The 56,982-nt window shown below is 68.5% G+C and carries 55 protein-coding genes (2 of these 55 cut by a window edge); 16 read left to right on the forward strand and 39 right to left on the reverse strand.

What is annotated here, in order from left to right:
- The 9 genes from purM to OXG83_17575 form a co-directional block, all read right to left on the reverse strand.
- Positions 1 to 390, reverse strand: partial view of a phosphoribosylformylglycinamidine cyclo-ligase gene (purM, locus tag OXG83_17535; GenBank protein MCY3966816.1) — the start only. It extends 684 nt beyond the left edge of the window; the window shows 390 of its 1,074 coding nt (coding positions 1–390); it begins with the start codon at positions 388 to 390; the stop codon falls past the left edge of the window.
- Positions 387 to 1,781 (reverse strand): amidophosphoribosyltransferase, encoded by a 1,395-nt coding sequence (purF, locus tag OXG83_17540; GenBank protein MCY3966817.1) that lies wholly within the window; start codon positions 1,779 to 1,781, stop codon positions 387 to 389. The genes purM and purF overlap by 4 nt, the downstream gene beginning before the upstream one ends.
- A gap of 9 nt (positions 1,782 to 1,790) precedes the next feature.
- Entirely contained in the window at positions 1,791 to 4,043 is a 2,253-nt protein-coding gene (gene purL / locus OXG83_17545) for a phosphoribosylformylglycinamidine synthase subunit PurL (protein ID MCY3966818.1), read from the reverse strand.
- 5 nt (positions 4,044 to 4,048) lie between these two features.
- Positions 4,049 to 4,768: a phosphoribosylformylglycinamidine synthase subunit PurQ gene (gene purQ / locus OXG83_17550; protein ID MCY3966819.1), complete on the reverse strand. Its 720-nt coding sequence runs from the start codon at positions 4,766 to 4,768 to the stop codon at positions 4,049 to 4,051.
- Positions 4,765 to 5,031 (reverse strand): phosphoribosylformylglycinamidine synthase subunit PurS, encoded by a 267-nt coding sequence (gene purS, locus OXG83_17555; GenBank protein ID MCY3966820.1) that lies wholly within the window; start codon positions 5,029 to 5,031, stop codon positions 4,765 to 4,767. Before purS ends, purQ begins: the two co-directional genes overlap by 4 nt.
- Position 5,032: 1 nt before the next feature.
- The gene (locus tag OXG83_17560; protein MCY3966821.1) at positions 5,033 to 5,920 is read right to left on the reverse strand and encodes an MBL fold metallo-hydrolase; all 888 of its coding nucleotides are present in this window, start codon (positions 5,918 to 5,920) and stop codon (positions 5,033 to 5,035) included.
- A 38-nt stretch (positions 5,921 to 5,958) separates the two neighbouring features.
- Positions 5,959 to 8,871, reverse strand: coding sequence for a hypothetical protein (locus OXG83_17565; GenBank protein ID MCY3966822.1), 2,913 nt, complete (start codon positions 8,869 to 8,871; stop codon positions 5,959 to 5,961).
- 10 nt (positions 8,872 to 8,881) lie between these two features.
- Positions 8,882 to 9,607 carry a hypothetical protein gene (locus tag OXG83_17570; protein MCY3966823.1) on the reverse strand — a complete coding sequence of 242 codons (726 nt, stop codon included), beginning with the start codon at positions 9,605 to 9,607 and terminating at the stop codon, positions 8,882 to 8,884.
- A gap of 85 nt (positions 9,608 to 9,692) precedes the next feature.
- Positions 9,693 to 10,178 (reverse strand): tetratricopeptide repeat protein, encoded by a 486-nt coding sequence (locus OXG83_17575; protein MCY3966824.1) that lies wholly within the window; start codon positions 10,176 to 10,178, stop codon positions 9,693 to 9,695.
- A gap of 79 nt (positions 10,179 to 10,257) precedes the next feature.
- Here OXG83_17575 and dprA point away from each other — a divergent pair, with 79 nt between their 5' ends.
- Entirely contained in the window at positions 10,258 to 11,463 is a 1,206-nt protein-coding gene (dprA, locus tag OXG83_17580; GenBank protein MCY3966825.1) for a DNA-processing protein DprA, read from the forward strand.
- Here the strand turns inward: dprA and topA are convergent.
- Positions 11,460 to 14,150 (reverse strand): type I DNA topoisomerase, encoded by a 2,691-nt coding sequence (topA, locus tag OXG83_17585; protein MCY3966826.1) that lies wholly within the window; start codon positions 14,148 to 14,150, stop codon positions 11,460 to 11,462. The genes dprA and topA overlap by 4 nt on opposite strands.
- A gap of 131 nt (positions 14,151 to 14,281) precedes the next feature.
- On the opposite strand from topA, the gene trmFO reads away from it, so the two are divergent.
- The 9 genes from trmFO to OXG83_17630 all read left to right on the forward strand — a co-directional run bounded on the left by trmFO (position 14,282) and on the right by OXG83_17630 (position 22,121).
- Positions 14,282 to 15,676, forward strand: coding sequence for a methylenetetrahydrofolate--tRNA-(uracil(54)-C(5))-methyltransferase (FADH(2)-oxidizing) TrmFO (trmFO, locus tag OXG83_17590; GenBank protein ID MCY3966827.1), 1,395 nt, complete (start codon positions 14,282 to 14,284; stop codon positions 15,674 to 15,676).
- On the forward strand, positions 15,607 to 16,581 hold the full coding sequence (gene xerC, locus OXG83_17595; GenBank protein ID MCY3966828.1) for a tyrosine recombinase XerC: 975 nt from the start codon (positions 15,607 to 15,609) through the stop codon (positions 16,579 to 16,581). Before trmFO ends, xerC begins: the two co-directional genes overlap by 70 nt.
- 67 nt (positions 16,582 to 16,648) lie before the next feature.
- On the forward strand, positions 16,649 to 17,473 hold the full coding sequence (locus OXG83_17600) for a thioredoxin family protein (GenBank protein MCY3966829.1): 825 nt from the start codon (positions 16,649 to 16,651) through the stop codon (positions 17,471 to 17,473).
- A 62-nt stretch (positions 17,474 to 17,535) separates the two neighbouring features.
- On the forward strand, positions 17,536 to 18,084 hold the full coding sequence (hslV, locus tag OXG83_17605; protein MCY3966830.1) for an ATP-dependent protease subunit HslV: 549 nt from the start codon (positions 17,536 to 17,538) through the stop codon (positions 18,082 to 18,084).
- Complete coding sequence (gene hslU, locus OXG83_17610; protein MCY3966831.1) at positions 18,081 to 19,454, forward strand: ATP-dependent protease ATPase subunit HslU; 1,374 nt, start codon at positions 18,081 to 18,083, stop codon at positions 19,452 to 19,454. The genes hslV and hslU overlap by 4 nt, the downstream gene beginning before the upstream one ends.
- Entirely contained in the window at positions 19,444 to 19,716 is a 273-nt protein-coding gene (locus tag OXG83_17615) for a hypothetical protein (protein MCY3966832.1), read from the forward strand. The genes hslU and OXG83_17615 overlap by 11 nt, the downstream gene beginning before the upstream one ends.
- Positions 19,713 to 20,552 (forward strand): diaminopimelate epimerase, encoded by an 840-nt coding sequence (gene dapF / locus OXG83_17620; protein ID MCY3966833.1) that lies wholly within the window; start codon positions 19,713 to 19,715, stop codon positions 20,550 to 20,552. Before OXG83_17615 ends, dapF begins: the two co-directional genes overlap by 4 nt.
- Complete coding sequence (tyrS, locus tag OXG83_17625; GenBank protein MCY3966834.1) at positions 20,549 to 21,763, forward strand: tyrosine--tRNA ligase; 1,215 nt, start codon at positions 20,549 to 20,551, stop codon at positions 21,761 to 21,763. Before dapF ends, tyrS begins: the two co-directional genes overlap by 4 nt.
- Before the next feature lie 37 nt (positions 21,764 to 21,800).
- Positions 21,801 to 22,121: a hypothetical protein gene (locus OXG83_17630; GenBank protein MCY3966835.1), complete on the forward strand. Its 321-nt coding sequence runs from the start codon at positions 21,801 to 21,803 to the stop codon at positions 22,119 to 22,121.
- Positions 22,122 to 22,128: 7 nt separating this feature from the next.
- Here the strand turns inward: OXG83_17630 and OXG83_17635 are convergent, their stop codons facing one another.
- The 5 genes from OXG83_17635 to icd form a co-directional block, all read right to left on the reverse strand.
- The gene (locus tag OXG83_17635) at positions 22,129 to 23,565 is read right to left on the reverse strand and encodes a sodium-dependent transporter (protein MCY3966836.1); all 1,437 of its coding nucleotides are present in this window, start codon (positions 23,563 to 23,565) and stop codon (positions 22,129 to 22,131) included.
- An 86-nt stretch (positions 23,566 to 23,651) separates the two neighbouring features.
- The gene (gene ndk / locus OXG83_17640; GenBank protein MCY3966837.1) at positions 23,652 to 24,068 is read right to left on the reverse strand and encodes a nucleoside-diphosphate kinase; all 417 of its coding nucleotides are present in this window, start codon (positions 24,066 to 24,068) and stop codon (positions 23,652 to 23,654) included.
- A gap of 30 nt (positions 24,069 to 24,098) precedes the next feature.
- Complete coding sequence (gene sucD, locus OXG83_17645; protein ID MCY3966838.1) at positions 24,099 to 24,971, reverse strand: succinate--CoA ligase subunit alpha; 873 nt, start codon at positions 24,969 to 24,971, stop codon at positions 24,099 to 24,101.
- A gap of 10 nt (positions 24,972 to 24,981) precedes the next feature.
- Complete coding sequence (gene sucC, locus OXG83_17650) at positions 24,982 to 26,157, reverse strand: ADP-forming succinate--CoA ligase subunit beta (protein MCY3966839.1); 1,176 nt, start codon at positions 26,155 to 26,157, stop codon at positions 24,982 to 24,984.
- Positions 26,158 to 26,170: 13 nt separating this feature from the next.
- A complete protein-coding gene (gene icd / locus OXG83_17655; protein MCY3966840.1) occupies positions 26,171 to 27,394 on the reverse strand; it encodes an isocitrate dehydrogenase (NADP(+)) in 1,224 nt (407 codons plus the stop codon).
- Between the two features lie 75 nt (positions 27,395 to 27,469).
- Between icd and OXG83_17660 the strand changes: the two genes are divergently transcribed.
- Positions 27,470 to 27,985, forward strand: coding sequence for a cytidine deaminase (locus OXG83_17660; GenBank protein ID MCY3966841.1), 516 nt, complete (start codon positions 27,470 to 27,472; stop codon positions 27,983 to 27,985).
- A 136-nt stretch (positions 27,986 to 28,121) separates the two neighbouring features.
- A complete protein-coding gene (locus OXG83_17665; GenBank protein ID MCY3966842.1) occupies positions 28,122 to 28,325 on the forward strand; it encodes a hypothetical protein in 204 nt (67 codons plus the stop codon).
- Here the strand turns inward: OXG83_17665 and OXG83_17670 are convergent.
- From OXG83_17670 to OXG83_17700, 7 genes are read right to left on the reverse strand one after another with little or no spacing between them, the layout of a single operon-like run.
- On the reverse strand, positions 28,315 to 28,995 hold the full coding sequence (locus OXG83_17670; protein MCY3966843.1) for a DUF1326 domain-containing protein: 681 nt from the start codon (positions 28,993 to 28,995) through the stop codon (positions 28,315 to 28,317). The two genes, OXG83_17665 and OXG83_17670, sit on opposite strands and share 11 nt — an antisense overlap.
- On the reverse strand, positions 28,992 to 29,252 hold the full coding sequence (locus OXG83_17675) for a hypothetical protein (GenBank protein MCY3966844.1): 261 nt from the start codon (positions 29,250 to 29,252) through the stop codon (positions 28,992 to 28,994). The genes OXG83_17670 and OXG83_17675 overlap by 4 nt, the downstream gene beginning before the upstream one ends.
- Positions 29,253 to 29,256: 4 nt before the next feature.
- Positions 29,257 to 30,231 (reverse strand): FAD binding domain-containing protein, encoded by a 975-nt coding sequence (locus tag OXG83_17680; protein MCY3966845.1) that lies wholly within the window; start codon positions 30,229 to 30,231, stop codon positions 29,257 to 29,259.
- The gene (locus OXG83_17685) at positions 30,231 to 32,360 is read right to left on the reverse strand and encodes a xanthine dehydrogenase family protein molybdopterin-binding subunit (GenBank protein ID MCY3966846.1); all 2,130 of its coding nucleotides are present in this window, start codon (positions 32,358 to 32,360) and stop codon (positions 30,231 to 30,233) included. The genes OXG83_17680 and OXG83_17685 overlap by 1 nt, the downstream gene beginning before the upstream one ends.
- A complete protein-coding gene (locus OXG83_17690; GenBank protein MCY3966847.1) occupies positions 32,353 to 32,982 on the reverse strand; it encodes a (2Fe-2S)-binding protein in 630 nt (209 codons plus the stop codon). The genes OXG83_17685 and OXG83_17690 overlap by 8 nt, the downstream gene beginning before the upstream one ends.
- 44 nt (positions 32,983 to 33,026) lie before the next feature.
- A complete protein-coding gene (locus tag OXG83_17695; GenBank protein ID MCY3966848.1) occupies positions 33,027 to 34,151 on the reverse strand; it encodes a site-2 protease family protein in 1,125 nt (374 codons plus the stop codon).
- The gene (locus OXG83_17700) at positions 34,148 to 35,290 is read right to left on the reverse strand and encodes a pyridoxal phosphate-dependent aminotransferase (GenBank protein MCY3966849.1); all 1,143 of its coding nucleotides are present in this window, start codon (positions 35,288 to 35,290) and stop codon (positions 34,148 to 34,150) included. Before OXG83_17700 ends, OXG83_17695 begins: the two co-directional genes overlap by 4 nt.
- A 133-nt stretch (positions 35,291 to 35,423) precedes the next feature.
- Here OXG83_17700 and OXG83_17705 point away from each other — a divergent pair, with 133 nt between their 5' ends.
- Positions 35,424 to 37,205: a thioredoxin family protein gene (locus tag OXG83_17705; GenBank protein MCY3966850.1), complete on the forward strand. Its 1,782-nt coding sequence runs from the start codon at positions 35,424 to 35,426 to the stop codon at positions 37,203 to 37,205.
- A 10-nt stretch (positions 37,206 to 37,215) separates the two neighbouring features.
- Here the strand turns inward: OXG83_17705 and OXG83_17710 are convergent, their stop codons facing one another.
- The 16 genes from OXG83_17710 to hrcA all read right to left on the reverse strand — a co-directional run bounded on the left by OXG83_17710 (position 37,216) and on the right by hrcA (position 52,699).
- Positions 37,216 to 38,319 (reverse strand): hypothetical protein, encoded by a 1,104-nt coding sequence (locus OXG83_17710; protein MCY3966851.1) that lies wholly within the window; start codon positions 38,317 to 38,319, stop codon positions 37,216 to 37,218.
- Positions 38,320 to 38,328: 9 nt separating this feature from the next.
- Positions 38,329 to 38,943, reverse strand: coding sequence for a ribonuclease HII (locus OXG83_17715; GenBank protein ID MCY3966852.1), 615 nt, complete (start codon positions 38,941 to 38,943; stop codon positions 38,329 to 38,331).
- Positions 38,944 to 38,984: 41 nt separating this feature from the next.
- Positions 38,985 to 39,332: a 50S ribosomal protein L19 gene (rplS, locus tag OXG83_17720; protein MCY3966853.1), complete on the reverse strand. Its 348-nt coding sequence runs from the start codon at positions 39,330 to 39,332 to the stop codon at positions 38,985 to 38,987.
- 148 nt (positions 39,333 to 39,480) lie between these two features.
- The gene (trmD, locus tag OXG83_17725; protein ID MCY3966854.1) at positions 39,481 to 40,203 is read right to left on the reverse strand and encodes a tRNA (guanosine(37)-N1)-methyltransferase TrmD; all 723 of its coding nucleotides are present in this window, start codon (positions 40,201 to 40,203) and stop codon (positions 39,481 to 39,483) included.
- Entirely contained in the window at positions 40,185 to 40,757 is a 573-nt protein-coding gene (rimM, locus tag OXG83_17730; GenBank protein ID MCY3966855.1) for a ribosome maturation factor RimM, read from the reverse strand. The genes trmD and rimM overlap by 19 nt, the downstream gene beginning before the upstream one ends.
- Before the next feature lie 45 nt (positions 40,758 to 40,802).
- Positions 40,803 to 41,048 (reverse strand): KH domain-containing protein, encoded by a 246-nt coding sequence (locus OXG83_17735; GenBank protein ID MCY3966856.1) that lies wholly within the window; start codon positions 41,046 to 41,048, stop codon positions 40,803 to 40,805.
- Positions 41,049 to 41,051: 3 nt separating this feature from the next.
- Complete coding sequence (gene rpsP, locus OXG83_17740; protein ID MCY3966857.1) at positions 41,052 to 41,300, reverse strand: 30S ribosomal protein S16; 249 nt, start codon at positions 41,298 to 41,300, stop codon at positions 41,052 to 41,054.
- Between the two features lie 126 nt (positions 41,301 to 41,426).
- A complete protein-coding gene (gene ffh / locus OXG83_17745) occupies positions 41,427 to 42,740 on the reverse strand; it encodes a signal recognition particle protein (protein MCY3966858.1) in 1,314 nt (437 codons plus the stop codon).
- Positions 42,740 to 45,316 carry an MMPL family transporter gene (locus tag OXG83_17750; protein ID MCY3966859.1) on the reverse strand — a complete coding sequence of 859 codons (2,577 nt, stop codon included), beginning with the start codon at positions 45,314 to 45,316 and terminating at the stop codon, positions 42,740 to 42,742. Before OXG83_17750 ends, ffh begins: the two co-directional genes overlap by 1 nt.
- Complete coding sequence (gene pgsA / locus OXG83_17755; protein MCY3966860.1) at positions 45,313 to 45,861, reverse strand: CDP-diacylglycerol--glycerol-3-phosphate 3-phosphatidyltransferase; 549 nt, start codon at positions 45,859 to 45,861, stop codon at positions 45,313 to 45,315. Before pgsA ends, OXG83_17750 begins: the two co-directional genes overlap by 4 nt.
- A 78-nt stretch (positions 45,862 to 45,939) precedes the next feature.
- Positions 45,940 to 48,573: an alanine--tRNA ligase gene (gene alaS / locus OXG83_17760; GenBank protein MCY3966861.1), complete on the reverse strand. Its 2,634-nt coding sequence runs from the start codon at positions 48,571 to 48,573 to the stop codon at positions 45,940 to 45,942.
- Positions 48,567 to 49,076, reverse strand: coding sequence for a regulatory protein RecX (locus tag OXG83_17765; GenBank protein MCY3966862.1), 510 nt, complete (start codon positions 49,074 to 49,076; stop codon positions 48,567 to 48,569). Before OXG83_17765 ends, alaS begins: the two co-directional genes overlap by 7 nt.
- A 32-nt stretch (positions 49,077 to 49,108) precedes the next feature.
- Entirely contained in the window at positions 49,109 to 49,789 is a 681-nt protein-coding gene (locus OXG83_17770; protein MCY3966863.1) for an RsmE family RNA methyltransferase, read from the reverse strand.
- A 13-nt stretch (positions 49,790 to 49,802) separates the two neighbouring features.
- Complete coding sequence (dnaJ, locus tag OXG83_17775) at positions 49,803 to 50,975, reverse strand: molecular chaperone DnaJ (GenBank protein ID MCY3966864.1); 1,173 nt, start codon at positions 50,973 to 50,975, stop codon at positions 49,803 to 49,805.
- Positions 50,976 to 50,981: 6 nt separating this feature from the next.
- The gene (locus tag OXG83_17780) at positions 50,982 to 51,644 is read right to left on the reverse strand and encodes a nucleotide exchange factor GrpE (GenBank protein MCY3966865.1); all 663 of its coding nucleotides are present in this window, start codon (positions 51,642 to 51,644) and stop codon (positions 50,982 to 50,984) included.
- Positions 51,645 to 51,658: 14 nt separating this feature from the next.
- Entirely contained in the window at positions 51,659 to 52,699 is a 1,041-nt protein-coding gene (gene hrcA, locus OXG83_17785) for a heat-inducible transcriptional repressor HrcA (GenBank protein MCY3966866.1), read from the reverse strand.
- Between the two features lie 110 nt (positions 52,700 to 52,809).
- Here hrcA and nrdR point away from each other — a divergent pair, with 110 nt between their 5' ends.
- The 3 genes from nrdR to thiL all read left to right on the forward strand — a co-directional run bounded on the left by nrdR (position 52,810) and on the right by thiL (position 56,697).
- Positions 52,810 to 53,274, forward strand: a complete 465-nt coding sequence (gene nrdR / locus OXG83_17790; GenBank protein MCY3966867.1) for a transcriptional regulator NrdR — start codon at positions 52,810 to 52,812, stop codon at positions 53,272 to 53,274.
- Positions 53,275 to 53,335: 61 nt separating this feature from the next.
- Positions 53,336 to 55,732: an endopeptidase La gene (gene lon, locus OXG83_17795; protein ID MCY3966868.1), complete on the forward strand. Its 2,397-nt coding sequence runs from the start codon at positions 53,336 to 53,338 to the stop codon at positions 55,730 to 55,732.
- On the forward strand, positions 55,708 to 56,697 hold the full coding sequence (gene thiL, locus OXG83_17800) for a thiamine-phosphate kinase (GenBank protein ID MCY3966869.1): 990 nt from the start codon (positions 55,708 to 55,710) through the stop codon (positions 56,695 to 56,697). Before lon ends, thiL begins: the two co-directional genes overlap by 25 nt.
- A gap of 3 nt (positions 56,698 to 56,700) precedes the next feature.
- On the opposite strand, the gene OXG83_17805 is transcribed toward thiL, so the two are convergent.
- Positions 56,701 to 56,982: the 3' end of a hypothetical protein gene (locus tag OXG83_17805; protein ID MCY3966870.1), read on the reverse strand. 603 nt of this gene lie beyond the right edge of the window; only the last 282 of its 885 coding nucleotides appear in the window; the start codon falls outside the window, past its right edge — the gene reads right to left on this strand; it ends in the stop codon at positions 56,701 to 56,703.

A 56,982-nucleotide genomic window follows, 5' to 3' on the forward strand; every position in this document is an offset into this window, starting at 1 on the left:
GTCGATGCAGGCCTCCGCAACGCCTCGGAGCAGGGACCTCATGGGCTCGCCATCGAGCTTTCCCGCACCGACATAGTCGAGGAAGAACAAGGGAGTCGCGCCCTGCACCAGGATGTCGTTGACACAGTGGTTCACGAGGTCGCCGCCCACGGTGCCGAAATCGCCGGCCATTCGTGCGACAGAGAGCTTCGTGCCCACGCCGTCCGCCGAAGCCACCAGCACCGGTTGTCGGAGGGATTCCGGCAGGGCGAACAGGCCGCCGAAAGCTCCCAGACCACTCAGAACGCCTTCTGTGAATGTCGACTTCACCAGCTCGCCGATTCCGGCCAGCGCTCGGTCCTGAGCCGCGAGATCGACTCCCGCGTCGCGGTAGGCACTCGCTTCCTTCACGAGCCAGCTTCCAGGCGAAGCGGGAAGAGCTCCGCCTGGGTCTCGTCGTAGCCCTCCCCCGGTACCGGGTACTCACCCGTCCAGCAGGCCGTGCAGTACGTATCCGGGCGACCGGAAACGCACTCGAGCAGTCCTTCGAGCGAGAGGTAAGCAAGGCTGTCGGCCCGGATGAAGCGCCGAATCTCCTCTAGTGAGTGATCCGATGCGATCAGTTCGCCGCGTGTCGGCGTATCGATGCCGTAGATACAAGAGAAGGCGGTCGGCGGCGACGTGATGCGGACGTGCACCTGGGAGGCTCCGGCCTCGCGAACCATGTTGACGATCTTGCGCGACGTCGTGCCGCGCACGATCGAGTCATCCACCAGCACGATCCGTTTGCCGGCAATCAGATCCCGGACCGGATTCAGTTTTACTTTGACGCCGAAGTGCCGGATGGACTGTTGAGGCTCGATGAAGGTGCGCCCAATGTAGTGGTTCCGGATCAAGCCCAGCTCGATCGGCGTTCCGGAAGCCCGACTGTAGCCGAGCGCTCCGTAGAGACCGCTGTCCGGCACCGGCACGACGAGATCCGCTTCGACCGGTGACTCCCGGGCCAGACGAGCCCCCATCTCAAGGCGGGACTGGGCCACCGTGTCCGAGAACACCTCGCTGTCCGGACGCGCGAAGTAGACATGCTCGAAGATGCACCGCGCTGCCTTGGAAACCGGCGGCAAGCGGTAACTCTCGATGCGATCTCCCCGCGCCAGCACGACCTCGCCACGATCGAGTTCGCGAAGGAGCCGCGCCTCGAGCAGGTCGAAGGCGCAACTCTCCGAAGCGAAGCACGGCTGCCCGTCGAGGTCTCCCAGGATCAACGGTCGGAAGCCATAGGGGTCCCGGGCAGCAATGAGGCCCTGGCGGCTGATGAGCAGCAGCGAGTAAGCCCCCCTCACCTCTCCCAGAACCCGCAGCAGCGACTCGACGATCTCCTCGTGAGGACGGGTGGCCATCAGGTGCAGAAAGACCTCGGAGTCGCTGGTGGTCTGGAAGATCGAGCCCGCCGCCTCCAACTCACTCCGTGTGGCCAGTGCACTGACCAGGTTGCCGTTGTGGACGATTCCGAGCGGTCCCATCGAGGTCATGACGACGATCGGCTGAGCGTTTGCAATGACGCTCGAACCGGCCGTCGAGTAGCGCGTATGGCCAATCGCGCGCTCACCCGGCAGTCCGGAGAGTTTGTTCGCATCGAAGATCTCGGCGACCTTCCCCATACCTCGCTCGGCATGGAGCTGGTCCCCATCCCACGACACGATCCCGGCGCTCTCCTGGCCACGGTGCTGCTCCGCGTAGAGACCCAGGTAAGTGAGGTTCGCCGCGTCTGGAGCCCCCTCAATACCGAAGATCCCGCACATGAAGCTAGGTTAGCCCACGGCCCGCGGAAGAGCTTCGGTCCAGACAGTCCGCAGCTCGTCGACCGAGCTGTCGACCGCGCCGCCGTCAAACCCGAGCACGATACGGTCACCGCCCACCTCACCGATGTCCGAAGCGGCAACGCCAAGCGCTTCCGCCGAACCGAGCACCTCATCGACCTGGGCCGGCGAGGCCGTGACGATCGCCCTTCCCTGTCCCTCGGAGAAGAGACTCAGGGGACCGCCGTCGAAGGATCCACGCATGCCGAGGCCCCAGACCATGGCGCACTCGGCCAGTGCCACGATCAATCCACCCTCCGAGAGATCGTGACAGCCGCTCAGCCAACCCGATCGCCGCGCCCGGCGCAGAAGGCCGCAGAGGGCAGCCTCCGCCCCAAGATCGACGGCGGGCGGCCGCCCCGCCTCGATGCCGTAGAGCAGTCGCTGGTAGGCGGAACCGCCGAACTCGTCTCCACTCCTGCCAAGCAGCAGCACGCGATCCCCACGGCGCCAGAAGCCGCAACCGAGCAGGCGGTTCAGTTCACCCTCCACGCCCAGCTCCATCAGCTCGTCGATCACACCGACCATCGCCACCGTGGGTGTCGGCCGCACGGCTTCGCCCTCGGTCTCGTTGTAGAGGGACACGTTGCCCGAGATCACCGGCACATCAAAGGCCCGGCACGCATCGGCCATCCCCGAGATGCACTCCCGAAGCTGCCACGCGATCTCGGGATTCTCAGGCGAGCCGAAGTTCAGACAGTTCGTCATGCCCACCGGCTCGGCGCCCACGGTTGCCAGGTTGCGCACTGCCTCCGCCACCGCCTGCCGACCACCGAGTCGCGGATCGAGCCAGCAGTACGAAGGGTTCACGTCCGACGTCAGCGCGAGCGCCGAAGGTGTGCCCTTGAGCCGCAGAACCGCCGCGTCCGAGCCCGGGCCGACGATCGTGTTCGAGCGCACGGTCGAGTCGTACTGTCGGTAGATCCACTCCTTGTCCCCAAGCTCGGGAGTCCCCAGCAGGCGCTTGAGCGCGCCGAGCGGATCGTCGGCTACCTCGGGTCGCACGTCCTCCTGACGCCGGGCCAGATCGGCCGGAGGCTGGGCAGGCCGGTCATACACGGGCGCTCCGTCCACCAGCGGCTCGACCGGCATATCCGCCACCGTTCGACCGCGGAACGCCAGACGGGCTCGACCGTCGTCCGTCACCCGACCGATCTTCCTTGCCTGAAGGCCCCAGCGGGCGAGGATCGAGGCGACGGTCCCTTCCTGCCCCCTCTGGGTGACGAACACCATCCGCTCCTGAGACTCGGAAAGCATGATCTCGTACGGAGTCAGGGACGCTTCACGCAGTGGCACCAGGTCGAGATCGAGCTCCACCCCCGCGCCACCACGCGCCGCCATCTCGAAGCAGGAACTGGTCAGTCCGGCGGCTCCCATGTCCTGCACTCCCAGCACGACCCCGCTTCGCATCGCCTCGAGACTCGCTTCAAGCAGCACCTTCTCCGTGAACGGATCACCGACCTGAACGGTCGGCCGCTTGGCCTCGCTCTCGCTGTCGAAGGCCTCCGAAGCCATCGTCGCGCCGTGAATGCCGTCCCGACCCGTTCGGCTGCCGGCATAGAGGATCGGGTTCCCGGCGCCGGAAGCTACAGCCGTGAAGATGCGCTCGCGACGACAGACCCCGAGCGCGAACGCGTTGACCAGGATGTTGCCGTTGTAGGAACTGTGGAAGCCCGTCTCGCCTCCGACAGTTGGAATACCGACACAGTTGCCGTAGTCCCCGATCCCCCTCACGACCCCGTCGACGAGGTGCCGCATGCGAGCGCCGCGCTCGCCGTCGATGTTCCCGAAGCGCAGGGAATCGAGACAGGCGATTGGACGGGCGCCCATCGTGAACACATCCCGCAGGATGCCGCCGACACCCGTGGCAGCACCCTGGTAGGGCTCGATAAAGCTCGGGTGGTTGTGGCTCTCCATCTTGAAGGCCGCCACCCAACCGTGACCGATGTCGACGACTCCGGCGTTCTCGCCAGGCCCGTGAACAACCCGGCGACTCCGGGTCGGGAAACGGCGGAGGTGGATCTTCGACGATTTGTACGAGCAGTGCTCCGAGTAGAGGGCCGACGCAATCCCCAGCTCGGTGTACGTCGGGACACGTCCCAGAAGGTCGCAGAGACCGCCGTATTCCTCTGTCGTCAGACCGCGCTCCGACGCAAGCCCGGCATCCACCACAGGTTCGCCGGCGAGGGAACTGGGCGCCGTCACGGCCGCTACCCGCCGACCGCCGCCGGCAACTCCGCCCCGCGGCCGACCTGAACCGCTCCAGCCAACAGGGCGAGACCGTCGCCGTTGCCCAACAGGTCCTCGGCGCAGCGCTCCGGGTGGGGCATCAGCCCGAGCACGTTGCCATCCGCGCTACATACGCCGGCGATCGACCTCTTCGATCCGTTCAGGTTGGCGCTGGACGCCAGGTTGCCTTTGGAATCCACGTACCTGAAGACCACCTGCCCGCTCCGTTCCAGATCATCAAGGGCCTCGTCGGTGTCCACGTAGTTGCCCTCAGCATGGGCAATGGGCATGCGCAGCACCTCGCCCCGGCGGTAGCCCGAGCAGTACGCCAGGTCGTCGCGCTCAACCCTCAGGTGCACGTCGACGCTGAGGAAGCGGAGGTCACGATTCCTCCGCATCGCGCCTGGAAGCAGGCCCGCCTCCAGGAGCATCTGGAAGCCATTGCAGATGCCGAGAACCCGGCCTCCGGCTTCGGCGTGCCGCCGCACGGCGGCCATGATCGGCGAGTGCGCCGCCATCGACCCGGCGCGGAGGTAGTCGCCGTAGGAGAATCCACCCGGCAGGACGATCAACTCGCATCCGTCGAGACACGTCTTCTGGTGCCAGAGGAAGACCGTCTCCTGCTCGAGCACATGCCCGAGCACGTGGTAGACATCGTGATCGCAGTTACTGCCGGGAAAGACGACGATCCCGCACTTCACGCCCGGATCCACTCCACGCTGTAGTCCTCGACGATAGGGTTCGCGAGCAGTTGCCGGCACATGCGGTCGACCGCTTCCGAGGCCTCGGCCCTGCTCGCCGCACGAAGAGCGACCTCGAAGCTCTTGCCGGCCCGAATGCGCTGTACACCGTCGAAGCCGATCCGCTCGAGCGCGCCTTCGATTGCCCGCCCCTGGGGATCGAGAACCTCGGCACGCGGATAGACCAGCACCCGCGCCACGAAAGACTTTCCGTCAGGCGTCAACTCAACCTCCCGTACCGACGTCCAACCAGGGCCCCGGCCGATGCTGCTCGGCCACCACGAGCTTCGCGCGTGAACACCGGCGATCGAGAACCGGCTGTACCGCCGCAGCGGCAAACGCGGGCGAGTTGTTGGTTTGCGACAGATGGCACAGGACGACCCACGACAAGCGATCCGACAGGAGCTCGTCGAGGCCGGCCGCGGCTTCCTCGTTGCTGAGGTGTCCCCGAGCCGACGCCACGCGCTCCTTCAGGGGCCAAGGGTATGGTCCCGTGCGCAGCATGTCGAGATCGTGATTCGACTCGAGCAGCAGAACGTCGAGATCCCGGAGACTCCGCCAGGCTTCCGCGGTTCGGCGACCCAGATCCGTCACCAGCCCCAGGCGATATCCACCCCTGCTTTCGACCACGATGCCGACCGGCTCCCGCGCGTCGTGGGACACGGGAAACACCTCGATCCGGAATCCGGCCATGGTGAGCGGAACCCCGGGCCCCATCGGCCGGGCGAGGTGGCCCAGGCCGCTCAACTCGGGGTCGCGGTACGTGCCGCGGGTTCCGTAGACGGGAACCTGGTGGCGTCGAGCAAAGCGGCTGGCGCCGCGACTGTGGTCATTGTGCTCGTGGGTCAGCAGCACCGCGTCCACGTCGGCCGCGGAACGGCCGACCATCTCCAACCTCCGTTCCAGCTCCCGGCACGAGAACCCGGCATCCAGCAGCAGGCAGCCGTCGACGCTCTCCACGATCGTCGCGTTGCCGCCGCTTCCTGATCCGAGCACCGCCGCTCGCAGGCCGGCTCCGTTGCCGCCACGGCGCCGCCTCGATTCGAGCTTGGAGTCTCGCGCGGCGGCCGCCAGGGCACCATCGCCGAACAGCGAGAGTTGACCTCCAGGCATCCGCAATCAGGCCGATCGATGCCCGACTCGGCCGGTCTTCAGAAGCGCTGGCCGATCCAGAACGTCGTACGGCTGTCGCCCGACTCCTTCAGGTCCCACTGGGTCGCGAAGTCCCAGTGGAGATCGACGCCGAGCATCCTCACCGTGATGCCGAAACCGTAGGCGGCAATCGCATCATCCAGCCGGCTGTTCTCGGAGTCCCAGATCTCGAAATCCTGGATGCCGTCGAAGTAGGCGCCCGCGATGTCGAGGAAGAACCGCCCCTGGATCCCCTGGAAGGTCCAGATGGGTGTCACGAAGAAGTCGATCAGCGGGAAACGCAACTCGAGATTCGCGAAGAAACCGTGATCGCCGACCATGTCGCGGAAGTCGACCCCCCGTACCGTGTCCAGGCCGCCGAAGTAGACCGGGTTGGGGAAGTTCCCCGTCCTCACGCTGCCGAACAAGCGGGTCGCGAAGACACTGCGCCGGGTGAGGGGGAAGTACTTCCGCGCGTCCAATTGGATCGTCTGGGTCAACACGCCCGAGGTCTCGAGGTCCGGTGCGTACTCGGCCGACAGCCGGTAGCGGTGACCGCTCGAGGGTCCCGCCGGCCCGAACACGGTCGTGTCCCCGACCAGGGCGGCCTGGATCACCGGGTAGTCGTCCTCGCGCGGGCTGACGATCGGGATCGGCCGGCCGAAGTCATCGAAGAGCAGATTGAAGTCGCTGTCGCGAGCGTATGCCTGATAGTCCAGCTTGCGCCGGATGTAGCCGGCGCCCAGTTCGAAGCGCCGGTAGAAGCTCATCGGGTACGAGATCGAGAAGATGGCGCCCGTCTGCTGGAAGAAAGACCGTCCCCGCTCGTAGTAGCCGTAGCGGTAGTCATAGCCGACGTAGAAGGCGCGGTCGTCGAACAGCGACACCTGCCACTGCAGCCTGTTCGACAGGTTCAGGTAGGTCACGTTGAACATCGAGAACTGCTCGATCGAAGCGAAGGTCGTGAACAGCCGCCGGTCCCCGAGGAAGTCCGAGAACTGGAGGTAGACCTGCCCCAGGAAGGTCTGGTTGTCGTCCACGCCGATCGCGGTCTGGGCGTCCTCCAGGAACAGCCGCCACCCGCGCTTGTCCTCCTTGTTCGACTCGTCGATGGAGACCTGGATATCCGGCTCAAAGAGCTCGATCGGCGGAATCGGATCGCCTCCGGTGCTCACGTCGACGACCTGGACCTCGCCAATCGGTTCGTCGACGTCCGTCTCGTAGAGGTCGAACCGCCCCTGCCAGAAGCCGGTGTACACCAGCCGGTCATCGCTGCCCGCCTTGGTCAGCACCGTGGGCTGGAAGCAGCCGGTGATCGCGTTCGTGTACTGGCGCAGCTCGCCGGTCTGAAGGTCGAGCCCGAAGATGTTCTCCGCACCGGTTCGATCCGACGTGAAGTACACCCTGCGGTCGTCTCCCGAAAAGACGGGGTCCGTGTTGTGGTACTCGTCGCTGCCGAGCCGGGATCGCTCCCTCGTCTCGAGATCCAGGCGGAAGAGCTGGGCCGTCTCGCCCGGCACCGAGGAGAACACGAGCCATCTTCCGTCGTGGGAATAGGACGGCGCGCCGTCGAAGACCTCGTCGTTCGTCAGGTTTCGGATCTCGAGGGTGTCCAGGTCGAGTTCGAAGATGTCGTACTGGCCGTTCTGGTTGCCGCCGAACGCGACCCTCCTTCCATCCGGACTCCAGCTGGGCGCCGTCTGCTGCTCGATCTCCATGTCGATCACGCGACGCACGCCGCCGCCGATCACATTGATGATCGCCAGGGAGTAGCCCGCCTCCTTGCGCACGAAGGCGGCAAGCGAGTTTCCGTCCGGCGAGAACGCGAGGTCGCGTCCGTGCTTGCGTCCCAGGCTCAGCATCTGGGCGACGTAGTGCCGGAACTCGGCGGTGTAGCCCTTCGTCAGGTTTCGCACGGGCTCGCGCTCCTGCGTATCGAAGAGCACGATGTCGATATCGCCCTGGAAGGTCGAGAACGCGGCCACGAGATCACCCGAAGGCGACGCGACCGGGGACGTTTCCTGGCTACCCTGCGGCCGCGTCCTGAACGGTCGGCCGAAGTCGCTGGGTTCGCCGGTCGCGACCAGCTCGGGCAGGTACTGGTTACGGAGCCAGCGCCGGAATTCCAGGTCGAAGTCCTCCGGATCGATCCGGAAGGCGCGCTCGATCGCACGGCCGACGCGGGCGCCGATCGTGTTCCGGAACTCGAAGAGGAAGTCGATCACGCCGTCCGCACCCCACCGCTCCTCCATGAAGTCGAACGCGGCGTGGCCGTAGCGGTAGGCGAAGAAACCGCCGGCCTGACCCGATGTGATCGGCGGCAGACGGTCATTCACCACCGCATCCCGAAGGTACATCCGATCCGACGTGCTCTCGTCCTTGGCGAAGTAGCTCGCCATCCCCTCCATCAGCCACTGGGGAGGATTGGTCGTCAGAGCGCGTCCGAGGCTGCCTCCGAACAGGATGTGGTACTGGAAGATGTGGGTCAGCTCGTGGAGGAGCAACTCGTAGAGCTCGATATCCGGCAGGTCGATCGGCATCACCATCCGGAACCTTGCGGACGTGGCGAAGGCGGCGACTCCCTCCGGGATGAAGTTGATCATCACGTTGTTCTGGAGGAAGTCCGAGTGCGTGTTGTAGATGATCAGCGGCGTCGGCTCCTGGATCTGGTAGTCCAGGTCGAGGGACAGTTGGTCGTAGGCGCTCTCGGCCATCGAAGCCACTTTCTGGAGTTGGTTCTCGCTCTCCGAGTAGTAGTAGATGTCGAAGTGGGTCGAGTGGTAGATGCGCCAGTCGAAGTCCTCGTAGCGGACCTTGTTCTTGCCGAAGCCCTGAGCCTCCAGGCCGGCACCGGCACCGACCAGAAGCGCGCACGCGAGTGCGGCTGTGCGAAATGCCCACTGTCGCGCGGGCCGTAGTACTCGTGAGTGCACTAGCTCCTCCCTAGGGCGTGAAGATCACGCGCGCTACTTCGATGTCCTTCTGCGTGAAGACGCCGAGAATGCGGTCCTCCAGCGCGTACAGGTTCTCGAACATGCCCTGCAGCGGATCCGCCTGCTCGCCTTCGAAGCTCTTGAAGTCCTTGAAGTTGTCGTTGTAGATCATCTCGCCGGTCCTGCCGTCGAACACCATGACGACGATGTCGTACTCGAATCCGGTCTGTTCGACGAGCACCTGGCGATACATCGTGCGGCCATCGAAGGGCGACGTGTACTCCTCTGTGCGGTAACCGGAGCGGTCCTGGATGTCGAAGTCCAGCGTGCCGGCAAGGATGAGATCGGCCTGCGTCCGTTCCCCCAAACTGCGCCAGAAGTCCTCGTCACGCGACAGCATTTCCAGATCGTAAGTCGGGTAGTCGATCCGGCCGGCCTCGACGATCCGTAGATCCGTTTCCCGCCGGAGCACCTTGTTCAGATAACGCTCGAACTCCCCCTGCACGTCGATGTCCGTGCCTTCGATCCGGCCCTCACCTTCCTGGCTGACCACGAGAAAGGGGGCGGGCAGCAGGGTGCTGCGCCCGGCCAGGTCGATCCGCGCCCTCATCGGCAGCTTGAGCCGCACCTCCACCGTGCCTTCGGCGGTCGCGGGCGCGGCGGCGAACAAGCCCGCCAGGCCGGCAAGGAGACCAACCAGGGCAACGACCGCAGGGACTCTACGAGCGGCTTCCATCACGTCACACCTCCAGCCATCCAACACTCGGCGTGCAAGAACTGTTCCATGGTCCCGCGAAGTTCGGAGCGCGTCCGGCAGACGGTCACCGACCCTCGGCGGCCGGCGCGCCCGCGGTGCTCTCCGGCAAGACCGGCGCCGCGGCGCCGTCGGTTCCGGACTCCTCCTCCGCGGGATCGCCCCTGAAGTTCTGGTAGTACTCGACGAATCGCGAGTAGTTGCGGCGAACGTCACGTTCGCGGGGCGCCAGCCTCAGAGCCTGCTGGTAGTAGTTCAGGGCCTGCTCGAACAAACCCAGGGCCTCGTGGGCCACCGCGATGTTGCTCAGGATCTTCGGGTGTTCCGGTTCGATCCGGCGAGCCTGTTCGAACCGGAACAGGGCCTCGCTCCAGAGACCGCGGTCGGCCATGTCAACGCCGAACTTCCACTGCTCGCGCGCCTCGGGGGCCACCTTGCGTTTCTGCGCATCGGCGGCACCGGACCCGGTCAGCAGGAGGAAGACGCCGACGATCAGCGGCAGAACGCGCGGCGGACATTGAACGGTGCGCGTCACCGATCGAGTATAGATCACGGACCCGGAATCCGTCTCTGTCTCTGAACGCTGATTTCAGGCACACGCGACACGCGCAGATCCGGCGAGGGAGACAGCCATGGCAGAACGACCCGCCCCCGAGAGCGGCCCACAGAAGAGCCAGTGCGACGAGATCCGGCGGGCCCTCATCGCCCTGAACATGGTCCACGAACACCGCGGACTGGTGTGCGCGCTCGCTCAACGCGTTCAGGCCGAAGGAGATCTCGCCTGCGGTGACTTCGCAAAGCAAGCTGCCGGAGGCCTGGAAGCGCCGGTCAAACGCGTACGGGAGACCCTGCGCACCGCCCGCGGCTGCCTCGGCAGCGTCGGCGCCGAAACCGCCAGGGCCACAGAGATCGGAGCCACGCTCATCACACTCGTCGACGCCGACTATCCGCGCGCGCTGGCTGACCTGGGACTGCACGCGCCGCCCGTTCTCTACGTCCGAGGCAACCTCCCGGATGGACCCGGTATCGCGATCGTGGGTTCGCGCAAGGCGGACGCCTACGGCCTGGAGGTCGCGAGCTGGTTCGCCAGACGGCTCGCCGCCGCCGGCCTGATCATCGTCTCAGGATTCGCACGCGGAATCGATCAGGCCGCGCACCGCGGCGCGCTCTCGGCACGGGCGGGGACCGGCCGCACCGCAGCGGTGCTCGGATGCGGCCTGGACATCGACTACCCGCGGAACAGCCGGCGCACCGCCGCCGAGATCACCCGGCGCGGTTGTCTGATCAGCGAGTTCCCATTCGGCTGGCAACCGCGTCCCTGGCACTTCCCGATCCGCAATCGCATCATCGCCGCGCTCGGCTTCGCATCGATCGTGGTCCGTGCCGCCAACCGCTCTGGTTCCCTGATCACCGCCCGCCTGGCCCTCGACCTGGGGCGCGAGGTCTATGCCGTCCCCGGTTCCGTACTATCCCGCGAATCGGCAGGGGCCCATCTGCTGCTCCGGGACGGAGCGATCCCCGCGCTGGACCCCGATGCGCTGCTCGAGACCCTGCCGACCGCCGTCCTGGACGCCCTGGAGCGCCGGACGCTCCAGGACGCAGCCTCGGCCCGATCCCCCGAAGGGGCCAAGAGCGCCGACGCCGCGCGGCAAGATGATGTCGACTCCGACGTCGACGGCCTGCTGGTGGCACTGCGCAGCGGCGCCCGGACTCCTGAAGAACTCGCCTCCAGACTGAGTCTCCCGATCCCCGGTGTGCTGGCGACCCTGGCCCGCCTGGAAATCGACGGACTGGTGCGCCGCTACGACGGCGCGAGCTACGCACTGATGGCTCGCTAGCGTGACCCCCTCTTCGTCGTGCGGCGCTTCCGGCCGGGCCGCCGCTTCGGCGCTCGCGGGTCCTTGCCCTGGGCCTTGAGCCTGGCCTCCCGCGCCGCCAGCAACTCGAGCGCCTCCTTCAGATCCACTTCCTGCGCGTCCCGACCCTTGGGCACCGATGCGTTCACCTGGCCGTCCGTCACGTAGGGGCCAAAACGCCCCTTCTTCAGCGAGATTCCCAGGCCGCTCTCCGGGTGTTCGCCCAACTCGCGAAGCACCGACGCGGAGCCGCCGCGTCCGCGTTTGGGCTGACGCAGAAGCCCTAGCGCCTGCTCCAGGGTGACGGTCGCCAACTGTTCGTGGCCCTTGAGACTACGGCTTTCCTTGCCGCTCTTGACGTATGGACCGAAGCGCCCATCCTGCACGGAGACCGGCTCGCCGGTCTCCGGATGGCGACCAAGTTCACGCGGAAAGGAAAGCACCAGGACGGCCTCGTCCAAGGTCAGGCTGGCGCGATCCATGGACGGCCACAGGCTGGCCATCTTGGGCTTGGCCGCTTTCGCTGACCGCTTACCGCCCGCCGCGCCCGAACTCGAATCGCCCAGCTGGACATAGTCGCCGTAGCGACCCGTCTTGACGTAGATCGGTTCGCCCGTGTCCGGATGGTTTCCGAGGGGACCATCCTGCTCGGAGGCGCCACGCAGCAACTCCACCGCGCTCTCGAGAGTGACCTCGTCCGGTGGCACGTCGTCTCCGATCGAAACCCGCTGACCGTCGTCACCTGCCTGCAGGTAGGTGCCGTAGCGGCCGACGCGAACGACCACGTCCCGCCCATCGTCGTCCTGTCCCAGGAGCAGGGAACAGACTGCCCGGGCATCGATGCTGTCCACCCCCTCACCCACCATGGACCGAAGACCCCGCCGTTCATCGTTGCCCGGTCCCTTCTCCCGGCCGTAGTAGAAGTTGCGCAACCAGGGCTCCGCCTCGCGGACACCGTCCGCGATCTCGTCGAGGTCGCTCTCCATGCGGGCCGTGAAATCCAGGTCCACGAGATCCCCGAGGTGCCGCTCAAGCAGCCGGGTGACGGCGAAGGCGAGGAAGGTCGGCACCAGGGCCGATCCCTTCTTCCACACGTAGCCGCGGTCAACAATCGTCTGCAGGATCGCGGCGTAGGTGGACGGCCGCCCGATTCCCTGTTCCTCCATCTCACGAACGAGGCTGGCTTCGGTGTAGCGAGCCGGTGGCTGTGTCGTGTGGCCCTTGGGCTCGGCGCCAGGAAGGCCGACCGTCTGGCCCTCCTGGAGCGCCGGCAGGAAACGCTCTTCGTCCTCGGCCCGCGCCTTCGGATCATCCCGACTCTCGACGTAGACCCGCAGGAAGCCGGCGAACCGCAGCACGCGGCCTGAAGCGGTCAGCCCCACCGAGGCCGTCGACGGCGTGGAGGTCGAAAGCAGGACGGTCGTGCTCGTCCCCTTCGCGTCCTTCATCTGGGACGCCAGTGTCCGCTTCCAGATCAACTCATAGAGCCGGAAGGAGTCCCGGTCCAGGGATCCACGTACCTGGTTCGGCGCGCGGAAGTTCGTGCCCGCGGGCCGGATCGCTTCGTGCGCCTCCTGGGCGTTCGCCCTTCTGGCGTAGAAGCGCGGCTTCTCCGGCGCGTACTCGGGCCCGAAGAGTTCGACGATCTGCCGGCGCGCGGCGGCAATCGCCTGGCCGGAGAGCGCGGTCGAATCCGTACGCATGTAGGTGATGTACCCGTTCTCGTACAGTCCCTGAGCCACTCTCATCGTTCGCTGCGCCGCGAACCGGAGTTTCCTGGAGGCCTCCTGTTGCAGGGTCGACGTGATGAAGGGCGCGTAGGGGCGGCGAGTGAACGGTTGTTCCCTGACCTTCGTCACCACCGGCCGGGTTCCCGGCAACTCGCGTCCCAGCGTCTTCGCCTCGGCTTCCATCAACAGGCGGGCGGCCGTCTTCAGCTTGCCCGTGTTCCGGTCGAAGTCCCGTCCACGCGCCAGCGCTTTGCCATCCAGCGCTGAAACGCGCGCGGAGAAGCGCCTCGCCTCACCGTCCTCCGTCTCGAGCTCCGCTTCAACGGTCCAGTAGTCGGCGGGCACGAAGGCCATCCGCTCCCGCTCCCGCTCAACGACGATCCGGGTCGCTACCGACTGGACGCGGCCCGCCGACAGCCGCGGCTGGACCTTCTTCCACAAGACGGGAGAGACCTCGTAGCCATAGAGCCGGTCGAGCACCCGCCTCGCTTCCTGGGCGTCGACCAGACGGCGGTCGATCTCGCGGGTGTCCCGGAGCGCGGCCTCCACGGCGGACTTCGTGATCTCGTGGAAGACCATCCGCCGAACCGGCACCTTGGGGCGCAGCACTTCCTGCAGATGCCACGCAATCGCCTCACCCTCGCGATCCTCATCGGTTGCGAGCACCAGTTCGTCGGCGCCGCGCAGCGCGCTCCGGAGCTTCGTGATCTGACCCCGCTTCTCGCTCGGGATGACGTAGAGGGGATCGAACCCGCCCTCGATATCGACGCCGAGACGCGCCCAGGGCCGTCCACGGTACTTCTGCGGCACCTCGGCAGCGCTCCGCGGCAGGTCCCGGATGTGGCCGATCGAGGACTCGACCTGGTAGCCGGGCCCCAGGTAACGCTCGATCGTCCGGGCCTTGGCCGGCGATTCGACGATGACGAGCGAGTTAGCCATACACGCAGGGGATCTCGCAGGCTGGGATGACCCGGTCAAGGGACGTAGGCGAAGAGTTGGTCATGCTCGCGGGCGACGATAGTAGAGTGGGAGACCTTGTCAAGCCGCCGGGGCCTTGCCATGATGCACCCATGACCGCGCCCGTCGTAGTCGTTGGCGGCGGGCTCGCCGGCAGCGAGTGTGCGTTCCAACTCGCCTCCCGGGGCCGCCCCGTCACCCTGTACGAGATGCGGCCGCAGCGCTCGACGCCGGCCCACGCCGGCAGCGATCTCGCTGAACTGGTGTGCTCGAACTCGCTTCGGAGCGATGACCCTCACCATGCCGCCGGTCTGCTGAAACGGGAAATGGAGCGCTTCGATTCCCTGGTCATCGCCGCCGCGAGGAGGAACGCGGTTCCGGCCGGCGGCGCGCTCGCCGTGGACCGGGCCGCGTTCGCCGCCGACATCACCGAGGCGATCGAATCCCACCCGGGCATCGAACTCAAACGCGAGGAACTGACCGCGCTCCCCGCTGCGCGGGAATGCGACTGCGTCATCGCCACCGGGCCACTGACATCGGAGGCACTCGAACAGCAGATCGAGGAACTGATCGGTACGGACCATCTCTACTTCTACGACGCGATCGCTCCGATCGTCACCGGAGACAGCCTCGACCACGACCGGTTGTTCCGGGCATCCCGCTACGGCAAGGGGGGCGACGACTACCTCAACTGCCCGCTCGACGAGACGGAGTACCGGACCTTCCACCGCGAACTGCTCGAGGCCAACACGATCGAGCTGCGTGACTTCGAGCGGCCCCTGTTCTTCGAGGGTTGCCTGCCGATCGAGGAACTGGCCCGCCGCGGCGAGGACACCCTGCGCTTCGGACCGATGAAGCCTGTTGGCCTCACGACACCTGCCGGCAACCGCCCCCACGCGGTCGTCCAGCTCCGGCAGGAGGACCTCGCCCGCAGCCAGTACAACCTGGTCGGCTTTCAGTCGCGGATGACCTGGCCCGAGCAGCGCCGGGTGCTGCGCACGCTGCCGGGTCTCGAGCGTGCCCGGTTCGTCCGCTACGGACAGGTTCACCGCAACACGTTCGTCAACGCCCCGCTGCACCTCGATCGCTGGTACCGCTTCGCGCGGCGACCGCATCTGCGTCTGGCCGGTCAGTTGACCGGCGTCGAGGGCTACCTCGAATCCGCGGCCCCGGGACTCGTCGTCGCCCTCTACCTCGTGCTCCAGGCGGGTGGCCGGCAACCGCCTCCGCTACCCGATGCGACCGCCCTGGGAGCTCTGGCCCGGCACCTGACCGAGTCGAATCCAAAGCGCTACCAGCCGACGAACATCAACTACGGACTGCTCGAGCCTCTGCGCGAGCGCGTCCCCCGACGCGACCGGCGAGCCGCCTATGTCGCCCGCGCCCAGCAGGCCCTGAACACCTGGCTCGATAGCATGGCCATCGCCGGAACAATCCCATGGAGCCCCCCGTTCAGCAAGCCAGGACCAGAGGCACGGTCGAGCGCCACGGTGCGCTCGCCGAGTTGATCGCGGACTTCCTGGAGCACCTGGCCTTGGAGCGCAACTGTTCGGAACACACGGTACGCGCCTACGGTCGCGACCTCGCGGCCTTCGCGGACTTTCGCTCCGCAGGGGGCAGCCGCGATGCCGATCTCGAAGACATCGACCAACTCCTGGTCCGATCGTTCGTCGCATCCCTCAACCAGCGCCGGCTTTCACGCCGGACCCAGGGCCGCCACCTGTCGGCGATGCGCGGTCTGTTCCGCTACGCCTGTCTCGCCGGCCGCATGCAGTCGAACCCGGCGGACTCGGTGCCGACCCCGAAGGTCGAGAAGACCCTCCCCCGCCACCTCCGGCCCGGCGAGATCGACGCCCTGCTCGAGGCGCCCGCGGGACGCGCCGGCGCGCTCGGGCTGAGGGACCGCGCACTCCTGGAGTTGCTCTACGCCTCCGGCCTGCGGGTCGGCGAACTCGTCGCCCTGAACTGGCGCGACATCGACCTCGGCGCCAGGGTGCTGCGGGTCGTCGGCAAGGGCGACCGCGAACGGATGACGCCGTTCGGAGAGCCGGCCGAGAAGGCGCTCCATCAGTGGCGGGGCGTGTGGGAAGAGGTGTTTCGCAATCCCCCCGCCGGCACCGACCAGGACGATCCCGTGTTCCTGAACCAGAACGGAAGCCGACTGAGCGCACGCTCCGTTCGCCGCATCATCGACCGCTACGTGGCGGAAACGGCGCAGGCGCAGGGCGCCCATCCGCACGCCCTTCGCCACAGTTTCGCCACCCACCTGCTCGAATCAGGCGCCGACCTGCGTTCGATCCAGGAACTGCTCGGCCACGCTTCCCTCTCGACCACCCAACGCTACATGCACGTGGACACGGGACGCCTGCTCAAGGTCTACCGGGAAACCCATCCCCGCGCAAAGGGCGGCTGAGGTCCCAAGCCCGACCATCCGCCGTCCCGCATAGGGGACAGAACCTGCCTCCACGAAAGGAACCCGCATGAAACTACGTATCGCCCACACGACCAAGGCGCTCGTGCTCAAGGCAGCGGCCGCCGGCGTCCTCGCGGCGTGCGGTGCCGCCTCGGCCCAGGACGATCTGCGTGGCTTCCAACTCGACGGCGGCTACCAGCTCTTTCTGCAGGGGCGCGAGTCGGCAGGCTCGCAGCTCTATCTCTCACGAACCGCGGGCGCCTTCCTGGTGATCGCGGACGACCTGTCCTCGCCGGTGCTCATCAGCCTGCGCAATCAGGCCGTCTACAAGGTGCAACTGCTCAAGATCTCACCCGCGGGCGAGGACACTCTCGACCTGCTGCCCGGCGCGCTGTTCGGCACGCCTGCTCCCTTCCGGCAAACCCCCACGGGCGTCGAGTTCATCGTTGACGACGTCCGCGCCCAGCTTCGGCAGCGACCCTCGCTGGCCGGCGAAGCGACACTCGAGGCCCTTTACGACCACGACCCCGGCTATCGCCGCTCCGCGAACGCCTACGAGACCGATGCTGCGGTCGTGGCCGAGCTAGCCGAACTCGGCGCCGGTGTCGAGGTCCGCACTGTCTTCGGTACGTGGTGCGAGGTCTGCGAGCGTTTCATGCCGCGCGGCCTCAAGGTCCACGAACAACTCCAGGAGTCGCCGCTCCGGTTCAGCTACTACGGCCTCGGAGACGACGACCCCTGGGGCGATGCCGAAGTGGACCGCCTCGGCGTCAAGGAACTCCCCACCGCGATCGTCTACCGCGACGGCAAGGAGATCGGACGCTATGCCGGAGGTCAGGGCTGGACCAGGCCCGAGATCTCGCTACGCAACATTCTGCGGGAGAATCCGTGAAACGAGGGAGCCGGTGCCCCACGGCTCGCCGGCCAACCACCTGAGGGAGACCTTCCCGCCGCATGACCACCATCCTGCTCGTACGCCGCGGTGATACGACGTGCATGGCCAGCGACGGCCAGGTGACGAACGGCGCCGCGAACACGGTGGTCAAGGCGCGCGCCCGCAAGGTCCGACGCGCCGACCGTGGCCGGATTCTCGTCGGATTCGCCGGCGGCGGCGCCGACGCCCTGGCCCTGTTCTCGCGCTTCGAGGCCAAGATCGAGGAATACCAGGGCAACTTCGAGCGCGCGGTCGTCGAACTGGCGATGGACTGGCGAACCGATCGCGCGCTCCGTCGACTCGAGGCCCAGATGATCGTCGCCGACGCGCACAGGAGTTTCCTGGCAATGGGTAACGGCGACCTCCTCGAACCCGATACGGGAATGCCGCTGGCCATCGGTTCGGGCGGCAACTACGCGCTCGCCGCCGCCCAGGCACTACTCAGCCACACCGACCTCGACGCGGAACAGGTCGCCCGCGAAGCGATGCGGATCACCGCCGACCTGTGCATCTACACGAACCACGAAGTCACCGTGGAGCGCCTCGACGCGGACGGGGCGGCCACATGACCCTCCAGCCGGCGAAGAGCGCCCAGTTCGTCGAGAATCTGACGCCGCGGGAGATCGTCGCGGCCCTCGACCGGCACGTCATCGGCCAGAAGGACGCGAAACGCGCGGTGGCGATTGCCATGCGGAACCGCTGGCGACGGCAACAAGTCGATCCGGAAACCGCCGAGGACATCGCGCCCAAGAACATCCTGATGATGGGCCCGACCGGCGTGGGCAAGACGGAGATCGCGCGCCGGCTGGCCAGACTCGCGCGGGCGCCCTTCCTCAAGATCGAGGCCAGCAAGTTCACCGAGGTCGGATACGTCGGCCGCGACGTCGAGTCGATCGTCCGCGACCTGATGGAGCTCGCGGTGGCGATGGTCGGGGAGGAGAAACGGGCCGCAGTGGCAGAGGAAGCCGCGTCGAGAGCCGATGAGCGGCTGCTCCAGCTCCTGGTTCCCGAGGCGCCCCAGCCCACCGGCGACGCGAAGGACCCGGACGCCCCTACCGCACCGAGCGAGACCCGGGAACGATTCCGCCAATGGCTCGATGATGGACGCCTGGACCACCGGATGATCGAGATCGAGGTCGATGACGCATCCCACCAGCAATTCGAGATGTTCACCCCCCAAGGCGTCGAGGCGGTGGGAATCAACCTGAAGGAGATGCTCCCCGGCCTGTTCGGCAAGCGCAAGCGACAGATGGTCGAGGTGAGGGAAGCTCGGGAGATCCTGCGCCGACAGGAGGCGGAGGCGCTGATCGATCGCCAGGACATCACCCAGGAGGCCAAACTCCGCGTGGAGCAGGCCGGAATCGTTTTTCTCGATGAGATCGACAAGATCGCCGGCAAGGGCGGCGGCCACGGTCCCGACGTGTCGAGGGAAGGCGTGCAGCGCGATCTCCTGCCGATCGTCGAGGGGACCACGGTGACGACCAAGCACGGCCCGGTCAAGACGGACCATGTGCTCTTCATCGGCGCCGGCGCCTTCCATGTGGCCAAGCCGTCCGACATGATCCCCGAACTCCAGGGGCGTTTTCCGATCCGCGTCGAGCTCGGCGCCCTGGGCGAAGCCGAATTCGTCCGTATCCTGACCGAGCCGGACAGCGCCCTGACCACGCAGTACCGCGCCCTCCTCGGCGCCGAAGGCCTGGACCTTTCCTTCCGCGACGATGCGGTGAAGGAGGTCGCCCGCCTCGCGGTGCAGGTCAACTCCCAGACCGAGAACATCGGCGCCCGGCGTCTGGCCACGCTGATGGAGCGTCTGCTGGAAGAAGTCTCCTTCGAAGCGCCCGACATGGCGGGCGTCACGCTGGAAGTCGACGCCGCCTATGTCACCCGCGCTCTGGCCGACATCGTGGAAGACCGGGACCTCAGCCGCTATGTCCTCTGAGTCCCGCCGTCGCGGGTTCCTTGCGTCCGGCGCGGCCGTCGCTCTCCTCCTCGTTTTCCTGGTCGGCATCGGGTGCGGTCGCAAGGGCCCGCCCCTGCCGCCTCTGCGCGAACCCGACCCGGTCGCGGAAACGACCGCCACCGAGCCACCAGCCGCCGAAGAGGAGGCAACTGAGCCTGAGGCGGACGAGGCGGTCCCCGACGACGAGGACGACCAGGACGGCGAGCCCGGCGACGAGGACGACGACGGCCCGCCGCCGTGACGGCCTCAGAGGGCACGCCGTTCTTTCTGGTCTCCGGCGCGGGCAACGACTTCATTGCCCTCCTGGACCGTGAGACGCCGCCGGCCGAGACGGTCCGGGCGTGGTGCCGGCGCGGCGTCTCAGTCGGCGCCGACGGCCTGTTCACCCTGCGCCGCGGAACGGGCGGACGCTACGTCCTCGACTACGCCAACGCCGACGGAGCCCGGGCGGACCTGTGCCTGAACGCGGCCCGCTGTGCCGCCCGACTCGCCTTCGAGCAGGAGCCGTCGATCTCCCGCGTTGAGATCGGGACGGCGGCAGGCACTCTGACAGCCGAGACCGTCAATGACACGAGCACCGCCGTCCTGGTACCCAAGCCGGGACCGGGACATCCGGTGACGCTGCGCGCGAACGGAGAGATCTACCCCTGCTACCGGATCCTCGTCGGCGTGCCTCACCTCGTCCTCTGGTGGCCGGGAGACCTGGAAGAGGCGCCGGTGGCGTCCCTCGGACCGGCCCTGCGCGCCCACCCGGACCTGGGCGCTTCGGGCGCGAACGTCCACTTCGTCGACGTCGATCGTGAGGACGGCTTCCGCATCCGGTCATTCGAGCGCGGAGTCGAAGCCGAGACCCTGGCCTGCGGCACGGGCGTCGTGGCCGCCGCCGGCTGCGCCGTGGCGGAAGGCCGCCTCTCTCTGCCCCTGGTCGCGGCCACCCGCAGCGGCTGCGAGCTCCATCTCGAGGAAGGCCCGCCGGAGCCGGCGGGCGCGGCGCGCTGGCGTCTTTCCGGGGACGCCAGGATCGTCGCTTCCGGCCGTATTCACGACCCGGCGACGCTGTTACCCTCCGCCCCATGAGCAGCTTCCCGCCGGTCGAAGAGCAGATGGAGCTGCTCCTCCGAGGCGCCGTCGACGTGGTCGAGGAGGACGCTCTGCGCCAGCGCCTCGAGCAATCACGGCTCGAGAATCAGCCGCTGCTGGTCAAGACCGGCTTCGATCCGACCGCACCCGATCTGCACCTGGGGCACGCCGTCCTTCTGCGCAAGATGGCGCACTTCCAGCAGCTCGGTCACCGGGTCCTGTTCCTGGTCGGCGACTTCACCGCGATGATCGGCGATCCCACGGGCAAGAAGGCCACCCGGCCCCAGCTCTCGCGCGACGAGGTCCTGGCCAACGCCGCGACCTACCAGGAGCAGGCCTGGAAGGTGCTCGACCGGAAACGTACCGAGATCCTGCACAACAGCAAGTGGCTCGCGGAACTCGGCGCGGAAGGCCTCATCCGGCTGGCGGGTTCCTACACTCTCGCCCGCATGATGGAGCGCGAGGACTTCCGGGCGAGGTTCGAGAACCACGAGCCGATTTCGATTCACGAACTCCTCTACCCGCTGACCCAGGGATACGACTCCGTGGTCCTTGAAGCCGACGTCGAGCTTGGCGGACACGACCAACTACTCAACCTTCTGGTCGGCCGAGATCTGATGCGCGCACGCGGCCTCGATCCGCAGGTCGCGCTCACCGTTCCGCTCCTCGTCGGGACCGACGGCGCGCAGAAGATGTCGAAGAGTCTGGGCAACGCGATCGCCTTCGAGGACACGCCCCGCGAGATGTTCGGCCGCACGATGTCGATCCCGGACGACCTGATGTGGGACTGGCGGCTTCTCCTGACCGACCTGGACGAGGTCGAGATCGACCGCCAGAAGTGCGCGGTGCTCGACGGTCGGGCAAGCCCGCGCGATCTCAAGGCCGACCTGGCCCACGACCTGGTGGCACGCTTCCACGGCCGCGAGGCCGCCGACACGGCCCGCTCCGAGTTCGACCGCATGTTCCGGGGCGGAGGCGTGCCGGACGAAATCGAGACCCGCCTCGTTCCCGCCGGCTTGCGACTCTTTGCCCTGCTCGCCGACTACGGCCTCGCCGGGAGCCGGGCGGAGGCTCGCCGGCTGATCCAGCAGGGGGCGGTGTCCCTGGACGGCGACAAGGTCCGCGACCCGCACCTAAGCCTCGAGGAAGGAACGCAGTGCCTGGTCAAGGTGGGCAAGCGCCGCTTTCTCCAGGTAGAGGTCACCTGAACCGTGTCTTCACGGATCCGCCAATAGGATCGGCCCGATGGCCGCGCCGCAGCCTGACCGCCGCCCCGGGGTCCAGCCGCCGCATCTCGTCGAGGACGAGCCCGACCTGCCGCCACTGCGCGTCGGCGTACGGATCCTCCTCTTCACGCTCGGCGCGTTCCTGGTTCTGTTCGGGTTGGTCTTCGGCCCGCTGCCCCTCATTCCGGCGGTCGTGCTGGTGCCTCTGGGCGTGGCGCTGCTTTCTCTCGCCAGCGACCGCTTGAACCGCCGCCTGCGAGTCTTCGTCATGCGCCGCTGGCCGAACGCCTGGCAGCGCATCCAGCGCGTTCGGGCGTGGCTGCACCGCAGGCTCAGTTGAGCCGACGTCAGCCGGAACCCTGCGCGCGCTTCCTCAATCCGCGCAGGAAGACGCCGTTGAGCGCGATCAGCACGGCCGCGACGACGATCCACTGCCCGAACATGTTGCCGACGCCCAGCGGCCCCCAGAGCGGCTCGTTGCGGGCGCTCCAGATCATCCAGGCAACGAGGACCACCGCCTCGATCGCGACCAGCCGGATCGCCCAGTCCCACCAGGCACCTACGCGCATGTCCTGGTCGCCGGTGTTGATCATCTCGGCGCGGAAGCGGGTAACGCCGTAGCGGATCACGATCAGGGCGAAGAACAGGCCGCAGAACATCAGCGCGACGCTCCAGACGGTGTCCTGGTTCACGAAGGACGACTGCCACAGCGCCGAGGGCACGCCGAGCGCGAAGGCGGCGACCGCGATCGAGATGATCGCCTTGCGCCGTTCGAGTCCCGCCTCCTCGAGCGCCAGGCCGACCAACTGGAACATCGCCACGAGCGACGTCCAGGCGGCGAACACCAGGGCCATGAAGAACAGGATCATGAAGAACGAACCGCCCGGCATCGCGTTGAAGAGCTGGGGTATCCAGATGAACGTCAGGCCCTCGTTGCTGGCGCCGACGATCTGGTTGGCGGCGCCGGGCATGATCGAGAAGACCGTGCAGAGCACCATGACGCCGGCGAGCAGTGAGACGCTGTTGTTGCCGAACGCCAGCAGGAAGGAGTTCAGGTTCGTGTCCTCCCGGCGCCGCGAGAAGACGGCGTAGGTCAGCACCAGACCCCAGCCGGCGCCCGTGTCCCAGGCGTTCTGGGTCAGCGCCTGAAGCCAGATGTTCGAGTCCAGCAGGTCGCTCCAGTTGGGCCTGAACAGGAACTCGAGACCGTTCACCGCACCCGGCAGCGTCACCGCCCGGATGGCGAGCACCACAACGAGCACCAGCAACGCCGGCATCAGGATCCGCACCACGCTCTCGATGCCCCGGATCCCCTTGAGCACGACGATCACGCCCATCGCGAGCGCCAGAGCGTGAAAGATGAGCACCTGGGGCGTGTAGGAGAACTCCTCCCAGAGCTGGACCGACCGCTCGCCCTGAAGCTGCATCGTGATGGCGGCCAGGAAGTAGCGCAGGGTCCAGCCCATGACGACGGCGTAGTAGAAGCCGATCGCCGCCGCCACCCAGGCGATCCACGCGCCCATCCAGGCGAACCGCTCGCCCATCATCGCGGCGAATGTTCCCACCGTGCCGTTGCGCACCTTCTTGCCGAGCGCGAACTCCGCCAGGATCAGCGGCACCGACCAGAGCATCAGGAAGACGACCCAGGCGACGAGGAAGGAACCGCCTCCGTTGGACGCGGCGATCCGGGGGAATCGCCAGATGTTGCCGGTGCCCACCGCCATGCCGAGCATGGCGAGCATCAGCCCCCAGCGGCTGGAGAAGAGTTGGACGCCTGCGGCCAGTGCTCGAGATCCGTTCTGCCGTGTCGTCAGGGAAGAACCGGGGCGGACACTATCAACCCGGACCGGCGTCTGAGTCCGCGCGCGACTCAGCCGACCAGATCGCAGCCGGCAAAGAAGAAGGCCCGCTCCGCGCTGGCGTTCTCCGGCGAATCGCTGCCGTGGATCGCGTTGTTCTGGATGTCCCTGCCGTAGAGGTTCCTGATCGTGCCCGGGGCCGCCTGGGCGGAGTCGGTGGCGCCCATCGTGTCCCGGAGGTGGGCGACGGCGTTCTCCCGTGCAAGCGCGAGCGCTATCGCCGGACCGCTGGTCATGAAGTCGACCAGGTGCGCGAAGAACGGTCGTTCCCGATGCACCGCGTAGAAGGCCTCCGCCTGCGCCCGCGAGAGCCGCACCCGCCGGATCGCCTGAATCACGAATCCCGCGTCCTCGAGATGGGCGATGATCCTGCCCGCGTTCCCCGCCCGGACCGCGTCCGGCTTGATGATCGTCAGCGTCTCTTCCATCCTTGACCGATCTCCCTCAGCCGGCGACCGCTACGAGGCCAGCGCCGCGGCCGTTCGAGCTCCCATCTCGGCGGGCGAATCGACCACCAGCACGCCGGCGGCGGCCAGCGCCGCCTTCTTCTCCGCCGCCGTCCCCTTGCCGCCGGCCACGATCGCGCCGGCGTGACCCATTCGCCGCCCCGGCGGCGCCGTGGCGCCGGCGATGAAGCCGACCACCGGGATGTCCAGGTGCTCGCGGATCCAGTCCGCCGCCTCCTCTTCGGCCGTGCCGCCGATCTCGCCGATCAGCACGATCGCCTCCGTCTCCTCGTCCTCCGCGAACAGCGCCAGCACGTCGATGAAGCTGGTGCCGGCTACCGGATCGCCGCCGATGCCGACGCACGTCGTCTGGCCCAGACCTTCGTTCGTCAGCTGCCACACCGCCTCGTAGGTCAGCGTACCGCTGCGGCTGATCACGCCGACGTTCCCCGGCGCGTGAATGTGGCCCGGCATGATGCCGACCTTCGCCTGGCCCGGTGTGATCAGGCCCGGGCAGTTCGGACCCAGCAGGCGGCTGTTACGGCCGGCGAGGAAGGTCTTCACCCGCACCATGTCGGCAACCGGGATGCCCTCCGTGATGCAGACGATCAACTCGACGCCGGCGTCGGCCGCCTCCATGATCGCGTCGGCAGCGAACGGTGGCGGCACGAAGATGAGACTCGCATTGCAGTCCGTTGCCCGGTGCGCCTGCACGACCGAGTCCCACACCGGGAAACCCTCCACCGTGCTGCCCCCCTTGCCCGGAGTCACACCCCCCGCGACCTCGGTGCCGTAGTCGCGACAGCCGATCGCGTGGAACAGGCCCTCCTTGCCGGTGATGCCCTGCACAATCAGGCGCGTGTCCCTGCCAACCAGGATCGACATCGTCTCAGTCCTAGGCTCCCAGAGCCTCGACCGCGCGTTGGGCGGCGTCGCCCATGCTCCCGGCGACGATGAAGTCGAAGTCCGCCCGCTCGAGCACTTCGCGCCCTTCCTCGACGTTCGTCCCCTCGAGCCGCACGATGACCGGCACGCCGACGGGCGACCCCGAGGCAGCGAGTTCCTCGATCGCCGCGACCACGCCGCGGGCAATGCGGTCGGTCCGCGCGATGCCGCCGAAGATGTTGATCAGCACCGCCTTTACCGCCTCATCCGAGAGGATGATCCGGAAGGCGCTCTCGACCGCTTCCTGCGAGGCCGAGCCGCCGACATCGAGGAAGTTCGCCGGCTCGGAGCCGTACAACTTGATGATGTCCATGGTCGCCATCGCCAGACCCGCGCCATTGACCATGCAGCCGATGCTGCCGTCGAGCTTGATGTAGCTGATGCCGTGCCCCGAGGCCTCGACCTCGAGCGGATTCTCCTCGTGGACGTCGCGCAGCCCGGCGATCTCCGGCCTCCTGAACATCGCGTTGTCGTCGAAGTTCATCTTCGCGTCCAGCGTGTAGACGTCGCCCTGCGAGTCGACCATCAGCGGGTTGATCTCGACCAGCGACGCGTCCGTCTCCAAGTACGCGGCCACCACGCTCGCGACCGCCGCCTGAATCTGGCGGGCGGTGCCGCCCGAGAATCCCAGGCCGGACGCGATTCTCCGGCACTGGAACGGCAGGACGCCGAGCTGCGGGTCGATCAGCTCGCGAAGGATCGCATCGGGTTCCGTCCGCGCCACTTCCTCGATGTCCATGCCGCCGGAACGCGATGCCATCAGCACCGGACATGCCGCGGCGCGGTCCAGGGTCACGCCCAGATAGAGTTCCAGCTCGATATCGAGCGCCTCTTCGATCAGGACCTTCCGCACCTGTTGGCCCTCGGGACCGGTCTGGTGCGTCGTGAGCTGCATGCCCAGGATCTCGCCCGCAAGCCGCTCCGCCTCCTCCGGACTGGCGGCCAGCTTGACCCCGCCGCCCTTGCCACGGCCGCCGGCATGAATCTGGGCCTTGACCACCGAGCGGCCGCCGAAGTCCCGACAGATCTCGGCAGCCTGCCCCGGATGTTCGATCACCTTCCCCTGCGGCACCCTGGCGCCGAATCGGCGCAGGATCTCCTTGGCCTGGAACTCGTGGATCTTCACGACGCGCCGTGCCTCAGTCGAGGTTTTCGACGATCGCCTGGCCGAACTCGGAGGTCTTGAGCAGCGTTGCCCCCTCCATCTGACGCTCCAGGTCGTAGGTCACGCGCTTTTGCCTGATCGCGCGGCTGATCGCGTTCTCGATCGACCTGCCGGCCTCCTGCCAACCCAACCAGTTCAGCATCATCACGCCCGACAGGATGACCGAGCAGGGGTTCACCTTGTCCTGGCCGGCGTACTTCGGCGCCGTGCCGTGCGTGGCCTCGAACAGGGCAACGCCGTCGCCCTCGTTGGCGCCCGGCGCCATCCCGAGCCCGCCGACCTGCGCGGCCAGAGCGTCCGACAGATAGTCCCCGTTCAGGTTGGTCGTCGCGATCACGTCGTACTCGTCGGCCCGCAGCAGCACCTGCTGGAACATGGCGTCGGAAATGCGGTCCTTGATCAGGATCCGTCCATTCGGCAGCCGGCCATCGTGTTTCGACCAGAGGTCGTCCTCGCTCACCGTGCAGTCCCCGTACTCGTCGGCCGCGAGTTCGTAGCCCCACTCCTTGAAGGCGCCCTCGGTGAACTTCATGATGTTGCCCTTGTGCACCAGGGTGACGCTCTCTCGTCCCTGGGCCCGGGCGTAGTCGATCGCCTTTCTGACCAGCCGCTTGCTCCCGGTCACCGAGACCGGCTTGATGCCGACGCCGGAGTCGCCGCGAATGTCCCGGCCCAGCTCCCTCCGGATGAAGTCGATCAGGGCCGCAGTCTCCGCCGTCCCCTCCTGCCACTCGTGACCCGCGTACACGTCCTCGGTGTTCTCGCGAAACAGGACCATGTCGACCTTCTCCGGCTCGCGGACCGGCGACGGCACACCGTCGAAGTAGCGCACCGGGCGCACGCACGCGTACAGATCGAGGAGCTGCCGGAGCGCTACGTTCAGGCTGCGAATACCGCCGCCGACTGGCGTCGTCAGCGGCCCCTTGATCGCGACCCGGTAGTGCCGGATCGCGTCGACGGTCGCTGACGGCAGCCATTCCCCGGTCTGCTCCAGGGCCTTCTCGCCGGCCAGGATCTCGAGCCAGGCGATGGAACGCGCACCCGAGTAGGCCTTCTCGACCGCGGCGTCGATCACTGCCTTGGCGGCGCGCCAGATGTCGGGGCCGATCCCGTCGCCCTCGATGAAGGGGACGATCGGTTGCTCCGGCACAACCAGAACGCCATCCAGCCAGCCGACTTCCTGACCTCTCAGAGCCAAAGCGCGGCGCAGGGTATCACGTTTCCCGCCCTCCCCGGCGCCTGTCGGCGCCGCCCGCTGTTATGGTCTCAGGCCATGAGCGGGCAACCCCTCTTCCACCCACCGATTCCGGCTCACGCCGCGACCTGGGAAGGCATCGACTGGGAGGCTCTCGTCGATGCCGCGCTCCGTTGCCGGGAACGGGCCTACGCTCCCTACAGCGGTTTCAGGGTGGGCGCCGCGCTCCTGGCCGAGGACGGCCGCATCTACAACGGCTGCAACGTGGAGAACCGCGTCCTCGGCCTGACCCTTTGCGCCGAGCGTGGCGCGCTCTCGGCGGCGGTCGCCGACGGCCGGACTTCCTTCCGGGCCCTCGCCATCGCCGCCACCGCGACGCCGCCATGTGCACCGTGCGGGCAATGCCGCGACGCACTGGCCGAGTTCACCTGCGACCTGCCAGTCGTCTCGGTCACGGCGGGCGACCACGAGGCGACGAAGTGGAGTCGCTTCACGCTCCAGGACCTGCTGCCCGAACCGTTCGATCTTCCGCAGCCAGGGCCTCGGCCACGGAGTCGTGGATCGGAAAAAGAGAGGCCACGCCGGCAACGGTGAGCAACTGGACGATCCGCTCGGAGGGCCGAATGAGGATCAGCTTGCGTTCCTCGGCGCGGAGGCGCACCAGATAGCCGACGAGCTCCCCGATCCCGGTCGAGTCCATGTAGTTCACATCCGAGAGGTCGAGTAGAACGTGACCAGCGCCCTCGGCAAGACTGCGCTTCAACGCGTCGGCCAGAAAGCGCGCGCTCTGGCCGAGTTTGATCACGCCCTCGACCGCCAGAAGGCTGGAATCGCCGATCTGTCGCTTGTTGATGATCATCAGAGTGGCCGCCGGGGCGACTGCTTCGATCCGCCCAACAGAGGGCGCAGTACCGAGGGCTGGCTCAGCGACTGAACCGACCCACGAAGGAGCTGCGTTTGCCGGGGCTCTTCCAGGTCGTGCCGAGACCTTCTCCCTGCCAGCTGTGCTCCAGCGCGACGCCTGGCTCCGCACCTTCAGTGGGCGCCAGAGGCGGATAGAAGACCGTCTCGTTCCCGCACAGGTGGTCCCGGTGATCGAGGGGCCGGGTGCGCAACGCTGCAAGCTCGCCGGCGTGAACAGCGGCCGCCCCGTTCGCCCGTACGTCGAACTCGACTTCGGCGGTCAGGGACACGGCCACGTCCGCCAGCAACTCGCCGCCCATGCCGCGCGCGAACCCCTCGAGCGCGCGGCGCTGTGTCGGGTTGGCACCGGCATCCACGACCAGGACCGACTCGGCGCCGAGACGTTCGGCGTAGGGATCGCCGAGGGTGGCTTCGGAGCGCACGACGGCGAGCACGGAAAGGCCGGAGAGATCGACGCCATCCCAGCCGCCTTCTTCGATCCGCCACGCCATGATCGCTTCCTTGCCGACCAGCCCGACCTCCGAGTTGGCGAAACACGGTCCGGTGTAAACGTCGGCGGTCCGCGCTTCGACGTAGGTCCCCGAGACCTGGACCCCGGCACCCAGCGCCGCGGCGGGCAGCAGGATGAAGATTACGGCCGGCAGGGCAGCAGCAAGGCGATGCATCTCGGCAAGTCTCATGTCGACCACTCTCCTTGGGCTTGGCCGTAGCGCTCGAAGCAGCCCCGGCCCTCCCGGCAATGTTCCTTCGACGCTACAACGCCGTCGGGTCCCAGACAGTTCATGCTGTGCGTGCACCAGACGAATCCGTCGTCGATCTCGTGCTGCGGATCGATATCCGCCCCAGGCTCCGACGGGGCAAGGGCCATGAACATCGTCTTCCAGCGCAGCCTTCGGCACAGTAGCGGGGCGTTGTTCGCAGCCAGTCGGTCAGCCATGACGTCAAGCCTCCATGCCGGCGGCGAGCCCAAGCGCCCGTCTGGTGGCCGTCCGGGCGAGCTGCACCTTGTATCGATTGCCGCTCATCGGCCGCGCACCGGAGGCGGCCTTCTCTGCCGCCTCTTCGATCCGTGCCGGCGTCAGTTCGCCGCCCGCCGCCACCTCGCCAGCGGCGACGGCGAGATAGGGGATCGGAGCGGCGTGGCCCAGGACGATCCGTGCCTGGTCCACCCGCGGCGCCACTCCGGTCAGCGACACGGCGGCCGTCATCAGCGGCCAGTCCAGCGACCGGCGCTGCCGGACTTCGTACACCGCGGTGCGGACGCCGCCGACCGCGGCCGTTATCTCGACCAAAAGCTCGCCGCGTCCGAGTGTGTTCTCGCGCTCGCCCTCGACCTGCGGCGCCCGGTAGAGCGCCTCGACCGGCACGCGCCGCTCGCCGTCCGGCCCCCTGACCGTTGCCTCGGCCCCGAGCGCAACCAGGAGCGGCGCGAGACTGGAGGGGCTGACGAAACGCGCATGGCCGTCCGGGAAGATCGCGTGGTAGCGGTTGTCGCCTTCCGTGACCATCGACCCGCCATCCTGTCCCAGGGCGAGCAGACCGTAGCCGCGGCGGTAGTACCAGCAGCGCGGGCGCTGTAGGAGATCGCCGCCTACGGTGCCCATCGCTCGCAATTGAGCGCTGGCCACGCCGTCGATCGCGGTCACGAGGGCCGGCACGGCCTCGGTCGCTCCATCATGATCCCGCAGCTCCTGCAACGTCGTCATCGCTCCGATCCGGAGCTGGCCCCCAGAGACGTCGATACCGGAGAGGCCCTCCACACCGCGCAACGAAACGAGCCGCTCGACCCGTTCGACATCGTCCTTGAGCAGGCTCAGGAGGTCCGTTCCGCCCGCGAGGACCTCGCTGCCCTCGACCTCCAGCAAACTGACCGCCTGTTCGATCGTCGTCGGCGCAGCGTAGCTGAAGGGTCGCATCAGGCCGCCCCTCCGTCGCCTGCGAGTGCGTCCAGCACCCGGTCGGGCGTCAGCGGCAGGTAGGGCACACGAACCCCGATCGCATTCGCCACCGCATTGCTGATCGCGGCGCCCGGCGAGATCACCGGCGGCTCGCCCAGGCCGATCACGCCCCGCTCGTCGTACGCGGGGCCGGTCATCATGTGGACTTCGAGCGATCCAACGTCCAAGAGGCCCGCCAGCTTGTAGAACTCCATGTCGGCGTTCAGCAGCCGACCGGTTACCGGATCCGGAATCCACTCCTCGAACAACGCGTAGCCGACCCCCATGATCAGACCGCCGTAGACCTGACTCTCCGCCAGACGACGATTGATGATCAGGCCGCAGTCCTGGACCGCGATCATCCGTTCCACCCGGACCACGCCGGTGTCCATGTCGACCTCTACCTCAGCGATCTGGACCCCGCCGACCCCGCTCGAGATCAATCGTCCGGGGCCTGGATTGCGCCCCCGCGCGCTGACCGGCGCACCGCCGATCTGCGCCGCCGCTTCGGGCCAGGACATGCCGCGCGAGGGTTCGCCCTCCACGAACACGCGGCCTCCCGCCGCCTTCAACTCCTCAGGTTCCGCCTCGAGACGGGGCGCGACCCGCGCCAGAACCTCACGCAAGGCGTCCTGCGCCGCGCGCCGGGTCGAGGCGGATACACCGCCAACGGTCGAACTGCCGCCCGACGGACCCGACTGCGGGAACCGGTTATCGCCAAGCGATACGCGTACCTGGTGGAGTTCCAGGCCGAAGGTCTCCGCCAGCACTTGGGCAACGACGGTGCGCGTCCCGGTGCCAATGTCCTGGGACCCGATCCGGACCTCGACCGCACCATCCGGATGGACGGTCACATCGCAATTGCTCGAGTGACCACGTCCGCCCCATGTGTGGATCGAAACGCCCAGGCCTCGCTGGAGAGCGCCGTCCCTGGATCGCTTCCGGGGCTGCCAGCGCTCCTTCCAGCCCGCCATCTCGGCGGCGATGCCAAGCTCCTCCCGGTACACGTCGGCCCGTCCCGTCAGATCCAGGTTTCGGTCGAGGAAATCGATCGGGTCCAGATCCAGTTCGTTGGCCAGGTCGTCCAGGCTGGCCATCGTCAGGAAGCAGGCCTGCGGGTGGTTGGGCGCCCGCCAGGCCCGCGATCCGGCCAGATTGGTCGGCACCGACGTGTGGCGCAGGCGCCGGTTCGGCAGCCTGCTGAAGACGTACGGCAGCGGCGTCTGGCCCGTGCCGGGCAAACCGCCCGAACCCCAGGAGTCCGAGTCCCAGGCCACGAGCTTGCCCTGCTCGTCCGCCGCCACCCGAATGCGCGCAAAGGCCGAAGGCCGGCTGCCCGCGACCGACACCTCCTGGTCCCGGTCCAGGAACAGCTTCACCGGCGCGCCGGCCTTGCGCGCCAACTCGGCGCCGACGATCCCCCAGCGGTCGGGCGAGAACTTGGAACCGAAGCCACCGCCCATGTACTCGGTTCGGATCCGCACCTGCGTCGCCGGGATGCCGAGTTCGGAGGCGAACTGGCCACCCAGGGTGGAGACCGCCTGGGTCGAGGCGTGGACCTCGAGTTCGTCGCCGTCCCATGCCGCGACCTGGCCGTGCGGTTCGAGGCACATGTGGGCCATCTGAGGCATCCCAAGCGTCTGCTCGACGATGCGGTGGGCCGAGGCGAAGGCCGCGTCCGGGTCGCCGGCTGTTCGCTCGGAACCCGGCTGCGCAGCCGGCGCCCGATCACGATGTTCCTCCGTCACGAAGTGGGGCAACACCTCGTACTCGACCTGGATCGCCCGCACAGCGTCGCGAGCCACGTCCTCGGTCTCCGCGGCGACCGCGGCCACCTCGTCGCCGGCCCACTGGATCTCGGAACCCTCCCCCTGGATCACGTGGACGACGCGCACGCCGGGCAGCGCCTCCGCCGCCGAGGTGTCAATGCCCAGGATGCGGGCGTGAGCGTGCGGACAGGTCAGGATCTTCGCGGCCAAAAGACCCGGCGGATTCTGGTCGGACGGGTACCTGGCGAACCCGGTCGACTTGACCGGACCGTCCAGGCGCGCCGGCCGGTGGCCGATCTGGCCCCTCCGATCGGCCTCGGGCCAGGAGTAGTCAGCCAACGCTGTCGCCTCCCGGTTCGCCCGGACCACCAACCACGGCGCGGATGCCCTTGTAGGTTCCGCAGCGACAGAAGTTGCCCCCCAGGCCGGCTTCGATGTCCTGCTCCGTCGGCGCCGGACTGCGCGCCAGAAGCGCCGCGGTGGCGACCACGAAGCCGGGCGTGCAGTAGCCGCACTGCTGCGCATCGTGGTCCACGAAGGCCTGCTGCACCTCGTGCATCGCGTCCGGTGAGCCCAGTCCCTCGACGGTCGTGATGCTCCGCCCCGCGGACTCGATCATCAGGCGGCAGCACGCGTAGACCGGACGGCCGTCCTCGAGTACCGTGCAGGCACCGCAGGTGCCGCGATCGCAGACTCTCTTCGGACCCGTCACATCGAGGCGGTCGCGCAGTCCGTCGAGCAGCGTGACCCGGGGCTCCACTTCGAGCCGGCGGAGGGCGCCGTTCACCTCGAGTTCGATCTCGACCGCGCCCGGGCCGACGGTCGGAACACCCTCCGCGTCGTTCGCCGCGACGGCAGCGGCCGCGTCTTCCGGCAGCAGGCTCGCCGCCAGGGCCCCCGCGGCGCCGCCCCGCAGAAACGACCGGCGAGAGAGTCCCGATCCCTTTGCGTCGTCGCTCACGCGCCTCACCCCATCTGGTCGAGTGGAACCTTCAGCTTAGCAGTTCAGGACCCCACCGCGCCGGTGTCACGGTGCCTGAGTCGGTTGCACACTTCGACGAACTGGGACAGGCCGTCCGCGGTGAGCATTCCGCGTAGCTCGTGGTCACGGACCACCCAGAGAGCGCGCGCCGAACTCTGCAACTGCCGCAACACTTCCAGCAGGTCGCAGTCCTCGGTCACGGTGAGCGGTTCGCGGTTCATCAGTTCGAGCAGGGGCGTGTCGCCCGGGCATCGGGCCACGAGTTCGAGCAGGCGATCGCGGTCCACTTCGCCTGCTACTCGTCCCCAGCCATCGACGACCGGAAACTGCCGCTGCGTGGTGGAAAGCAGCAGCCGCACCGCCCACTCGATCGTGTCCTGCGGCGCCAGCCGTTCGCAGCGGGTCATCATCGCCTCCCCCGCCCGCCGGCCCTCGAGGGCCTGCAGCGTCTTGACCAGCGAGGACTCGCGGGTCGCCCCCAGGAGCACGAAGAAGGCGGTCAGGAGAAGCAGCATGTTGAACATCAGCCCAAGCACCCACGGCACGAGAGCGGCCAACCCGAGCACTGCCGCCAGCGCCAACCCCAGCCGGGTCGCGATCTTCGTCGCCCGCTCCTGACCCAGGAGGAAGGACAGGGCCGAGCGCAGGATGCGGCCGCCGTCGAGGGGAAACGCGGGCAGCAGATTGAGCGCAAACAGACACAGGTTGCCGAACAGCAGCCACTGCAGCGCGGAATGCAGATCGACGACGGCGCCGGCGCCCCAGGGCGGCAGCCCGGCCACCAGCAGGCCAAAGAAGAGCACCACCGCGAGGGCCAGGTTCACCAGCGGGCCGGCAGCCGCGATCGCCAACTCGGCCAGGCCCTGCGGATAGCCGTCCAGGCGAGCCACGCCTCCGATCGGTGTCAGCACGATCTCGCGGGTCTCGATCCCGTACCGTCGAGCGGTCAGGGCGTGGCCCAGCTCGTGCAGGACCACGCTCGCCAGCAACCCCACGACAACCAGGCCGAGCAGCACGGCGTTGCTCTCCAGGTTCGGCGCCAACACCGCCATCCAGACCAGGAGCAGGATGAAGGTGAAGTGGACCCGCACGCGGATCCCGAACAGGTTCAGCATGGGGAAGGCGAGCCTGCCGACCAACGGTCTCATCCCGCCCGCCTCCTTCTCGCGCCCAGCAGCTCCGCCATCCGCTCCAGCCCAGTCGTCAGCATCCGGTCGCTGCAGGCATAGGAGAGGCGGATATGGCCTTCGCATCCGAACGCCGAACCGGGCGTCGTGGCCACGCCGGCCTCGTCCAGCAGGCGGCGACAGAACGCCGCCGAGTCGGGACAGCGCTCATCGAACCAGGCGCTCACGTCCGGGACCGCGTAGAAGGCGCCGGCCGGCGGCGGGCAGACGACTCCCGGACTCCGGTCCAGCTCGGCCAAACCGCGCGCGCGGCGCCGCGCGCACGCCGCCACCAGGGCAGCCGCCTCGGGCGGCTCCTGCTCCAGGACCGCCTCGGCGCCGGCCATCGCGAATGAGGTCGCGTTCGAGGTCACGTGGCTCTGCACGGCGGCAGCCGCGGCAATCACCGAAGGGGCGCCAAGCAGGTAGCCGAGCCGCCAGCCGGTCATCGCGTAGGTCTTCGAGAACGAACCCACCAGAACGACCGTCTCCGGGTACCGGGCCGCCAGCGACGCGACGCTGGCGTACCGCTGGCCGTCGTAGATGAACCGCTCGTAGGTCTCGTCCGAGATCAGCAGGGCGCCGCGCTCGGCACAGGCGCGGGCGACGCGCTCCAGGTCCAGGACCCCGGCGACCGCACCGGTGGGGTTGCACGGCGAGTTGATGACCACGGCCCGCGTTCGCTCCGACATCGCATCGATCAGAGGCTGCGCCCGAATCGCGAAGCCGTCCGCGGCAGCCATCGGAACCGTGACGACCGTAGCGCCCGCGAGCCGCACCTGGGCCGGAATGCTGACCCAGGCCGGCGTCGGCACCACGACTTCGTCACCGGGCGACAGAAACGCCTGGGCCAGCTCGTACAGCGCCGCCTTGGCGCCCACCGTGACCAGCACGTTGGCCGCGCTCCAGGGCGCTCCCTCCTTGCCGTACCGGGCCGCCAGCCCCGCTCTCAGCTCGGGCGTGCCTTCCAGCACCGTATACTTCGTCCGGCCCTCATCCAGGGCCCGCCTCGCAGCCCTTACGGCTGTCTCCGGCGAGGGGAAGTCGGGCTCTCCGGCTCCCAGGTCGAAGACTTCGACCCCCTCGCGGCGCAGCTCGGCCACCCGCCGGGAGACAGCCATCGTCGCCGACTCGCGCTCACCGGAAGGCATGAATCAGGATCGTAACAGCAGATTGGGAGCCGGAGCGGCGGCCACTGTCGCCGCGCTTCTGTGCCTGGCAACGGCGGCCGGAGGTCAGTTCAGGACGCCGCAAATGGCTTCGCTCGAGGCGTTCGCCGACCGCACCTCCTACGCTCCCGGAGACTCGGTTCGCATCGCCGCGGTGATCAACATCGAAGACGGCTGGCACATCCAGAGCCACACACCGACTTTCGACTACCTGATCGCCACCGAGATCGCCTTCGAGCTGCCCGCCGACTGGCCGCGGCCGGATGTCCGCTATCCCGACCACATCATGTGGCAGTTCGGGTTCTCGGAGGATCTGCTCGCGGTCTACGAGCACGAGGCGGTGATCCACGCGGGATTCGATCTGCCCACGGACGCGACAGCCGGTGTCGTCGACGTGTCGGCCGAGCTTCTCTACCAGGCCTGTGACGACATCCAGTGTCTGCCGCCCATCACGACCGAGGCAACCGTTTCGCTCGAGATCGGAGCCACCGGCGAGCCAACGGGCCATCCAGCCTTCGAAGCCGCGTCGGCCGCGCCCGGCGGCGGCTCCGGCGGTGGTCTCGGGCTGTTCGCAGCCCTGATTCCGGCACTGCTGGGCGGCCTGATCCTGAACGGCATGCCCTGCGTGCTGCCGATCGTCTCGCTCAAGCTCTTCGGGTTCGCTCAGGCGTCGGGAAGGCCCCGCCGGGAGATCGTGGGCGGCGCGCTGATGACGACCCTGGGCATCCTGGTCTCGTTCTGGGCGCTGGCCGGCGCAACGCTCCTCGCCCGCTCGGCCGGGCAGGCGGTGGGATGGGGCATCCAGTTCCAGAACCCCGTGTTCGTGACCTTCCTGGCCCTGGTGCTCACCCTGTTCAGCCTGAACGTCTGGGGCCTGTTCGAGATCAATCTGCCGCACGCACTCGCCAACCGGCTGGGCGGCCACACCCACTCGGCGCATGACGAACACTCGCACTCGCACTCCGCGCACGCCGCCAACCACCGGGCCGGCGGCGGCGGGGGCTACTCCGGGCACTTCTTCTCCGGCGTGTTCGCCACCCTGATGGCCACGCCCTGCTCGGCGCCCTTCCTGGGCACCGCGGTCGGCTTCGCGCTGAGCCAGCCCGCGACCACGATCGTCTTCGTGTTCACCGCGGTCGGCATCGGCCTCGCCATTCCTTACCTGCTGCTGGCCGCCATGCCCCGAGCCACGCGGCTGCTGCCACGGCCCGGTGAGTGGATGGTGACGCTGCGAGGCGTCATGGGCTTTCTGATCGCCGGCACGACGATCTGGCTGCTCTACGTGCTCGCGGCCCAGATGGACAGCGCCCGGCTCGCCTTTCTGGAGATCGGCCTGCTCACCCTGGCCCTCTTCATCTGGCTGCAGAGCCGCAGCCAGATGACGGCCCTGCGCGTCTTCGGTCGCGCCGGGGCGGTCACGGCGGCCGTCCTGGTGCTGCTGCTCGCGAACGGAGCGACCGCCCAGTCCCGCGGCCCCGGCGCCGCAAGCGGAGTGCAGGTCCTGGACTGGGTGCCGTGGGACCCGGTCCAGGCCGAGACGCTCGCCGCCGAGGGCCGGCTGGTCTTCGTCGACGTCACCGCGGACTGGTGCGCGACCTGCAAGGTGAACGAGCGGCTCGTGCTCGAGACCGACGAGACGGCCGAACTCTTCGAGCGCTACCAGGTGGTCGCGATGAAGGCCGACTGGACCAACCGGAACGACGACATCGCCCGCTACCTGGCGAGCTTCGGACGCTACGGCATTCCGTTCTACGCGCTGTACCGACCGAACCAGGAGCCCCACGTGTTCAGCGAACTCCTGCGCGGCCGCCGCCTGGAAGAGGCGATCCGCGACTCGGTCGGCGAACCCGTCGGCGCGGGGTCCTAGCCAGGGGCGTTCAGGCCGCCGGCCTGGGCGACGCCACCAGTACGTCCCCCACATCCTCCTCTCCGAGCAGGAACACCTGGTCCAGCCGGCGCACGGCGGCGCCGGAATCGAAGTCCATGCACAGGTCCGCGCCGTCCAGCATTCCAGGTTCACCCTGTCCGACTTCGTCGCGCAACAGAACCACCCAGCGATCCGCGACCCGAACCAGATCGCCCGGCGCTGGCGACCCCTCCCCCTGGGCACGCCAGCCCGCGCTGCCGTCCAGGGCCAGGAGGACCCAGTTCAGCTCGTCCCAGCCCACCCCGCCGGCATCGAGCACTTCGCGCAGCAGGGTCAACCGGCTGAAGGCGAGCCGGTCGTCGTGGAGTTGCTGCAGGCGCCCGAGTGCCGCCGCATCCCACTCGCCCCCGCCCCGCACGATGCCCGGCAGGCCGAAGACCGCCGACGGCGAACGGAGTGCGCCGGGCAGGCGCGCCTCGACCCGGGTCGCCTCGGGAAGCGCCGCCGATTTCACTCTCTGATCCGGCACCAGGGCGTCCTCGTCCAGAGCCGTCTCGACCCACACCTGGTACCTGAGGGTTCCGAAGTTCCGCTCGATGTCGGGACTGTCGTCCTCCAGCCAACTGTCGAAGTAGGCCTCAAGCGTGCCGTCCAGCGACCAACTGCTGCCCCACTCGTCACGGAAGAACTGCTCGTAGCGGAATCTCTCCAGTTCGGCGCCGCTCTCGAATTCGCGTACGGGCACGCCGTTCTCGACGCTGAACCAGAGCAGCCTGACGCGGCCCAGAACATCGAGGTCCTCGACGGGAAGAGCGTCGAACTGCGCGCCGTCGATCAGAACGCGCGGAGTCGGGCTGTAGTACACCCGTTCTCCGTCACCGTCTCCGCCGCCGCGCTCCGCTTCGACCACCGCGTGCAGCCGGAAGTCCTGGCCGGCGGCGAGTTCGACCGTGCCCGTCCTTGCGGTGCCCTCCTCACCGACTTCCACGCCGACCCAGGCCCGGACCATCTTCGGCGCTCTCGCCTGCTGGGCCCTCGGCGCCAGCCACAGAACCACAGCCGCGACGCCGACGATGGCAGCCATGATCGCGAACAGCAGGAGGTTCCGGCGCATGCCGAGATCCTACTCCCGGCTGGGCAGCACCGACCGGAACGTGAGACGGTGAAGTGGCGTCGGACCGAGCTCCCTGAGCGCGGCGCGGTGATGCTTTGAGGCATAGCCCTTGTGGCTGGCGAACCCGAAGCCCGGATACTCGCGGTCGTACGCAGTCATCAGCCGGTCCCGGTCCGTCTTGGCGATGATCGAAGCGCAGGCGACGGCGAAGCTGAGCGAGTCGGCCCGCACCAGCGGCAGCGTCGGCACTTCGGCGCCGCGAACGTTCACCGCGTCGAGCCGCACCGCATCGACGACGGCGACGGCGGGACGAACCTCGAGCGACACCAACGCCGTCCGCATCGCCCACCGGGTCGCCTCGAGCACGTTGATCCGGTCGATCAACGCGGCGTCGCCGATCGCAACCGACCACGCCGCCGCCCGCTGCTTGATCACCTCGGCCAGTCGTCGCCGCCGCGAAGCGGACAGCCGCTTGCTGTCGTCAACGCCGGGAATCAGGCAGTCCGGCGAGACGACCACCGCCGCGGCGACGACCGGTCCCGCGAGACAACCTCGACCCGCCTCGTCGACGCCGGCGACGAGTCCGTAGCCCGCCGTGGCCAACTGCCGCTCGAACCCGCGCATCAGGCGCAGGCGGTATGCCTCGACGAGCAGGCCGGCGACGGTCAGCGCTTGCGCAACTCCTCGATGCGGGCGGCCCGGCCGCGCAGCTTCCGGAGATAGTAGAGCTTGGCGCGGCGCACCTTGCCCCGGCGGACGACCTCGATCCGGCCGATCACCGGCGAATGAAGCGGAAAGATCCGCTCGACCCCGATGCCGCCAGAGACCTTCCGCACGGTGAAGGTCTCCCGCGTGCCGCTGCCGCGGCGGGCGATCACCACGCCCTGGAAGATCTGGATTCGCTCCTTGGCGCCCTCTCTGACCCGGACGTGAACCTTGACCGTGTCACCTGCCCGGAACTCGGGCAGGCCCTGCTGCACGTACTCCTGCTCCACCTGCTGTAGATCGTGCATTGCGTGTCACCTGTACCTGGGCCGCAAGTTCAGACCCTGCGGCTTCATTGTCAGCGGCTGTGTTACCGGCGGAAACTGCTTCGCGCCCCTCGTGCGAACCGGACGACGTGGCGTCCAGCCCAGGCACCGCGAAGCGGTAGGACGCGGATTATCGCCTGTTCGGCCTCCCGGGCGCAACCACCGGCGCGGCGGCCTGCCCACCCAGGAGGTCCGGCCGCTTCCGCCGCGTCGCCTCGAGCGCCTGCTCGCGCCGCCATCGGTCGATGCGCCGGTGGTCGCCCGATCGCAGCACCTCCGGCACCTCGATGCCCTCCACCACCGCCGGGCGGGTGTAGTGCGGATAGTCGAGGAGGCCGGAGCGGAAGCTCTCGTTCACCACCGACGAATGCCGCCCAACGACGCCGGGGATCTGGCGCGACACCGCCTCGATGACGACCATCGCCGGCACCTCCCCTCCCGACAGCACATAGTCGCCGACCGACAGTTCCGAGTCGACGACCAGCGTCCGCACCCGCTCGTCGACCGCCTCGTAGCGGCCGCACAGGAGCACCAGCCGTTTCTCGCCGGCCAGACTCTGGGCCTTCGCATCGTCCAGGCGCTCTCCCTGTGGCGAAAGCAGGATGCGGCGGGCGCCGGAATCACCCCCGGCAACCGCCCGCACCGCCTTGAGCCAGGGCGGCGCCGTCATCACCATCCCGCCGCCGCCGCCGTAGGGCTCGTCATCGACGCTTCGGTGGGGATCGTCGGTGTAGTCGCGCAGGTCGTGCAGGCGCACCTCGAGCAGGCCCGCCTCCCGAGCCCGACCGATCAGGCTCGCCTCCAGGAACTCCCGAAAGATCTCCGGCAGGATCGTTATGACGTCGATCCGCATGCTTCCAGGAGACCCGGCGGCAGGTCGCTCCGTATCAGGCGCTCCTCGACGTTGATCTCCGGCAGCAACCGGTGGGCGAACGGGATCAGTACCTCGCGGCCGCCGTCACCACCGGGCGGTCGCGTCACCGAGAGCAGCACGCCGCCGCCGTCCTCGACGACCTCCGTGACCTCGCCCAGATCGCCCAGCGCCCTGTCGACGACCCGGCAGCCGACGAGCTGGAAGTAGTAGAACGTGCCCTCTTCCGCCGCCGGCACACTCTCCTCGGGAGCCTCGAGCAGCGCGCCGCGGAGCCCCTCCGCCCCATCGCGGTCCCGCACGTCCACGAACTGGACCAGTTCCCGGCCTCGATGCGACCGACTCGACTCGACCTCCAGCCGCCGCAGGCGGCCCCCGTCCCGCACGAAGAGCTCAGAACCGCTCCGGAAGCGGGCCGGGTTCTCGCTGTCGGGCAGGACCAGCACTTCGCCGCGCAGCCCGTGGGCCCGCAGCACCGAGCCAACGGCAACCATTTCCGGCTCGTCGCGACGAGTCGACCGCGGCGACTGTTCCATCCTCACCTCCGACCCTCACGCCCTGGATCGGCGCCGGCTCCACCGTCAGGCCGGTTCGACGATCTCTATTTCGTAGTACTCGCCGGTCTCGGCCCCGCGCACCTCGAGCAGCGCGCGCAGGGACCTGACGCTCCGTCCCTGGCGACCGATCACCCGCCCGAGTTCCTCCGGCGCGACCTCGATCTGCAGGACGATCGCGTCTTCCTCCTCGATCTCATCGACCCGGACCGCCTCGGGCTGATCGACGATCGACCGGACGACGCCGGCGAGCTGCTCGGCGACCTCCGACACGCCCTAGGATTCCGCCGCGGCAGCCGCCCGGCGTACCAGACCCCGAACGGTGTCCGTCACCTGCGCCCCGCGCGAGACCCAGTGGTCGATGCGATGCGTCTTCAGGCGGATCACCGCCGGGTCCTTGCGCGGGTCGTAGTGCCCGAGCTCCTCGATCACCCGCGACGACGGCACCTTGCGGCTGTCGGACACGACGACGCGGTAGAAGGGTCGATGGCGCGAACCCATGCGCCGGAGTCTTATCTTCACCATGTTTCGGTTTTCCCGTGTTGTTCGTCGACCGGCTCACCCGGTGCCGAAGCTCTTCCGTGGCGCCGTCGAAGCAGCAGCGCAGTGTAGCAGTCTGCGCCGGGAACGGCATCCCGGCGCCGCGCGCAGCTACATCCCCCGGATCCCCTGCATCCACTTGCCGCGGGTGCGCTTCATCAGCTTCCTCATCTGCCGGTACTGCTTGATCAACTGGTTTAGTTCCTGGACGGTGCGACCGGAGCCGCGGGCGATGCGCCGGCGCCGGCTGGCGTTGAGGATCGCCGGGTTCCGCCGTTCCCGCGGTGTCATCGAGTCGATCAGGGCGGTGACCGCGACCAGCCGGCTCTCAGAGGCAGCGTCGGCCATGTTCGCGCCGCGGAACTGCCCAGGCAGCAGCTCGAGGAGTTGAGTCAGAGGCCCCATACGACGCAACTGCCGCAACTGGTCGCGCAGATCCTCGAGGGTGAACTCCTGGCGCGCGATGCGCTCCGCGAGGCGCTCCGTTTCTTCCCGGTCGACCACCCGCTCGGCCTTCTCGATCAGGGAGAGCACATCGCCCATGCCGAGGATGCGGGACGCGAGCCGGTCGGGCGCGAAGGGCTCGAGGTCGTCGAGTTGCTCACCGACGCCGACGAACCGCAGCGGGACCTCGGTGACGCCCCGAAGCGACAGCGCGGCGCCGCCGCGGGCGTCGCCGTCGAGCTTCGTCATCACCGCGCCCGTGAGCGGCACCCCGTCCGCGAAGGCGGAAGCGCTCCTCACCGCGTCCTGGCCGGTCATCGCGTCGCAGACGAACAGGGTCTCGCAGGGGTCGACGCGGTCCACCAGAGCCCGCAGCGCCGCCATCTCTTCCGCATCCACGTGGAGCCTGCCCGCCGTGTCGATGATCAGCGTGTCGAAACCGCCCTCGCGCGCCGCGCCGAGCGCCCGATCGGCAAACGCCTCCAGCTTCTCCCCAGCCTGCGGCTCCAGCACCGTCGTGTCCGCCGCTTCGCCGACCTGCCTGAGCTGCTCCACCGCCGCCGCCCGCCGCAGGTCCGCAGCGGCCAGAACCGGGTTCCGGCCCTGGCCTCGCAGCCGCAGGGCCAGCTTGCCCGCGGTCGTCGTCTTGCCGGAGCCCTGCAGGCCGCAGAGCACGACCACGGCCGGACGCCCCTCGAGCTGGAGCTCGCTCCCCGGCTCCCCGAGCACGGCGACCAGCTCGCCCCGCACGATACGGACCATGTGCTGATCGGGGGTCAGACTCTTCAGCACCCGATCTCCCAGCGCCTGTTCCTGCACCCGCGCGACAAAGGAACGCACGACCCGGACGTGAACGTCGGCCTCGAGCAGGGCGAGGCGGATCTGGCGCACGGCGCGCCGAACGTCGTCCTCGGAGACGCGGCCCTCCGAGCGCAGGGACTGGAAGACCCCCTCGAGCTTGTCCTTGAGACCTTCGAACATCAGGAGAGTCTCGCCGCGCGCCGGCGAGCGAGCGAAACCAGCGCCGGCAGCAGGGTGATCGAGACCAGGGCCGTCGCCGCGGCGCCGAGGATGGCGACGTAGCCCATCGAGCGCAGGCCCGGATAGTGCGACAGGGCGAGCGATCCGAAGCCGACGCTGGTCGAGACGGCGGCGAGCACGATCGCCTTGCCGGTCTCGCCCAGGGACTCGACCAGGCGTTCACCCTGAAGCGCCTCGGGGCCGAAGCCGACCTCGCGCCAGCGATGGACCATGTGCACCCCGTAGTCGACGCCGATGCCGATGATCATCGTGACGACGAAGATGTTGAAGAAGTTCATGTCCTCTCCGATCAACACCATGATCCCGAGCATCCAGACGACCCCGACGCACAGCGGCAGCAGGGACAGCAGGGTGCTCGCCAGCCAGCGGTAGTCCAGGAACAGAAGCAGCGCGACGAGAACGAGACCGATGATCGAGGCCGTCACTGCATCGACGCGAATCGCGTTCCGGAGCCGTTCGCCGACGACGTTCACGCCCGTGACCTCCGCCTGCGGACCCAGTCGTTCGGCCAGTTCGACCGCCCCGGGGGGCGCGCTGCGGCGACCCTCGCCGGGCGGCGGGTAAAGGTAGACGACCAACTTGGTTTCGCCCTCGTCCCCGCTCAGGTACCGGTCCAGTCTCCGTTCGACGACCGGCGAGCGGCGGAGCGAGGCCGCGGTCACCGGCTCGCGATTGGCCCCGGCGTCCGCCAGCAGATCGATCCCGCGGCGGAAGGGCGCCGCGCGCAGTCCCTCTTCCGTGGCATAGCGCTCGAACAGCTCGTGCAGACGCTCCCTGTCGAGCAGTTCGCGGTGACGATCCAGCCAGTCGTGCCCCGCCGCCTGGTTGGCCGGCGAGGGAATCAGGCTGCCGATCCCGTCCGTCCGGGCCAGGATCCCGCGGTCCACCAGTTCCTGGGCTCCCTCCTCGGCGCGGATGGAAAGCTCGAGGGCGTCCTCCTCCGTCGCAGCCGAGAGAACGATCATCGTGTAGCGCAGTCCGGACCCGAAGTAGGCGGCCACTTCCTCCTCGACCTGGATGCCCGGATTCCCCTCCGGTCGAAGCTCCCTGATCGCGTCCTCGAACTCGAGACGCGGGGCAAGGGCGCCGGTGGCCGCGGTGACCGCCGCGCAGGCGCAGATCACGAAGACCGGCCGCTCGAAGCTCCAGCGGACCAGACGGCGAGCGCCGAGACCGTGCAGAACGAGTCTCGGCATCCGTCCGCCGGTCCGGCGATGATCCTCTCGCCATGCCAGCATCGCCGGCAGCAGCACGAGCACCGAGACCATGCAGAAGAGGATGCCGGTGCCGGTCAGGAGCCCCATCTGCCGCAGGCCCACGAAGTCGGTCACCATGAAGGCGTAGAAGGTCGCCGCCGTCGTGATCGCCCCGGTCCAGACCGCTCGGCCCGACGAACCGCTCATCGCCACCAGGGCTGCTCCCAGGCCTGCCCCGCGGCGCCGCTCCTCGACGTAGCGTCCGTAGGAAACGATGACGAAGTCGATCCCCAGACCGACCAGCAGGGCCGCGAAACCGCTGGTCAGCGCGTTCAGCTCGCCGAGCACGGTGCCGGCGAAACCGAAGGCAAGCACCAGCCCGAAGGCGAGCGGCACGAAGGCATAGACGATCAGCCCCACACGCCGGAACGCCAGGGCGAACAGAAGGAGCACGCCGGCCAGGGAGGTCGCCATGTTCGACGCCAGCCCGGTGACGATCGTGCCCGCGTCCGAGACGGCGGTCACGTAGGTGCCGCCGAGAGCCACCTCCGGCGGAGGCAGCGGTTCGCCGTCCCCCTCCTCGCCGGCGATCTCCGGCCAGCGGGACAGAAGGTCGGCCGTCGACTCGTCGATCGCCGCCAGCAACCGCCGGCCGAACTCGACCTCCTGGGCCGGCTGCGCGGGGCGGGCGATCAGGAGCGCCCGCGACTGGTCGGTCGAGAGAAAGTAGCCCGAGGTCCAGTCGACGTTGACGCCGCCGCGAGCGAGTGAGAACTGATCCACCAGGACCTCATGGATGTCCAGCGGGTCGAGCAGCATCAGGTCCCGCAGCACCAGCGCCTGAGGGGAAGAGAGGCTCCGGCGCAACTCGGCGATCTGGAGCCTGAGGCCGTCGTCCGTCAACCGGCGCGCCACTTCCTCCCGGCCCTCCTCGTCGAGGTAAACGAAGGCATGGGCAGAGAAGAGTTCGAACAACTCCAGCAACTCGCCGAGGTCGTACTCGACGTAGTCGATCTCCTCGAGCTCTTCCATCGACGATCCGAGCTCGTCGACGAAGGACAGGTAGGGGTCGAGCGGCTGACCCTCCGGCAGGCGGACCAAGACCAGCAGGTAGTCGAGGCTGCCGAAGTCATCGATCGTCGACCGGAAGGTCGTCACCACCGGATCGTCGTCCGGCAGCAGGTTCAGGACCTCGGTGTCGAACTGGAGCGTCGTCGCGGACAAGACGCAGAGCACGACCAGCAGCGCCGCGACGACGAACACCGCTCGATACCGCCGCCGGGCGAAGGCGGCCACCGCGGCCAGGGCGCGCTCGATCAAGATCGGTCGCCGAAGGCCATCAGCACGGTGCGGCCGTTGCGCACGAAGTACTCGACGCCGGAGTAGACCGTCGCGGCCAGGGCCACCCACAGCGAGAGCGGCGCCAGCAGGTTCAGGGCGCCCAACTGGCCCGAGATGATCAGCAGCGAGATGGCGACGATCTGGGTCGTCGTCTTGACCTTGCCGGCAAAGCTCGCCGCAAGCACGACGTTCTGCGCCGCGGCGAGCGACCGCAGCGACGAGACCGCGAACTCCCTCGCGATGACGACGACCACCATCCACGCCGGCGCCAGACCGAGGCCTACGAGCGCGATGAACGCGGCCGACGTCAGGATCTTGTCCGCCGCCGGGTCGAGCAGCTTGCCCAGCGCGGTCACCTGCTTGCGGCGCCGCGCGAGGAACCCGTCCAGGAAGTCCGTCAGCGACGCGATCAGGAACAGGCCCAGACCGTAGAACTCCCAGCCGTCGATGTTCGTCAACAGGACCACGACCAGCAGCGGGACGATCAGGATGCGGCTGAGCGTCAACGCGTTCGGCAGGTTCAGGCCGGCGCGAAGGGACGGCGCCGCCGGCAGCGGCCGGTCGGTTTCGCGCTCGCTCGCCATTCCGGTTTCCGTTCGGGCTTAGCTCAAGCTCTCTTCGAGGTACCGCTCGGCGGCCGCGAAGGCCGGCAGCAGGTTCTCGGCCCGGCCCCCCGCCTGGGCGAAGTCACGGCGGCCGCCGCCGCTGCCCGAGATCGCGGAACCCATCGCGCGGGCGACCGCCGCGGCGTCGACCCGATCCTGGAGGTCCCTGGTCACCGAGGCGACGAGCTTCACCTTGCCCTCGTCCCGCGCGCCCAGCACGACGACCCCCGAGCCGAGTCGACTCCGGAGCACGTCGGCCAGACTGCGCAGTTCACCGACGTTCGAGGCGGGCACTTCGCGCAGGACGACGTCGACGCCCCCGATCGAGCGGGCTTCGCCGTCACCGGATTGTCCCCGCTCCGCCTTGCCGTCGCCGGCCAGTAGCCCGAGGCGGAGCTGGGAGAGCTCCTTCTCCGCGGCCCGCAAGCGCTCCTTGAGCGCCCGCACCTCCGCCGCGGCCTCGTCTCCCGACGCGCCGAGTTCCGCCTCCAGCGCGCCCAGCAGGTGGGCCTGGCTCCGGTGCAGGCGGTCGGCGCGGTCGCCCGCGAGCGCCTCGATGCGGCGCACCCCCGCGGCCACGCCGCGCTCCCCGACCAGAGTCACCGCGCCGATCTCGCCCGTGTTTAGAACGTGACAGCCACCGCAGAGTTCGAGACTGAACCCGGGGACCTCGACCGTCCGGACCCGGTCACCGTACTTCTCGCCGAACAGTGCCATCGCTCCGGCTGCCACCGCCTCGTCGTAGGAGCGCTCGCCGATCGTAAGCGGCACCGCGCGCCGCACCCACTCGTTCACCGTGTCCTCGATCGCCTGGTGCTGCTCTTCCGTCACCGGAGCGCCGTGGGTGAAGTCGAAGCGCAGCCGGTCCGGATGGACCAGGGAGCCAGCCTGGCGCACTCCCGCGCCCAGATGCTGGCGCAGAGCGGCATGCAGGAGGTGGGTCGCGGTGTGGTGGCGCTGGGCCGACTCCCTGCGTTCGCGGTCGACCTCGAGCTCGACCCGTGCGTCCTCCTCGAGTTCACCATCGACGACCTCGATTCGATGCACGATGCGGCCGCCGTCGCGGAAGGTATCGAGAACCCGCGCCTTGCCGCCGTTCCACTCCACCAGACCCACGTCTCCGACCTGTCCTCCGGCCTCCGCGTAGAACGGGGTGCGGTCGAACACGACGAAGCCCTCGGCGGTCACCTGACGGGCCGGTTCGCCGTCGCCGGACGCGATGGCAACGGTTCGCGCCTCCGTTTCCAGATCGCTGTACCCGACGAACGGGGACTCGACGCGCGGACCCAGACCCGAGAACTCGAACCGGGCCGGCATGACGGCCGCCGTCACCCGCCGCGACCGCTCCCGCTGCTCGGCAAGCGCCGCCTCGAAGCCGGCCTCGTCGATCCTGAACTGCTCCTCCTCGGCGATCTCCCGCACCGTCTCGATCGGCAGGCCGAACGTGTCGTAGAGACGGAACGTCGCCTCGCCGTCGAGCACGGAACGGCCCTCGGCCCGCGCCTCCTCGATCGCCTGCTGGACCTTGCCGGCCCCGACCGCGACCGTCTCCAGGAACCGGTTCTCCTCGGCCGTGATCGTCGCCGACGACGGCTCGCGGGCCTTCTCGAGCTCCGCGTAGTGACCGGCGAAGGCCTCTTCGAGCGACGGCAGCAGCGACGCCATGAACGGCTCCTCGAAGCCGAGCTTCATGCCGTGGCGAGAGGCCCGGCGGAGGAGGCGCCGCAACACGTAGCCGCGGCCCTCGTTGCTCGGCAGCACCCCGTCGGCGAGAAGGAAGCCGACCGCACGCAGGTGGTCGGCGACTACCCGCATCGACACGTCCGAGTCCGGATCGCGGCCGTACTCGCTCCCCGCCGCTCCGGCCACAGCATCCAGGATCGAGCCGAACAGGTCCGTGTCGTAGTTGGAGTCCACCCCCTGGAGTACCGCCGCCACCCGCTCCAGGCCGGCGCCGGTGTCGATCGAGGGGTCGGGTAGCGGCTCGCTCCGGCCATCTTCGTGGCGCTCGAACTGCATGAAGACCAGGTTCCAGATCTCGAGATAGCGCCCCGAACCCTCTCCCTCGTCCCAGCCCACCTCGGGAAGGTCCGGCGCCGTGTCGACGAAGATCTCGCTGCACGGGCCGCAGGGGCCGGTGTCGCCCATGGCCCAGAAGTTGTCCTTCTCACCGCAGCGCAGCACCCGCTCGGGCGGCAGGCCGGAGATCCGCAACCACAGGTCCTCGGCCTCGTCGTCCTGCTCGAACACCGTGGCGAAGAGGTGCTCCGGCTTGAGGCCCCAGGGCCCGGTCACCAGTTCCCAGGCCGAAGCGATCGCCTCTTCCTTGAAGTAGTCGCCGAAGGAGAAGTTCCCCAGCATCTCGAAGAACGTGTGATGGCGGGGACTCGGCCCGACGTTCTCCAGGTCGTTGTGCTTTCCCGACACCCGAAGACACTTCTGGGAGGTCACCGCGCGGGGCGAATCCGGCTGCTCCAGCCCGAGGAAGTAGTTCTTGAACTGGACCATGCCGGCGTTCGTGAACAGCAGGGTCGGGTCGTCACGCGGGACCAGCGGCGAACTCGCCACCTCCGCGTGCCCGCGGCCGGCGTAGAAGTCGATGAAGCTGCGCCTGATATCCCGACTCAACATGAGTTGTGACTCCGCACCCGTGCCTCCCCGGCCGCGTCATCGGCCGAGTCGAACAGGACGGCGCCAATAGTACGGGGAGCGAAGCCGCGACGCTCGAGGTGCCGGGCCAGGGCGGCGGCGTCGCGCGACGGATGGGACGAGCGCCAGCGCGCGGCCACCGACCCCGCCCGCTCCAGTTCGTCCTCGTCGCCCACGTGCTCGAGGGCGGCACCGGCCGCCGAAGGGTCGGCCCCCCGCCGCCTCAGGTCGAGTTCGAGCCGCCGCCGGCCGTAGCCGCGGCGCTGAAGCGAGCGCACGAGCATGTTGGCGGCCTCCTGCTCGTTCAGGAAGCCGCCCGCGGTCAGACGTTCCATCGCTCCTTCGATTTCCACGTCCGGATAGCCGCGGCGGGCAAGCTTCATCCGCAGTTCGGCTGCGAAGTGCATCCGCCGCGCGAGCAGGTCCAGTCCCCTGTCGTAGGCCGACCTGGGGTTCCGCTCCCGTTTCGATCTGGACTTCCGCACCTGGTCCTCCGTTGGTCCGGAGACTAGCGCCGTCACGACCCGCAGAGAGCCACGGCGACCGCGGCGACCGCCGCGGTCTCGGTCCGCAGGACGCGCGGGCCAAGCCCGGCCAGAGTCGCTCCCCGGTCAGTGAACCACGCGATCTCCGCTTCGCTGAAGCCCCCTTCCGGGCCGATCACGAGGGTCCGGGCAGCGCTGACCGCTGAACGTGCTGTCCCGGCGCTCGGATGGAGCACGGTCGCTCCCGCAAGGTCACCGGCTTCCTCCAGCGGGACCGGCGCGCCGATCCGCGGCAGCCAGGCGCCTCCGCTCTGTTCCAGCGCGGACTTGGCGACCCGCCTCTGCCGGTCGAGAGCGCGCGCTGTGAAGGCGCGGCTCGTGCGCTCCGAGACGAACCACTGCAGCTTTCTCACTCCGAGTTCGGTCGCCTTCTCCACCAGCCACACCGCCCGCTCGGGACGCACCACCGAGACGAGCAGCGTCAGGCGCCGGGCCGGCTCGAAGGTCGGGGCCGGTCCCTCGAGGTCCAGCCGTGCCCGTTCGGCCTCCACACCGCCGACGACCGACCAGCGGGCGCCACCCCGACCGTCGACGAGCCGCACCCGGTCACCCACCTTGAGGCGACGCGCCCGGAACAGGTGCCGGTAGTCGTCCCCCTCGATCTCGACCGCGTCGCGGTCGAGATCGTCGCCGGCGACCAGCAGGTGGATCATGGGCCGCTCCAGCTCAGGCCTCGGACGTCCTCTTGCCCTCGCCCGCCCCGGGCCTGCCCTTCTGGCCGGATCCCGAGAAGAAGGCCACGACCCGATCGAACACGCTCCGCGCCTCGCGAATCGTGGCGCCGCTGTCCTCGTCCAGCTCGGCCAGGGCGCGCAGATGTTCGAGTTCCCGTTCCGACAGATCCCTGGGCGCCGGCACCTGGAGCAGCACTTCGACGATGTGATCTCCACGTCCACGGCCGTCGACGCGGGGAATGCCCTGGGACCTGAGAACGAAGGTGGACCCGTGCGTCGTAGCCGGCGGCACCTCCAGGCTCGAGGTGCCGTGGAGCGTTTCGACTTCCATCGCGCAGCCGAGCACCGCCTGTGGGAAGCGTATGCTGACCGAACTCAGCACATCCGTGCCGCGGCGCACGAAGCGCTCGTGCGGTGCGACCTCGATCACGACGTAGAGATCTCCCGGCGGGCCGCCCTGGCGACCGTGCTCGCCCTCGCCCGGGAGGCGCAGCCGGGAACCTGTATCCACGCCGGCCGGAACGCGGACCTGGATCGAGCGCTGCCGCTCGGTCAACCCCCGACCCCTGCAGCCCGTGCAGGGATCCCGGATCACCGTGCCCGCGCCCCGGCAGTCGGGACACGTACGCGCCACCGAGAAGAAGCCCTGGCTGTACTGGACCTGGCCGCGGCCGGCGCAGACGCGGCAGGCGGTCGGACCCGATCCCGGCGCCGCGCCGCTCCCGCCGCAGGTGTCGCAGTGCTCCAGCCGCGGAATGCGCAGCTTGGGTTCCGTGCCGAAGGCCGCCTCCTCGAAGGACAGGCGTAGGTCGTACCGCAGGTCCGCTCCGGACCGCCGGCGCGTGCGGCCGGCCCGGTTTCCGAAGATGTCGCCGAAGCCGAAGACGTCGCCGAGGATGTCCGAGAAGTCGGCGAAGATCGTCGGATCGAACCCGCCGCCCGACGGCGACGCCTGGTGGCCGAAGCGGTCGTAACGGCGCCGTTTCTCCGCATCGGAGAGCACGGCGTACGCCTCTGCCGCCTCCTTGAACTTCTCCTCCGCGGCGCCGTCGTCCGGATTCCGGTCCGGGTGGTAGCGCACAGCCAGCTTGCGATACGCCGACTTGATCTCCTGCAGGTTGGCGGAGCGCTCGAGGCCCAGGACCTCGTAGTAGTCACGCGGCATGGTGGCCTATGCGCCGCCGCCCGCGGCGTCCGACTCGGCCGCGGGGCCGTCCGGCGCGTCGATTCCATCCGGCGGCGCGCCCTCCGGAGCCACCGGGGCAGCCGGCATCGCGACCCGGACCATGGCCGCGCGCAGCAGCGCCGACCGCATCGTGTAACCCCTCTGCAGTTCCTGAACAACCGTGGGCTCGTCGACGTCGGCGCTCTCCTCCCGCGCGACTGCCTCGTGGAGATTGGGATCGAAGACGGCGTTCAGGCTCTCCACCGGTTCGACATCGAAGCGGCGCAGGAGATCCCCCATCTGCCGGCGGATCATCTCCACGCCGGCGCGGAAGTCGTCGGCCGCGGCTTCGGACCCAAGCGCCCGATCGAGATTGTCGACCACCTCCAGGAACTCCCGCAGCGGGGCGGACAGGTAGCTCGTCCGCAACTGCTGGCGCTCGCGGTCCATCCGCTTGCGCTGGTTGTCCAGGTCGGCCAGAGCCCGCAGCAGCCGCTCCCGGGTCGCCGACAGCTCTTCCTGGAGCTGGTCAAGGGCGCCGGGCGGAGCGCCGTCCTCCCCCGCCACCGACTCAAGCAGTTGGCCCTCGGCGGACGCACCGGCTTCCGCCTCGCTGCTCTCCTGTGCGGGAACCTGACTCTCAGGTCCCTCCTTCGGCTCAACTGTCATGCCTCACGCTCCGGTTACAAGCCGCCGGCCAGGACCTCGGACAGACGTTCACCCAGGTAGTTCACCAGCGGCACCATGCGCGGGTACTCCATGCGCGCCGGCCCCACCACCGCGATCGATCCGCTGACCCCGTCTCCGGCACGGTAGCCGCGGACGACGAGGCCGAAACCGAGTTCCTCTGTCAGCCGCGAATCCTGGCCAAGCACCACGCGCACGCCATCCGCGTCCAGACAGCGGTTCAGCAGGCCGGCCAGGCGGGCGCGCTCCGCGAACATCTGGAACATGCCTTCGATCCGGGCCATGTTCGGCGACGCATCGAACAGGCTGTGCGTTCCGTCGACGACGAGAGAGGGCGCGTGGCCCATGTTCATTCCGTCCCGGGCAAGTTCGATCGCACGGCGCAGCATCTCGTCGAGACGGGCCCGCTCGTCGCTCATCATGCGCAGCAGTTCCTCGCGGATCTCGAACAGGCTCCGCCCGGCGTAGTTCTCCGTCAGGTAGTTCGAGATGCGCACAAGCTCTTCGCGCGGAATCAGTTCGTCCGTGACGACCAGCTTGTTCTCCACGAACCCGTTCTCCGCCACGACCACGCAGAGCATCTTGCGGCCGCTCAGCGGCACGAACTCGATCGCCCTCATCACCGCGGCGCCGAGAGCGGGGGTGAGCACGACGCCCACGTGGTGGGAGAGCTGGGAAAGCAGCTTGGAGGTCTCCTCGGTCAACTCCTTTCCGGTGCCCCTCGCGGTCTGCAGCCGATCGTCGATCAACCGGCGATCGTCGTCGCTGACCTTCTCGGCCGGCATCAGGTCGTCGATGAAGAGATGAAAGCCGGCCTCGGTCGGCAGCCGGCCCGCCGAAACGTGGGGCTGGCGCAGGTATCCCATGTCCTCCAGATCGGCCATCACGTTGCGGATCGTGGCCGCGGACAGCTGAATCTGCCGGTCCTTCGCGACCCGACGGGAAGACACGGGTTCGCCGGACGACAGGTACGTCGCGATCACCTCGCGCAGGATCTCCCGGTCGCGCTCGCTGAGTTGGTCGCCGACGCGGCTCATAGGCCCCGCATGTTACAACGGGGAGGCGCCCTTGTTGGTAGTTTTCGGGCGCCGCTAGCGGCGCGCCGCAGCGCGACGCAGGCCCGGAGTTCGGCCCGTCCGTCCGCACCATGAGATGTCCGTTCTGCTCCGCCAACCACGACCGCGTGGTCGATTCGCGCGACGTCCGTGGAGGCGAGACGGTCAGGCGCCGCCGGGAGTGCCTGAGCTGCCACCGCAGGTTCACGTCCTACGAGCAGATCGAGAACATCGCCTACCGGGTCGTCAAGTCGGACGGCAGCCGGCAGGAGTTCGACCGGCAGAAGCTCCTGGCCGGCCTGCTCAAGGCTTGCGAGAAGCGGCCCGTGGCGCTGCCGGCACTCGAGGAGATCGTGGACCAGGCCGAAGCCATGCTCCACCGGAAGGAGGATCGCGAGATCGCCACCAGCGAGCTGGGGAACTTCGTGATCGACCGCCTGAGGACCCTCGACCAGGTCGCCTACGTCCGCTTCGCCTCCGTCTATCGGAAGTTCGAGGACGTGGACGCCTTCATGGCCGAACTCCGCTCGCTCCTCGAGGCTTCGCGCAAGGACTGACCCACCGCGGACCGGTCCGAAAACGTGCGCCGGCCGCCCCGCCGGCTGGTACCGTGAGGGCATGGCCGAGACCCTGAACCACGGGCAGTCCGACGTCATCTCGCTGCCCGACGTGCTGCCCGTCCTGCCGCTCAAGGACTCGGTCATCTTCCCCTACATCATCCTGCCCCTCTCGATCAGCCGTGACCGCAGCCTGCTGGCGGTCGAGGACGCGCTGAGTGGCGACCGGATCATCCTTCTCGCGCCCCAGCGCGACGGCACGATCGAAGAGCCGGGGCAGGACGATCTCGACGAGATCGGCACGGCCGCATCGATCATGCGCATGCTGAAGCTGCCGGACGGCCGGGTGCGGATCCTGATCCAGGGCCTGGCCCGGGCCCGGCTGAAGCACCTGAGCCAGACCGACCCCTTTCTGCGAGCCCGCGTGGTCGAAGTCGACGAAGACGAGGACGATCAGAACCGGCTCGAGGCGGAGGCCCTGGTCCGCAGCGTCAAGGAGGGCCTGGAGACCGCGGTCAACCTGGGCAAGGACATCTCCTCCGAGGTCATGGTGATCGCGGCCAATCTCGACCGCCCCGGCCGGCTCGCCGATCTGGCCGCCAGCAACCTGGGCCTCAAGCCGGCGAAAGCCCGCACCGTCCTCGCGACGATCCCGCCACTTGCACGGCTGCGTCGGGTCGGCGACCTGCTGACCCAGGAAATCGAGCTGCTCAGCATGCAGCAGCGGATCTCGGCGCAGGCCAGAAGCGAGATGGACCGGAGCCAGCGCGAGTACTTCCTGCGCCAGCAACTCAGGGCCATTCTGGACGAACTCGGGGAGGGCGACGACGTTCACGGCGACATCGACCGCTACCTCCACGCGGTCGACGAACATGGCCTGACCGAGGAGGCCGCCACCGAGGTCGAGCGCCAGGTCCGGCGGCTCGAGCGCAGCTCTCCCGACAGCGCCGAGAACGCGACGATCCGTGGCCACCTGGACTGGCTGACGGGACTCCCGTGGTCCACCGTGAGCGAGGACAGCATCGACCTCGACCATGCCCGCGCCGTCCTCGACGAAGACCACTACGATCTCGACCGCATCAAGGAGCGGGTCCTCGAGTACCTGGCGGTGAGGCGCCTCAAGCCGGACGCCAAGGGACCGATTCTCTGCCTGGTCGGCCCTCCCGGCGTCGGCAAGACGTCGCTCGGCCGCTCCGTCGCGCGCGCCATCGGCCGCAAGTTCGTGCGGATCTCCCTCGGCGGCGTCCGCGACGAGGGCGAGATCCGGGGCCACCGGCGCACCTACGTCGGTTCCCTGCCGGGGCGCATCATCCAGGGACTCAACCAGGCCGGAACCAGCAACCCCGTCTTCATGCTGGACGAGATCGACAAGCTGGGCAGCGACTACCGGGGCGACCCGGCGGCAGCCCTGCTCGAGGTCCTGGACCCCGAACAGAACTCCACGTTCAGGGACCACTACCTCGGCGTCGACTACGACCTGTCGCGGGTGCTCTTCATCGCCACGGCGAATCTGCTCGAACCCATTCAGCCCGCGTTTCTCGATCGACTCGAGGTGCTTCGCCTATCGGGCTACACCGAGGACGAGAAGGTGCTGATCGCACGGCGCCACCTGATTCCGAAGGCGACCGAGGAGCATGGTCTGACCGAAGAGGCCCTGGGAATCACCTCCGCCGCACTGCGCGGCCTGATCCGCGGCTACACGAAGGAAGCGGGCGTGCGTAATCTCGAACGCGAGATCGCAACCCTGTGCCGCAAGGCCGCGGTGCGCGCGGCGCGCGGGGACGATCGCAAGCTGCGGGTCACCCCCGCCAGGCTCAAGGGTCTGCTGGGCCAGCCGCGGCACTACAGCGAGGAGTTGCTCGACCGCGACCGGATCGGCGTGGCGACCGGACTCGCGTGGACCGCGGCCGGCGGCGACCTGATGCTGATCGAAGTAGCGGCCTCCCGGGGCAAGGGCAAGCTGGTCCTCACCGGTCAACTGGGCGAAGTGATGAAGGAATCGGCCCAGGCCGCGCTGAGCTGCGCGCGAGCCGCGAGTTCCGAGGGGTCGGGGGGTTCGCGTTCCGACTTCCTGCGACGGAACGATCTCCACATTCACGTCCCGGCCGGATCGGTTCCGAAGGACGGTCCGTCGGCCGGCATCACGATTGCCGCGGCCATCGTGTCCGTCCAGACCGGCCAGGCCCTCGATCACCGGATCGCCATGACGGGGGAGATCACGCTCAGGGGCGAGGTCCTTCCGGTCGGCGGTCTGAAGGAGAAGCTCCTCGCCGCGCGGGGCGCGGGGATTCGCAAGGTGATCCTGCCCGAGCGGAACCGCCGGGACCTCTCCGAGATCCCGGCAGCGGTCACCCGCGGCCTGGAACTGGTCTTCGTCGACCATTTCGATCAGGTTCTCGAAGCCGCGCTGCGCGACCCGGAGCATCGGCAGTCATGGCCGGCCGCGAAGACCGGCTGACCGCCTGGCTCGCGAACCTCGCCGGCTCGGGGGATCGGATCGGCGACGACGCGGCGCTGCTCGAGATCGGCGAGCGGCAACTTGCCCTGAGCGTCGACACCCAGCGAGCGAATGTCCACATTCCAACCGATCTCGATCCGGCGGCCGCGGCGCGGCGGCTGCTCGCGGTCAGCCTCTCCGACCTCGCCGCCACCGGCGCCGAACCGCGCTGGGCGCTCCTCGCGCTCGGCCTCGACGACGAGCAGAGCGCGCGACGCTTCCTGGCGGCACTCGTTCGACGCAGCCGCCGCTACGGAATCGAGTTGATCGGCGGGGACACCGCCCGCTCCTCGTCACCGGGCCACCTGGACGCCAGCCTGACCGTGATCGGAGAAGTACCGCGAGGCAGCCATCCCCTGACCCGTGGTGCCGCCCGTGCCGGCGACGAACTCTGGGTCGGCGGCGCGGTCGGCGAGTCCGGGCTGGGGCTCGAACTGGTCAGACGGGGCGCCCGGATCGCCGGGCGCAAGGCGCGGCTGCCGGAAGGACTTCCACCGGATCTAGCCCGCACAGCCAGCCGGGTCGTGCGCCGGCACCTGGAACCTCGACCACAGCTCGAACTCGGACTGATCCTCGGCAGGCGATCTCCGACCGGAGCAGCCATCGACATCTCGGACGGCCTCGCGGTCGACGCCGGGCGGCTCTGCCTCGCGAGCGACGTCGGCTGCGTGTTCGAAGAGCCGGCGATCGCTCCACGCGCCGACGCCGGCCGGCTGGCCGCACACCTCGGCCTGGACCCGCTCGACCTCGTCCTGGGCGGCGGCGAGGACTACGTCCTCCTGTTCACGCTGCCGGCCAACGCGACCTTCAAGCACCCCGGCTGCCGGCGAATCGGCCACGTCTCAAGCAGGCCCGGCATGGGCCTGCTGAGACGGGACGGAAGCCTCGACCCCCTCTCCCAGGAGGGCTGGGATCACCTGGCCTGAGGGCTAGCGGTCGGCTCTGAGCGTGATCGTGATCGGCTGCTCCAGCTTCTTCAGCACCTGACTGACCTGGGCCTCGAGCGCTGCCAGGCGGGCCTCGACGCTGCTCGCCGCCGCGGCCGGCGCGGCCTTTCTCCGCGGCCGGGCCTTCCGCGCCTTCCGCCTCTTCGCCGGCGCCGCTGCCTCGACCTTCATCTTCGGTTTCCGACCCCGCTTGCTCTTGGACCGGATCTCACGGAACACATCCACCGCTTCCGGGTGGTAGCGGCGCTTCCTGCCCTCGCCCTC

It is taken from the genome of Acidobacteriota bacterium, from assembly GCA_026707545.1.
In the GTDB taxonomy this organism is placed as follows: domain Bacteria; phylum Acidobacteriota; class Thermoanaerobaculia; order Multivoradales; family Multivoraceae; genus Multivorans.

Excerpts from the sequence above, each read along its gene's own strand:
- ffh (MCY3966858.1), bottom strand. The coding sequence starts at position 42,740 with ATGTTCGAAGGTCTCAAGGACAAGCTCGAGGGGGTCTTCCAGTCCCTG.
- trmD (MCY3966854.1), bottom strand. The coding sequence starts at position 40,203 with ATGCGGATCGACGTCATAACGATCCTGCCGGAGATCTTTCGGGAGTTC.
- OXG83_17695 (MCY3966848.1), bottom strand. The coding sequence starts at position 34,151 with ATGAGACCGTTGGTCGGCAGGCTCGCCTTCCCCATGCTGAACCTGTTC.
- trmFO (MCY3966827.1), top strand. The coding sequence starts at position 14,282 with ATGACCGCGCCCGTCGTAGTCGTTGGCGGCGGGCTCGCCGGCAGCGAG.
- OXG83_17710 (MCY3966851.1), bottom strand. The coding sequence starts at position 38,319 with ATGCGCCGGAACCTCCTGCTGTTCGCGATCATGGCTGCCATCGTCGGC.
- OXG83_17675 (MCY3966844.1), bottom strand. The coding sequence starts at position 29,252 with ATGGCTGACCGACTGGCTGCGAACAACGCCCCGCTACTGTGCCGAAGG.
- lon (MCY3966868.1), top strand. The coding sequence starts at position 53,336 with ATGGCCGAGACCCTGAACCACGGGCAGTCCGACGTCATCTCGCTGCCC.
- OXG83_17660 (MCY3966841.1), top strand. The coding sequence starts at position 27,470 with ATGAGCGGGCAACCCCTCTTCCACCCACCGATTCCGGCTCACGCCGCG.
- hslU (MCY3966831.1), top strand. The coding sequence starts at position 18,081 with ATGACCCTCCAGCCGGCGAAGAGCGCCCAGTTCGTCGAGAATCTGACG.
- thiL (MCY3966869.1), top strand. The coding sequence starts at position 55,708 with ATGGCCGGCCGCGAAGACCGGCTGACCGCCTGGCTCGCGAACCTCGCC.
- xerC (MCY3966828.1), top strand. The coding sequence starts at position 15,607 with ATGGAGCCCCCCGTTCAGCAAGCCAGGACCAGAGGCACGGTCGAGCGC.
- OXG83_17770 (MCY3966863.1), bottom strand. The coding sequence starts at position 49,789 with ATGATCCACCTGCTGGTCGCCGGCGACGATCTCGACCGCGACGCGGTC.
- OXG83_17600 (MCY3966829.1), top strand. The coding sequence starts at position 16,649 with ATGAAACTACGTATCGCCCACACGACCAAGGCGCTCGTGCTCAAGGCA.
- tyrS (MCY3966834.1), top strand. The coding sequence starts at position 20,549 with ATGAGCAGCTTCCCGCCGGTCGAAGAGCAGATGGAGCTGCTCCTCCGA.
- OXG83_17680 (MCY3966845.1), bottom strand. The coding sequence starts at position 30,231 with ATGCGACCCTTCAGCTACGCTGCGCCGACGACGATCGAACAGGCGGTC.
- nrdR (MCY3966867.1), top strand. The coding sequence starts at position 52,810 with ATGAGATGTCCGTTCTGCTCCGCCAACCACGACCGCGTGGTCGATTCG.
- rpsP (MCY3966857.1), bottom strand. The coding sequence starts at position 41,300 with ATGGTGAAGATAAGACTCCGGCGCATGGGTTCGCGCCATCGACCCTTC.
- OXG83_17700 (MCY3966849.1), bottom strand. The coding sequence starts at position 35,290 with ATGGCTGTCTCCCGGCGGGTGGCCGAGCTGCGCCGCGAGGGGGTCGAA.
- OXG83_17630 (MCY3966835.1), top strand. The coding sequence starts at position 21,801 with ATGGCCGCGCCGCAGCCTGACCGCCGCCCCGGGGTCCAGCCGCCGCAT.
- OXG83_17715 (MCY3966852.1), bottom strand. The coding sequence starts at position 38,943 with ATGCGCGGGTTCGAGCGGCAGTTGGCCACGGCGGGCTACGGACTCGTC.
- topA (MCY3966826.1), bottom strand. The coding sequence starts at position 14,150 with ATGGCTAACTCGCTCGTCATCGTCGAATCGCCGGCCAAGGCCCGGACG.
- purF (MCY3966817.1), bottom strand. The coding sequence starts at position 1,781 with ATGTGCGGGATCTTCGGTATTGAGGGGGCTCCAGACGCGGCGAACCTC.
- hrcA (MCY3966866.1), bottom strand. The coding sequence starts at position 52,699 with ATGAGCCGCGTCGGCGACCAACTCAGCGAGCGCGACCGGGAGATCCTG.
- OXG83_17780 (MCY3966865.1), bottom strand. The coding sequence starts at position 51,644 with ATGACAGTTGAGCCGAAGGAGGGACCTGAGAGTCAGGTTCCCGCACAG.
- OXG83_17615 (MCY3966832.1), top strand. The coding sequence starts at position 19,444 with ATGTCCTCTGAGTCCCGCCGTCGCGGGTTCCTTGCGTCCGGCGCGGCC.
- OXG83_17560 (MCY3966821.1), bottom strand. The coding sequence starts at position 5,920 with ATGCCTGGAGGTCAACTCTCGCTGTTCGGCGATGGTGCCCTGGCGGCC.
- rplS (MCY3966853.1), bottom strand. The coding sequence starts at position 39,332 with ATGCACGATCTACAGCAGGTGGAGCAGGAGTACGTGCAGCAGGGCCTG.
- alaS (MCY3966861.1), bottom strand. The coding sequence starts at position 48,573 with ATGTTGAGTCGGGATATCAGGCGCAGCTTCATCGACTTCTACGCCGGC.
- dprA (MCY3966825.1), top strand. The coding sequence starts at position 10,258 with ATGGCAGAACGACCCGCCCCCGAGAGCGGCCCACAGAAGAGCCAGTGC.
- OXG83_17670 (MCY3966843.1), bottom strand. The coding sequence starts at position 28,995 with ATGAGACTTGCCGAGATGCATCGCCTTGCTGCTGCCCTGCCGGCCGTA.
- rimM (MCY3966855.1), bottom strand. The coding sequence starts at position 40,757 with ATGGAACAGTCGCCGCGGTCGACTCGTCGCGACGAGCCGGAAATGGTT.
- OXG83_17705 (MCY3966850.1), top strand. The coding sequence starts at position 35,424 with ATGGCTTCGCTCGAGGCGTTCGCCGACCGCACCTCCTACGCTCCCGGA.
- dnaJ (MCY3966864.1), bottom strand. The coding sequence starts at position 50,975 with ATGCCGCGTGACTACTACGAGGTCCTGGGCCTCGAGCGCTCCGCCAAC.
- OXG83_17570 (MCY3966823.1), bottom strand. The coding sequence starts at position 9,607 with ATGGAAGCCGCTCGTAGAGTCCCTGCGGTCGTTGCCCTGGTTGGTCTC.
- sucD (MCY3966838.1), bottom strand. The coding sequence starts at position 24,971 with ATGTCGATCCTGGTTGGCAGGGACACGCGCCTGATTGTGCAGGGCATC.
- ndk (MCY3966837.1), bottom strand. The coding sequence starts at position 24,068 with ATGGAAGAGACGCTGACGATCATCAAGCCGGACGCGGTCCGGGCGGGG.
- hslV (MCY3966830.1), top strand. The coding sequence starts at position 17,536 with ATGACCACCATCCTGCTCGTACGCCGCGGTGATACGACGTGCATGGCC.